Annotated in this window: 60 protein-coding genes (2 of these 60 cut by a window edge); 27 read left to right on the forward strand and 33 right to left on the reverse strand. The window is 72.1% G+C overall.

Features of this window, described 5'->3' with window-relative positions; genetic code table 11:
- The 4 genes in view from AC1DIW_RS20390 to AC1DIW_RS20405 are tightly spaced (at most 43 nt apart) and all read right to left on the reverse strand, a layout consistent with a single transcriptional unit that may run on beyond the window.
- Positions 1-446 carry the 5' end (the start) of an MATE family efflux transporter gene (locus tag AC1DIW_RS20390; RefSeq protein ID WP_478110508.1) on the reverse strand. The gene continues 895 nt to the left of window position 1, outside the view, so the window shows 446 of its 1,341 coding nt (coding positions 1-446); it begins with the start codon at positions 444-446; the stop codon falls past the left edge of the window.
- Positions 443-1,156: a DNA alkylation repair protein gene (locus AC1DIW_RS20395; RefSeq protein WP_478110510.1), complete on the reverse strand. Its 714-nt coding sequence runs from the start codon at positions 1,154-1,156 to the stop codon at positions 443-445. The genes AC1DIW_RS20390 and AC1DIW_RS20395 overlap by 4 nt, the downstream gene beginning before the upstream one ends.
- A 43-nt stretch (positions 1,157-1,199) precedes the next feature.
- The gene (locus AC1DIW_RS20400) at positions 1,200-1,823 is read right to left on the reverse strand and encodes a class I SAM-dependent methyltransferase (RefSeq protein ID WP_478110512.1); all 624 of its coding nucleotides are present in this window, start codon (positions 1,821-1,823) and stop codon (positions 1,200-1,202) included.
- Between the two features lie 17 nt (positions 1,824-1,840).
- A complete protein-coding gene (locus tag AC1DIW_RS20405) occupies positions 1,841-2,116 on the reverse strand; it encodes a DUF2277 domain-containing protein (RefSeq protein WP_442280705.1) in 276 nt (91 codons plus the stop codon).
- A 162-nt stretch (positions 2,117-2,278) separates the two neighbouring features.
- Here AC1DIW_RS20405 and AC1DIW_RS20410 point away from each other — a divergent pair, with 162 nt between their 5' ends.
- From AC1DIW_RS20410 to AC1DIW_RS20420, 3 genes are all read left to right on the forward strand, one after another.
- Positions 2,279-3,058, forward strand: coding sequence for a glucosamine-6-phosphate deaminase (locus AC1DIW_RS20410; RefSeq protein WP_478110514.1), 780 nt, complete (start codon positions 2,279-2,281; stop codon positions 3,056-3,058).
- Positions 3,059-3,432: 374 nt separating this feature from the next.
- The gene (gene dnaB, locus AC1DIW_RS20415) at positions 3,433-4,821 is read left to right on the forward strand and encodes a replicative DNA helicase (RefSeq protein ID WP_442280703.1); all 1,389 of its coding nucleotides are present in this window, start codon (positions 3,433-3,435) and stop codon (positions 4,819-4,821) included.
- Positions 4,822-4,855: 34 nt separating this feature from the next.
- Positions 4,856-5,371: a putative immunity protein gene (locus AC1DIW_RS20420; RefSeq protein ID WP_478110516.1), complete on the forward strand. Its 516-nt coding sequence runs from the start codon at positions 4,856-4,858 to the stop codon at positions 5,369-5,371.
- Between the two features lie 12 nt (positions 5,372-5,383).
- On the opposite strand, the gene AC1DIW_RS20425 is transcribed toward AC1DIW_RS20420, so the two are convergent.
- The 4 genes from AC1DIW_RS20425 to AC1DIW_RS20440 form a co-directional block, all read right to left on the reverse strand.
- Positions 5,384-6,157, reverse strand: coding sequence for a MerR family transcriptional regulator (locus AC1DIW_RS20425; protein WP_442280701.1), 774 nt, complete (start codon positions 6,155-6,157; stop codon positions 5,384-5,386).
- Positions 6,158-6,175: 18 nt separating this feature from the next.
- A complete protein-coding gene (locus tag AC1DIW_RS20430) occupies positions 6,176-6,937 on the reverse strand; it encodes an ABC transporter permease (protein WP_478110518.1) in 762 nt (253 codons plus the stop codon).
- A 9-nt stretch (positions 6,938-6,946) separates the two neighbouring features.
- Positions 6,947-7,723: an ABC transporter ATP-binding protein gene (locus AC1DIW_RS20435; protein ID WP_478110520.1), complete on the reverse strand. Its 777-nt coding sequence runs from the start codon at positions 7,721-7,723 to the stop codon at positions 6,947-6,949.
- 79 nt (positions 7,724-7,802) lie between these two features.
- Positions 7,803-8,699 carry a hypothetical protein gene (locus tag AC1DIW_RS20440; RefSeq protein ID WP_442280698.1) on the reverse strand — a complete coding sequence of 299 codons (897 nt, stop codon included), beginning with the start codon at positions 8,697-8,699 and terminating at the stop codon, positions 7,803-7,805.
- A 15-nt stretch (positions 8,700-8,714) separates the two neighbouring features.
- Here AC1DIW_RS20440 and AC1DIW_RS20445 point away from each other — a divergent pair, with 15 nt between their 5' ends.
- The 4 genes from AC1DIW_RS20445 (at position 8,715) to AC1DIW_RS20460 (ending at position 11,312) form a co-directional block, all read left to right on the forward strand.
- On the forward strand, positions 8,715-9,152 hold the full coding sequence (locus AC1DIW_RS20445; protein WP_442280697.1) for a DUF4396 domain-containing protein: 438 nt from the start codon (positions 8,715-8,717) through the stop codon (positions 9,150-9,152).
- Positions 9,153-9,201: 49 nt separating this feature from the next.
- Positions 9,202-9,870 carry a peptidoglycan DD-metalloendopeptidase family protein gene (locus tag AC1DIW_RS20450; protein ID WP_478110522.1) on the forward strand — a complete coding sequence of 223 codons (669 nt, stop codon included), beginning with the start codon at positions 9,202-9,204 and terminating at the stop codon, positions 9,868-9,870.
- A 125-nt stretch (positions 9,871-9,995) separates the two neighbouring features.
- Positions 9,996-10,823, forward strand: coding sequence for a DinB family protein (locus tag AC1DIW_RS20455; protein ID WP_478110524.1), 828 nt, complete (start codon positions 9,996-9,998; stop codon positions 10,821-10,823).
- 126 nt (positions 10,824-10,949) lie between these two features.
- Positions 10,950-11,312 (forward strand): Sec-independent protein translocase subunit TatA, encoded by a 363-nt coding sequence (locus AC1DIW_RS20460; RefSeq protein WP_478110526.1) that lies wholly within the window; start codon positions 10,950-10,952, stop codon positions 11,310-11,312.
- Positions 11,313-11,418: 106 nt separating this feature from the next.
- Here AC1DIW_RS20460 and AC1DIW_RS20465 read toward each other — a convergent pair whose 3' ends face one another.
- A complete protein-coding gene (locus AC1DIW_RS20465; RefSeq protein WP_478110528.1) occupies positions 11,419-12,612 on the reverse strand; it encodes a RimK family alpha-L-glutamate ligase in 1,194 nt (397 codons plus the stop codon).
- A 24-nt stretch (positions 12,613-12,636) separates the two neighbouring features.
- Between AC1DIW_RS20465 and AC1DIW_RS20470 the strand changes: the two genes are divergently transcribed.
- Positions 12,637-13,113 (forward strand): ATP-dependent zinc protease family protein, encoded by a 477-nt coding sequence (locus AC1DIW_RS20470; RefSeq protein ID WP_442280692.1) that lies wholly within the window; start codon positions 12,637-12,639, stop codon positions 13,111-13,113.
- A gap of 192 nt (positions 13,114-13,305) precedes the next feature.
- On the opposite strand, the gene AC1DIW_RS20475 is transcribed toward AC1DIW_RS20470, so the two are convergent.
- The gene (locus AC1DIW_RS20475; protein WP_478110530.1) at positions 13,306-14,301 is read right to left on the reverse strand and encodes an NAD-dependent epimerase/dehydratase family protein; all 996 of its coding nucleotides are present in this window, start codon (positions 14,299-14,301) and stop codon (positions 13,306-13,308) included.
- Between the two features lie 95 nt (positions 14,302-14,396).
- Between AC1DIW_RS20475 and AC1DIW_RS20480 the strand changes: the two genes are divergently transcribed.
- The 4 genes from AC1DIW_RS20480 to AC1DIW_RS20495 all read left to right on the forward strand — a co-directional run bounded on the left by AC1DIW_RS20480 (position 14,397) and on the right by AC1DIW_RS20495 (position 17,570).
- The gene (locus AC1DIW_RS20480; RefSeq protein ID WP_442280690.1) at positions 14,397-14,615 is read left to right on the forward strand and encodes a hypothetical protein; all 219 of its coding nucleotides are present in this window, start codon (positions 14,397-14,399) and stop codon (positions 14,613-14,615) included.
- A gap of 32 nt (positions 14,616-14,647) precedes the next feature.
- Entirely contained in the window at positions 14,648-15,247 is a 600-nt protein-coding gene (locus tag AC1DIW_RS20485) for an ATP-binding protein (RefSeq protein WP_478110531.1), read from the forward strand.
- Between the two features lie 67 nt (positions 15,248-15,314).
- Positions 15,315-16,649, forward strand: a complete 1,335-nt coding sequence (locus AC1DIW_RS20490) for a C1 family peptidase (RefSeq protein ID WP_478110533.1) — start codon at positions 15,315-15,317, stop codon at positions 16,647-16,649.
- A gap of 24 nt (positions 16,650-16,673) precedes the next feature.
- Complete coding sequence (locus AC1DIW_RS20495; protein WP_478110535.1) at positions 16,674-17,570, forward strand: amidohydrolase family protein; 897 nt, start codon at positions 16,674-16,676, stop codon at positions 17,568-17,570.
- On the opposite strand, the gene AC1DIW_RS20500 is transcribed toward AC1DIW_RS20495, so the two are convergent.
- Both AC1DIW_RS20500 and AC1DIW_RS20505 read right to left on the reverse strand, forming a co-directional pair.
- A complete protein-coding gene (locus AC1DIW_RS20500; RefSeq protein WP_478110536.1) occupies positions 17,563-18,651 on the reverse strand; it encodes an alpha/beta hydrolase family protein in 1,089 nt (362 codons plus the stop codon). The genes AC1DIW_RS20495 and AC1DIW_RS20500 overlap by 8 nt on opposite strands.
- 168 nt (positions 18,652-18,819) lie before the next feature.
- Positions 18,820-19,956 carry a glycoside hydrolase family 76 protein gene (locus tag AC1DIW_RS20505; RefSeq protein ID WP_478110538.1) on the reverse strand — a complete coding sequence of 379 codons (1,137 nt, stop codon included), beginning with the start codon at positions 19,954-19,956 and terminating at the stop codon, positions 18,820-18,822.
- A 151-nt stretch (positions 19,957-20,107) separates the two neighbouring features.
- On the opposite strand from AC1DIW_RS20505, the gene AC1DIW_RS20510 reads away from it, so the two are divergent.
- The 4 genes from AC1DIW_RS20510 to AC1DIW_RS20525 all read left to right on the forward strand — a co-directional run bounded on the left by AC1DIW_RS20510 (position 20,108) and on the right by AC1DIW_RS20525 (position 23,830).
- Complete coding sequence (locus AC1DIW_RS20510; RefSeq protein WP_442280684.1) at positions 20,108-20,503, forward strand: YciI family protein; 396 nt, start codon at positions 20,108-20,110, stop codon at positions 20,501-20,503.
- Between the two features lie 3 nt (positions 20,504-20,506).
- Entirely contained in the window at positions 20,507-21,745 is a 1,239-nt protein-coding gene (locus AC1DIW_RS20515) for an RNA polymerase sigma factor (RefSeq protein ID WP_442280683.1), read from the forward strand.
- Positions 21,742-22,650, forward strand: coding sequence for an alpha/beta fold hydrolase (locus AC1DIW_RS20520; protein WP_478110539.1), 909 nt, complete (start codon positions 21,742-21,744; stop codon positions 22,648-22,650). The genes AC1DIW_RS20515 and AC1DIW_RS20520 overlap by 4 nt, the downstream gene beginning before the upstream one ends.
- Before the next feature lie 73 nt (positions 22,651-22,723).
- Complete coding sequence (locus tag AC1DIW_RS20525; RefSeq protein WP_478110541.1) at positions 22,724-23,830, forward strand: SGNH/GDSL hydrolase family protein; 1,107 nt, start codon at positions 22,724-22,726, stop codon at positions 23,828-23,830.
- 38 nt (positions 23,831-23,868) lie between these two features.
- On the opposite strand, the gene AC1DIW_RS20530 is transcribed toward AC1DIW_RS20525, so the two are convergent.
- Positions 23,869-24,750, reverse strand: coding sequence for a DUF429 domain-containing protein (locus tag AC1DIW_RS20530; protein WP_478110542.1), 882 nt, complete (start codon positions 24,748-24,750; stop codon positions 23,869-23,871).
- Between the two features lie 268 nt (positions 24,751-25,018).
- Here AC1DIW_RS20530 and AC1DIW_RS20535 point away from each other — a divergent pair, with 268 nt between their 5' ends.
- The 3 genes from AC1DIW_RS20535 to AC1DIW_RS20545 are packed head-to-tail and all read left to right on the forward strand — an operon-like array spanning position 25,019 to position 29,242.
- Positions 25,019-26,413 carry a sigma 54-interacting transcriptional regulator gene (locus AC1DIW_RS20535; RefSeq protein WP_478110543.1) on the forward strand — a complete coding sequence of 465 codons (1,395 nt, stop codon included), beginning with the start codon at positions 25,019-25,021 and terminating at the stop codon, positions 26,411-26,413.
- Between the two features lie 9 nt (positions 26,414-26,422).
- Complete coding sequence (locus tag AC1DIW_RS20540) at positions 26,423-28,426, forward strand: VWA domain-containing protein (RefSeq protein ID WP_478110545.1); 2,004 nt, start codon at positions 26,423-26,425, stop codon at positions 28,424-28,426.
- Positions 28,427-28,477: 51 nt separating this feature from the next.
- On the forward strand, positions 28,478-29,242 hold the full coding sequence (locus AC1DIW_RS20545; protein WP_478110547.1) for a GNAT family N-acetyltransferase: 765 nt from the start codon (positions 28,478-28,480) through the stop codon (positions 29,240-29,242).
- Between the two features lie 100 nt (positions 29,243-29,342).
- Here the strand turns inward: AC1DIW_RS20545 and AC1DIW_RS20550 are convergent, their stop codons facing one another.
- From AC1DIW_RS20550 to AC1DIW_RS20570, 5 genes are all read right to left on the reverse strand, one after another.
- Positions 29,343-30,020, reverse strand: a complete 678-nt coding sequence (locus AC1DIW_RS20550) for a class I SAM-dependent DNA methyltransferase (RefSeq protein WP_478110549.1) — start codon at positions 30,018-30,020, stop codon at positions 29,343-29,345.
- A gap of 69 nt (positions 30,021-30,089) precedes the next feature.
- Entirely contained in the window at positions 30,090-30,692 is a 603-nt protein-coding gene (locus tag AC1DIW_RS20555) for a dihydrofolate reductase family protein (RefSeq protein ID WP_478110551.1), read from the reverse strand.
- A gap of 19 nt (positions 30,693-30,711) precedes the next feature.
- Positions 30,712-31,812, reverse strand: a complete 1,101-nt coding sequence (locus AC1DIW_RS20560) for a DNA glycosylase AlkZ-like family protein (protein ID WP_478110553.1) — start codon at positions 31,810-31,812, stop codon at positions 30,712-30,714.
- Between the two features lie 38 nt (positions 31,813-31,850).
- Positions 31,851-32,273 (reverse strand): PNPOx family protein, encoded by a 423-nt coding sequence (locus tag AC1DIW_RS20565; RefSeq protein WP_478110555.1) that lies wholly within the window; start codon positions 32,271-32,273, stop codon positions 31,851-31,853.
- Positions 32,270-32,758: a DUF4440 domain-containing protein gene (locus AC1DIW_RS20570; protein WP_478110557.1), complete on the reverse strand. Its 489-nt coding sequence runs from the start codon at positions 32,756-32,758 to the stop codon at positions 32,270-32,272. Before AC1DIW_RS20570 ends, AC1DIW_RS20565 begins: the two co-directional genes overlap by 4 nt.
- A 249-nt stretch (positions 32,759-33,007) precedes the next feature.
- Between AC1DIW_RS20570 and AC1DIW_RS20575 the strand changes: the two genes are divergently transcribed.
- Entirely contained in the window at positions 33,008-33,466 is a 459-nt protein-coding gene (locus tag AC1DIW_RS20575; protein WP_442280667.1) for an SRPBCC family protein, read from the forward strand.
- A gap of 9 nt (positions 33,467-33,475) precedes the next feature.
- Positions 33,476-33,829, forward strand: coding sequence for a cupin domain-containing protein (locus AC1DIW_RS20580; RefSeq protein ID WP_478110558.1), 354 nt, complete (start codon positions 33,476-33,478; stop codon positions 33,827-33,829).
- An 82-nt stretch (positions 33,830-33,911) separates the two neighbouring features.
- Here AC1DIW_RS20580 and AC1DIW_RS20585 read toward each other — a convergent pair whose 3' ends face one another.
- From AC1DIW_RS20585 to AC1DIW_RS20605, 5 genes are all read right to left on the reverse strand, one after another.
- The gene (locus AC1DIW_RS20585) at positions 33,912-34,550 is read right to left on the reverse strand and encodes a methyltransferase family protein (RefSeq protein ID WP_478110560.1); all 639 of its coding nucleotides are present in this window, start codon (positions 34,548-34,550) and stop codon (positions 33,912-33,914) included.
- Positions 34,550-35,566 carry an alpha/beta fold hydrolase gene (locus AC1DIW_RS20590; RefSeq protein WP_478110561.1) on the reverse strand — a complete coding sequence of 339 codons (1,017 nt, stop codon included), beginning with the start codon at positions 35,564-35,566 and terminating at the stop codon, positions 34,550-34,552. Before AC1DIW_RS20590 ends, AC1DIW_RS20585 begins: the two co-directional genes overlap by 1 nt.
- Before the next feature lie 64 nt (positions 35,567-35,630).
- Positions 35,631-36,515, reverse strand: coding sequence for an ABC transporter permease (locus AC1DIW_RS20595; protein WP_478110563.1), 885 nt, complete (start codon positions 36,513-36,515; stop codon positions 35,631-35,633).
- Positions 36,502-37,482: an ABC transporter ATP-binding protein gene (locus AC1DIW_RS20600; protein WP_478110564.1), complete on the reverse strand. Its 981-nt coding sequence runs from the start codon at positions 37,480-37,482 to the stop codon at positions 36,502-36,504. Before AC1DIW_RS20600 ends, AC1DIW_RS20595 begins: the two co-directional genes overlap by 14 nt.
- Entirely contained in the window at positions 37,479-38,699 is a 1,221-nt protein-coding gene (locus AC1DIW_RS20605; RefSeq protein WP_478110565.1) for a hypothetical protein, read from the reverse strand. The genes AC1DIW_RS20600 and AC1DIW_RS20605 overlap by 4 nt, the downstream gene beginning before the upstream one ends.
- A 94-nt stretch (positions 38,700-38,793) precedes the next feature.
- Here AC1DIW_RS20605 and AC1DIW_RS20610 point away from each other — a divergent pair, with 94 nt between their 5' ends.
- Genes AC1DIW_RS20610 through AC1DIW_RS20620 form a run of 3 tightly spaced genes read left to right on the forward strand, consistent with a single transcriptional unit; the run spans position 38,794 to position 41,333 of the window.
- Positions 38,794-39,444 (forward strand): response regulator transcription factor, encoded by a 651-nt coding sequence (locus AC1DIW_RS20610; RefSeq protein ID WP_478110567.1) that lies wholly within the window; start codon positions 38,794-38,796, stop codon positions 39,442-39,444.
- The gene (locus tag AC1DIW_RS20615) at positions 39,441-40,874 is read left to right on the forward strand and encodes a sensor histidine kinase (RefSeq protein WP_478110568.1); all 1,434 of its coding nucleotides are present in this window, start codon (positions 39,441-39,443) and stop codon (positions 40,872-40,874) included. Before AC1DIW_RS20610 ends, AC1DIW_RS20615 begins: the two co-directional genes overlap by 4 nt.
- A gap of 24 nt (positions 40,875-40,898) precedes the next feature.
- Positions 40,899-41,333, forward strand: coding sequence for a VOC family protein (locus tag AC1DIW_RS20620; RefSeq protein ID WP_478110570.1), 435 nt, complete (start codon positions 40,899-40,901; stop codon positions 41,331-41,333).
- Between the two features lie 67 nt (positions 41,334-41,400).
- On the opposite strand, the gene AC1DIW_RS20625 is transcribed toward AC1DIW_RS20620, so the two are convergent.
- From AC1DIW_RS20625 to AC1DIW_RS20645, 5 genes are all read right to left on the reverse strand, one after another.
- Positions 41,401-42,516 carry a VWA domain-containing protein gene (locus AC1DIW_RS20625; protein ID WP_478110572.1) on the reverse strand — a complete coding sequence of 372 codons (1,116 nt, stop codon included), beginning with the start codon at positions 42,514-42,516 and terminating at the stop codon, positions 41,401-41,403.
- A 1-nt stretch (position 42,517) separates the two neighbouring features.
- Complete coding sequence (locus tag AC1DIW_RS20630; RefSeq protein ID WP_478110574.1) at positions 42,518-43,507, reverse strand: VWA domain-containing protein; 990 nt, start codon at positions 43,505-43,507, stop codon at positions 42,518-42,520.
- Positions 43,508-43,531: 24 nt separating this feature from the next.
- Positions 43,532-44,557, reverse strand: a complete 1,026-nt coding sequence (locus tag AC1DIW_RS20635) for a DUF58 domain-containing protein (protein WP_478110576.1) — start codon at positions 44,555-44,557, stop codon at positions 43,532-43,534.
- Positions 44,536-45,591 (reverse strand): AAA family ATPase, encoded by a 1,056-nt coding sequence (locus tag AC1DIW_RS20640; RefSeq protein WP_478110578.1) that lies wholly within the window; start codon positions 45,589-45,591, stop codon positions 44,536-44,538. Before AC1DIW_RS20640 ends, AC1DIW_RS20635 begins: the two co-directional genes overlap by 22 nt.
- A 93-nt stretch (positions 45,592-45,684) precedes the next feature.
- Entirely contained in the window at positions 45,685-46,659 is a 975-nt protein-coding gene (locus AC1DIW_RS20645; protein ID WP_478110580.1) for a S1C family serine protease, read from the reverse strand.
- 85 nt (positions 46,660-46,744) lie between these two features.
- Between AC1DIW_RS20645 and AC1DIW_RS20650 the strand changes: the two genes are divergently transcribed.
- Positions 46,745-47,674 carry a CHAD domain-containing protein gene (locus tag AC1DIW_RS20650; RefSeq protein ID WP_478110582.1) on the forward strand — a complete coding sequence of 310 codons (930 nt, stop codon included), beginning with the start codon at positions 46,745-46,747 and terminating at the stop codon, positions 47,672-47,674.
- 51 nt (positions 47,675-47,725) lie between these two features.
- Here AC1DIW_RS20650 and AC1DIW_RS20655 read toward each other — a convergent pair whose 3' ends face one another.
- The 4 genes from AC1DIW_RS20655 to AC1DIW_RS20670 all read right to left on the reverse strand — a co-directional run bounded on the left by AC1DIW_RS20655 (position 47,726) and on the right by AC1DIW_RS20670 (position 51,225).
- Positions 47,726-49,243, reverse strand: coding sequence for a sulfatase family protein (locus AC1DIW_RS20655; protein WP_478110584.1), 1,518 nt, complete (start codon positions 49,241-49,243; stop codon positions 47,726-47,728).
- Positions 49,240-49,866 (reverse strand): DinB family protein, encoded by a 627-nt coding sequence (locus tag AC1DIW_RS20660; RefSeq protein WP_478110586.1) that lies wholly within the window; start codon positions 49,864-49,866, stop codon positions 49,240-49,242. The genes AC1DIW_RS20655 and AC1DIW_RS20660 overlap by 4 nt, the downstream gene beginning before the upstream one ends.
- A 64-nt stretch (positions 49,867-49,930) precedes the next feature.
- Positions 49,931-50,770, reverse strand: coding sequence for a membrane protein insertase YidC (yidC, locus tag AC1DIW_RS20665; protein WP_478110587.1), 840 nt, complete (start codon positions 50,768-50,770; stop codon positions 49,931-49,933).
- A 98-nt stretch (positions 50,771-50,868) separates the two neighbouring features.
- Positions 50,869-51,225: a hypothetical protein gene (locus AC1DIW_RS20670; protein ID WP_478110589.1), complete on the reverse strand. Its 357-nt coding sequence runs from the start codon at positions 51,223-51,225 to the stop codon at positions 50,869-50,871.
- Between the two features lie 164 nt (positions 51,226-51,389).
- Here AC1DIW_RS20670 and AC1DIW_RS20675 point away from each other — a divergent pair, with 164 nt between their 5' ends.
- Entirely contained in the window at positions 51,390-52,823 is a 1,434-nt protein-coding gene (locus tag AC1DIW_RS20675) for an alpha/beta hydrolase-fold protein (RefSeq protein ID WP_478110591.1), read from the forward strand.
- Between the two features lie 189 nt (positions 52,824-53,012).
- Positions 53,013-53,729, forward strand: coding sequence for a potassium channel family protein (locus tag AC1DIW_RS20680; protein WP_478110592.1), 717 nt, complete (start codon positions 53,013-53,015; stop codon positions 53,727-53,729).
- Between the two features lie 6 nt (positions 53,730-53,735).
- Here AC1DIW_RS20680 and AC1DIW_RS20685 read toward each other — a convergent pair whose 3' ends face one another.
- Positions 53,736-54,302 carry the 3' portion of a TIGR00341 family protein gene (locus AC1DIW_RS20685; RefSeq protein WP_478110594.1) on the reverse strand. 432 nt of this gene lie beyond the right edge of the window, so the window shows 567 of its 999 coding nt (coding positions 433-999); its start codon lies beyond the right edge, outside the window; its stop codon occupies positions 53,736-53,738.

The following is a 54,302-nucleotide window of genomic DNA, read 5'->3' on the forward strand; positions in this document are numbered from 1 at the left end:
AGGATGGCGAGCATGGCCGGGATGCCCAGCGCGGAGATGCGCAGGTAGGTCGTCGCCTGCTCGAGCACGGCTGGGGAGGCGCCGAAGATCGCACTGATCGGGCCGGCCCAGACGGCGACGACGGCGGCCGTGCCGGCGCCGAGCCCGAGCGCGAGCCACAGCCCGTCGATGCCGGCGCTCACCGCGGAGCGCTCGTCACCGGCGCCGAGGTGGCGGGCGACCACGCTCGTCGTGCCGTAGGCGAGGAAGACGAAGACCCCGGCGGCCGTGACTAGCGCGGCGCTCGCGACCCCGAGGCCGGCGAGCTCGGCCGTCCCGAGATGGCCGATGATCGCGGAGTCGGCGAGCAGGAAGAGCGGCTCGGCGATGAGTGCCAGGAAGGCCGGGACGGCGAGACGGACGATCTCGCGGCGATGGCTCCCAGCGGCCGGGGCGACGCGGCTCACGACGGCTGACCGAGGTGCTTGAGCGCCTCACGCCGCGAGAGCCCCGACAGGGCGGGGTGCCCGTTGACGAAGGCCCGCACCCAGTCGGGGTCGGTGCGCGCATGGTCGCGCAGCGCCCAGCCGATCGCCTTGCGGCTGAAGAAGTCCGGGTCGTCGATGTTCGGCTCGATGACGTCGGTCAGGAGCGACTGGTCGAGGCGATCGCGCGCGCCGACCTGGCAGATGATCGCGGCCCGGCGCACCCAGAGCGAGTCCGAGCCGGCCCAGTCCCGCAGGCGCAGCCCCTCGACCGTCGGGTGGGTGAGCACCGTGTCGCGCACCAGGTGCGTCGCGATGTCGTCCACGACGTCCCACCAGGCGCCGGCCCGGATCAGGCTCTCCCACAACGGCATCGCGTCGCTGTCGACCCACCTGCGATAGGGACGGTGACGCGCGAGGGCGATGGCGGCATACCAGTGCTCCCGGTGGGTGGCCCCGTCCCAGAGGGCGCGGATCGTCGCCTCCCACTGCGCTCGCGACTCCATGGCGAGACCGGGGTCCCGCAGCAGGGGGCCGAGGAGCGCCTTGAGCTGCGGTGAGGTCAGTCCCAGGAAGGGCATGGCCGACTTCATGTAGCGCTGCTGCCCGGCCGCGCGCTCGGCGTCGGCGTGCTCCGCGAGCGTGGCGGTCACGGCGGCGACGAGGTCGCTGTGCACCCCCGGCTCGGACATGGGTGCCAAGGTAGCGCCGTGCCGGGGCAGGCGCGGACGCGGCTCACCCCTTGCGGGCTCGGCCGAGGTAGCCGAAGACCCACGGCCGCATGACCTTGGGCGACGGCGCGTAGGCACACTCGATCGTCTCGATGACGAGGCCGGACTCCTCGATGAGCCGGTCGATCGGCCGCGTCAGGTGGCAGCCGTCGAAGGCCTTCTTCTGGACGGGCTCGAGGAGGCGCTGCCAGCGCTGCACGTGCGGCTCGGGGGCGAGGCCGTGCTCGAGGAAGTGCAGGGCGCCGCCGGGACGCAGCACGCGCCGGACCTCGGCGAGTGCCCGGTGGACGTCGGGGATCGTGCACAGGGTGAACGTCGCGAGGACGGCGTCGGCGCTCTCGTCCGCCAGGCTGAGCCACTGGCCGTCGAGGTCGCCGCGAACGATGGGGACGGGGCTGAGTGCGCGGCGGTCGGCGCCGAGCTGCCAGGCGACGTCGGAGGGCTCGACCGCGATGACGCGGGTGACCTCCGGCGGGTAGAGGCCGATGTTGTGCCCGCTGCCGAAGCCGAGCTCGACGACCTCGCCGCGCAGGCCCTCGCAGGCGCGAGCGCGGAGGTCACGGAGCTTCTCGTCCTGGCAGCCGAACGCGACGAGCCGCGGCGTGACCTCGGTGGTCCAGATGCCCATCGCTCAGCCGGCGCGGTTCACGCCGGGGTGCCGAAACGCACGGCGTTGCGCTCGCGAGCCCGCTGGCGCTCGACCTCGCGGTCCTTGGGCGGGGCCGTGGTCGTCAGGTGGTCGAGCAGGTGCTGCGTCGCGTGCGCGACCGCCTCGACGGCCTCGTCGAACGCGGCCTGGTTGGCCTGGCTGGGCTTGGTGCTGCCGCTGACCTTGCGGACGTACTGCAGCGCGGCGGCACGCACCTCGTCCGAGGTGGCAGCAGGCTCGAAGTTGTGGAGCTGTCGGATGTTGCGGCACATGTCTCGACTGTATGTCGCCACCTCGACGGGCGGCGCGTATGCGGACGGTCGCCGTGCCGCGGTCGGGCGCGGTGACGTCGCACCTGGTGGTGGCGGGCGTGGTGGTGGCGGGCGTGGTGATGGCGGGCGTGGTGACGTCGGGCGCGGTGAGAGGGTGGGCCGATGGAGGTCCTCGTCCTGCCCACTGCCGCCGATGTCGCCCGTCGGGCGGCCGGCATCGTCATCGCCGGCCTCGGCGCCGCCCGTCGTGCCGAGCCCGTGATCGGGCTCGCGACCGGGTCGTCACCGCTGGGGCTCTACGCCGAGCTCGCCGCGGCGGTGCGGGCCGGGAGTCTCGACCTCGATCGCGCCCGCGGCTTCGCGCTCGACGAGTACGTCGGGCTGCCGGTGGGTCACCCGCAGGCCTACCGCGAGGTGCTGCTGCGCGAGGTCTGCGCACCTCTGGGCCTCCCGCCCGACCGTCTGCGGGTGCCGGACGGCTCCGGCCGGGACGAGGAGGCGCTCGTCGCCGGTGCAACCGAGTACGAGCGACTGCTCGCCGCGGCGGGTGGTGTCGACGTGCAGATCCTCGGCATCGGGGCCAACGGCCACCTCGGCTTCAACGAGCCGGGGTCGGCGCTGTCGTCGAGAACCCGGGTCAAGCGGCTGTCGGACCGCACCCGGCACGACAACGCCCGTTTCTTCGACGGGATCGAGGACGTGCCGACCCATTGCGTCACGCAGGGGCTCGGCACCGTGCTCGACGCGCGCCGACTCGTCCTCGTGGCGTCCGGCCCGGGCAAGGCGTCGGCCGTCGCGGCTGCGCTCGAGGGTCCGCTGTCGGCCTCGTGCCCGGCATCGGTGCTCCAGTGGCACGCCGATGCGACCGTCGTGCTCGACGAGGCAGCAGCCTCGGGCCTGCGCAACCGGGACTACTACGACGCATCGGCGGCGGGCCTGTAGGACCCGGCCACACGGCATACGTCGTCCACCGGCGTGTCGCACGGGGTTGTGGACGACGCACAGGGGTCGGGAACTTTTTCTCCACAGCCCGTGGACAGGCATTTGCGCAGGTCACTGAGCACGGCGAGGCGCTGTCGGCGGCGCGCACCCACACCTGTCCACACACCTTGTCCACAGCTGTTGACGGCGTGTCGAGCACGCTGTCCACCGGTTGTCCACAGGAGACGGCATTCGCGGGCCTCCCGGATTGGTGCCCGCTCGATGGCGCGCCTACGGTGGGGCGGGTGCTCCCAGAAGCACTGTCAGAACCGCGTTGTTCACTGGGTGAACCAGGTTGCACCCATGTCATTCATCACTCAGGGGAAGGGGAGCCCGTGTCGCTCGCCGAGTTGAGCACGAGCGCCTTCGCGTCGTCGTCGGCCCGTGACGGTGGACCTCCGGACGACCGGCTCCCGCCGCAGGACGTCGGCGCGGAGCAGTCCGTGCTCGGCGGCATGCTCCTGTCGAAGGACGCGATCGCCGACTGCGTCGAGCAGCTCAAGGGCACCGACTTCTACCGTCCCGCGCACGAGCTGATCTACGACGCGATCCTCGACCTCTACGGCCGCGGCGAGCCCGCCGACGCCATCACCGTCAGCGACGAGCTGACCAAACGCGGCGACCTCGGCCGCGTCGGCGGCCAGGCCTACCTCCACCAGCTCATCGCCTCGGTGCCCACCGCGGCCAACGCCGGCTACTACGCGCAGATCGTCGGCGAGCGCGCCGTGCTGCGCCGCCTCGTCGAGGCCGGCACCCGCATCGTCCAGCTCGGCTACGCCCAGGGCGGCGGCGACGTCGAGGACATCGTCAACGCCGCACAGGCCGAGGTCTACGCCGTCGCCGACAAGCGCGGCGGCGAGGACTACCACGCCATCGGCGACGTCATCGAGGCCACGGTCGACGAGATCGAGGTCGCCTCGGGCCGGTCCGGTGAGATGACCGGTGTGCCGACCGGGTTCACCGACTTCGACGCCCTGACCAACGGCCTGCACCCCGGCCAGATGATCGTCATCGCCGCCAGGCCGGCAATGGGAAAATCGACCATAGGCCTAGATATAGTGCGTTCGGCCGCGATCAAGCACAAGATGGCGGCCGTCGTCTTCTCGCTCGAGATGAGCCGCACCGAGATCACGATGCGTCTGCTGTCGGCCGAGGCCGGCATCCAGCTGCAGCACATGCGCAAGGGCACGATGCGCGAGGAGGACTGGACCCGCCTCGCCTCCACGATGGGTCGGGTCTCCGACGCCCCCCTCTTCATCGACGACTCGCCCAACATGTCGCTCATGGAGATCCGGGCCAAGTGCCGCCGGCTCAAGCAGCGCGAGAACCTCAAGCTCGTCGTCATCGACTACCTCCAGCTCATGAGCTCGGGAAAGCGCGTCGAGTCGCGCCAGCAGGAGGTCTCGGAGTTCTCGCGTGCGCTCAAGCTGCTGGCGAAGGAGCTCGAGGTCCCGGTCATCGCGATCTCACAGCTGAACCGTGGCCCGGAGCAGCGCACCGACAAGAAGCCCGCCATGAGCGACCTGAGAGAATCGGGATCAATCGAGCAGGATGCCGACATGGTGATCCTGCTCCACCGCGAGGCGGCCTACGAGAAGGACTCCCCCCGAGAGGGCGAGGCCGACCTCATCGTGGCCAAGCACCGAAACGGTCCCACCGACACGATCGTCGTCGCCTTCCAGGGCCACTTCAGCCGCTTCACGAACATGGCCAACAACTTCTGACGTCCGCACCGACCGTCGAGGAGGAGATCGAGGCGTGATCCTTCCGGAGGTCCGCGATCCCCGCTTCGTCACGATCCGGCGGGGCGGGGTCCTCACGGACGCCGACCACCACCTCCTCGCGCTCTGGGCGGCGTCGTGCGCGGAACACGTGCTCCACCTCTTCGAGTCGGCGCGTCCGGACGACCCCCGCCCCCGCCACGCCATCGAGCACGCCCGGGCCTGGGTGCGCGGCGACGTCCCGATGATGACCTCGCGCGCCGCCGGCGGCCACGCCATGGGAGCGGCCCGCGACCTGCGTGGTGCTCCGAGGTTCGCGGCATACGCTGCCGGTCAGGCCGCGTGCGTCGCCCACGTCGCCGCGCACGAGCTGGGAGCGGCCGCCTACGCCATCAAGGCTGCTCGAGCTGCCGCGGCGGTCGACGAGAGTGGTTCCGCCGGCCGAGCCGAGTGCGCGTGGCAGCACGAGCAGCTCCCGCCGGCCATCCGCGAGCTCGTCCTCGAGGACGAGCGGCTGCGCAACGACATCTGCTGGTCGGTGTTCGTCACCTGACCGGCCGCCGGCTCAGCCGGCCGCAGTGGTGCGCCGGATGTCGGTCCAGCCCGTCCATCCGCGTTCCTCGAGCAGCTCGAGCAGGCGTGCCGCGCACGCGAAAGACTGGAGGAACGTCGCATCGAGCAGCTCGACGAGCTCGGCGCTGACGGGGTGCTCGTCTTCCATCCCCTCGCCCTCCGCGGCCGCCGCCTCGATGAAGGCGGCCACCCGGTCGGCCAGCTCGGGCAGGCGCGGGTCGTCCGGACCGCAGTCGACGAGGTCGCCGATGTCGAGGTAGAGCCGGCGCAGCGGCTCGTGCTCGATCTGCATCTGCTTGATCTCCATCAACGCAGCGACGGCATCGGGCATCTGCGCGCTGATGAGGATCCAGCTGTCGCGCTCGACCTCGATGAGCCGCTCCGGGAAGCCGAGCTCCCGCATCCGCTCGACGTAGGCGACCGCCTCGGGAGGCAGCGCCAGGCTGTCGCCGGCCGCGAGCTTGGCGATCCGCTCCCGGTGTCGTTGGCGCTCCCGGATCTCGGCGCGCAGGCGGCGGTCGATGTCCTCGACCGCCGCCGCGAACTCCTCGTCGCCCGCCGCGAGCAGCTCACTGACCCGTGACAGCGGTACGCCGGCGTCGGCGAGGATCCGGATCCGGACGAGCTGGACGACGGCGGCCGCGTCGTAGCGCCGGTAGCCGGAGCGGTCGCGCTCGGGCTCGGGCAGCAACCCCTTGGCGTGGTAGTGCCGTACCGCGCGCACGGTCACCCCGGCGTATGCCGCGAGCTGGCTGATCGTGAGCATGCCGGCATTCTCCCGTGGTCACACGAACGTGCGGTGGTAGGTGCGCATGGCGAGGGCATACGCGACCAGCAGCAGCCCGACGCACCAGCCGAGGGCGACCCACCCGTCCGTGCCGACGGGCTGCCCGGCGAACAGGGCGCGGATGGTGTTGACGATCGAGGTCACCGGCTGGTGCTCGGCGAACCACCGCACCGGTCCCGGCATGCCGGAGGTGGGCACGAACGCGGAGCTGAGGAAGGGCAGGAAGATCAGCGGGTAGGAGAACCCGCTCACCCCGTCGACCGTCTTGGCCGTCAGGCCGGGGATCACGGCCAGCCAGGTCATCCCGAGGGTGAAGAGCACCATGATCCCGAGGACCGTGAGCCAGGCGAGCACACCGGCGCCCGTGCGGAAGCCCATCGCCAGGGCGACGAGCACGACGAGCAGCAGGGAGATGACGTTGGCAACGAGCGAGGTCAGGACGTGGCTCCACAGCAACGAGGAGCGGGCGATCGGCATCGACTGGAACCGCTCGAAGATCCCACCCGAGACGTCGGTGAAGAGCCGGAAGGCGGTGTAGGCGACCCCCGAGGCGACGGTGATGAGCAGGATGCCGGGCAGCAGGTAGTCGACGTAGGACGCGCCACCGACGTCGATCGCGCCGCCGAAGACGTAGACGAAGAGCAGCAGCATGGCGATCGGCGTGACGGCGGTGGTGATGATCGTGTCGGGGCTGCGCAGGATGTGGCGCAGCGAGCGCTTGGTCAGGGTGGTGGTGTCGTTGAAGGCGTAGGCGGTCATGTCCGGTCCTCAGTGGTGGGTGTCAGAGTGGGTGTCGTGGCCGACGATGGCGAGGAAGATCTCCTCGAGGGTCGGCTGCTTCTCGACGTACTCGATCTCCGTGGGCGGGAGCAGGGCCTTGAGCTCGGCGAGCGTGCCGTCGGCGATGATCCGGCCCTCGTGGAGGATCGCGATCCGGTCGGCGAGGTGCTCGGCCTCGTCGAGGTACTGCGTCGTGAGCAGCACCGTCGTGCCCTGTCCCGCGAGCGCCTGCACGGTCCTCCACACCTCGAGCCGAGACTGGGGGTCGAGCCCCGTCGTCGGTTCGTCGAGGAACAGCACCGGAGGGTCGCCGATGAGGCTCATCGCGATGTCGAGGCGGCGGCGCATGCCCCCGGAGTAGGTCCCCGCACGTTGCCCGCCCGCGTCGGCCAGTGCGAATCGCGCGAGCAGCTCGTCGGCGATCCGACCGGGGCCCGGGAGACGTCGCAGCTGGGCGACGAGCACGAGGTTCTCCCGCCCGGTGAGGATCTCGTCGACGGCGGCGAACTGCCCGGTCAGGCTGATGGACCGGCGGACCCGCGCCGGCGCGGTGCCGACGTCGTGGCCGTTGACCGAGGCCGTTCCGCCGTCGGCCCGCAGCAGTGTGGACAGGATCCGCACCACCGTCGTCTTGCCGGCGCCGTTGGAGCCGAGCAGGGCGTAGATGGTGCCGGACGGGACCCTCAGGTCGACGCCCGTGAGCACCGCGTGGTCGCCGTAGGACTTGGTGAGTCCGCTGATCTCGATGGCGTGTTCAGTGGTCATGCCCCAAGGCTGCAACCCTGACCTTGCGTCAAGGTCAAGCCCCGATCGCCGAGGGCTTCACGACGGTGCAGCGGGTCGCTCAGTTCGCCTCGTCGAGGATGCGCTGGCGCACCGCACGCAGCGCGGTGGCGACGGCCACCGGCACGCGCTCCGGGGCGGTGAGCCAGTCCACGACCGCGCTGTCGTCACGCGTCACCCCGACCCGCTCGTCGGCGATCGCCGCGGCCAGGAGCGCTCCGGTGCGGGGTACCGGGAGGGTGTCGCCGAGCGCCTCGTCCGCCCAGACGTCAGCCGACCGCAGCAGGTCGTCGTCGACGTGACGGCGGCGCGTCCCCGCCAGGGCGAGCGCGGCCGCCGGGAGGGAGCCCGCGGACTCCTCGCCCGCCACGGACCTCACCTCCGCCACGAGGGCGTCGAGGTGGATCTCGAGCAGCCAGGACGGCATGCCGCGCGCCGCGAGGACGCGGGCGAGCCACTCGACCTGGTGGACGGCCCGGTCCTCGGTGAGGGCGGCGAGGGAGATGAGCCACGCCGAGTCCGTCGTCGCGAACCGTGAGCCGCGCGCGCCGTAGCGGGCGCCGTAGTACGGCATCGCGTTGATCGACCCCTGCGCGGCCCGGACCGCGGCGCGCAGCAGGGTGGCGTCGGTCGTGATCTCGTAGCCGCCCGAGGCCGGGTTGACGACCCCGGCATCCACCGCCTGGCCGGAGTCGCGCCGGATGAGGCCGGCGGCAACGTGACTGCGTGCCTCCGCGACGAGGTCGGCGATCTGGCCGGCGTCGGAGCCCGGCACCACCTGACCCGTGACGGCGGCGCGCAGGGTCCGCGTGTCGGTCGACCCGGTGGCGACGACGAGCCGCTCGATCCCCACGACTGCAGCCACGACGGCCGGGTCCTCGAGGGGGCCTGTCACGGCCCGGTCCGCATGGGTGAGGAGGAGCTCGTGCACGACGTCGGCACCGGGTGGCGTGGTCATGGCGTGCATTCTCGCGTGGGTCAGGACGTCTGCTCCCCGCTGTCCGTCGTGCTGGCCTTCCTCTTCGGCCACACGCTCTCGAGCCGTCCCCTGCTGCGCAGCGGTCTGGCCCTCGGTGCGGCGCTGCGGCTCGTCCCCGGCGCCATGAACGCCGGTCTGGTCAATGCGGTGTTCTGGGTCGGCATGTCGATCTCGCTCGTCGCGGCCTTCTTTGCGGCCTATCCGGTGAATCGCTACCTACTGGCCCGCGGCAGAGGGCACGCCCTGAGGCACGAGCAACACGGCGGGAGCGGACCGGTCATCGGCGCACGGCGGTTCATCCCGGTGCTGCCGACGTCGGCGCTCGCGGCTGCCATCGCCGCCTTCGTGGTCGGCGGCTTCGTCGTGGCGGTGGCGGACGGCCTCGCGTCCCCCATGGCGCCGCCGGCGCACACCACCACGAGCACCCGCTGACTGGTTGCTCGGACCACTGCCCGCGGCTTCGCGCGGGCACAGTGGGGTCATGAGGACCCGCGACGACGTCAGCCACGGCGCTGCGCCGGTGGTGCTCGACCTGCCCTTCCGTGGGAGCTGGCTGGCACGCAACAGCCCGGCGAGGCGTGTCCCCAGCCATGGGACCCACCTCTTCGGCACGACGTACGCCATCGACTTCGTCGCCGTCGACGAGCGCGGGCTGCCGGCACCGCGGACGTGGCGCACCGCGTTGTCGGTGGAGGCGCTGGCGCTCTTCCGTGGCTTCGGCCAGCCGGTGCTCGCGCCAGTGCCCGGACGGGTGGTCATCGCTCACGACGGCGAGGTCGACCATGTCGCGCGGCGCTCGCAGCTCACCCTCGTGGCGTATGCCGTGGGTCAGCGCGGGCGCGTCCGGGGCGGTCCGGGCGCGATCGCCGGCAACCATGTCGTGGTCGCCCTCGGGCCGGCCGGACCGTTCGTCCTCGTTGCGCACCTGCGGCAGGGCTCGGTGCGGGTCGTCGCCGGCGGAGCGGTGGCTGCGGGGGACGTGCTGGGCGCGTGCGGCAACTCCGGCAACAGCACCCAGCCGCACATCCACGTCCAGGTGACGGACTCGGTGGACTGGCCGTCGGCGCGAGGCCTCCCGATGCTCTTCCGTCGCGAGTCGGGCGGCGAGGCCTGGATGCCCCGTGAGTCCGAGATCGTCGTCGTGCCCTGAGGCGAACCGCCAGACTCCTGCGCGCCAAGGACGCCGAACGTCCGGGATCGGCCCTACGCTGCCGATGCCGGCGACGACAGCGGCGAGGGCCGGGGGCGATCCGCCTCCGAGGGAAGGGGACCGTGATGTGCGACGCGAGCCACGACGACCGGACGGGCGTCCGCTTCGAGCGGGTCCGGATGACGGGGGCGATCTTCGATGACGTCCACCTCGACGGGGCCAGGCTCCACGACGTCGACCTCCGCGGTGCCTCGCTGCGCATGGTCGACCTCCGCGGCCTGCGGGCCCGGGACGTCTGGCTCGAGGACGTCGACATCACCGGCGACGTCGAGAACGTCCGCATCAACGGCGTCGACATCGCCCCGCTCATCGAGGCCGAGCTCGACCGGCGCGACCCCGACCGCCCGAAGATGCGACCGAGCGACGCCGCCGGCTACCGCGAGGCATGGGACGTCCTCGAGCGGCGCTGGGCCGGGACCGTCGAGCGTGCCCGCACGCTTCCGCCCGACCGGCTGCACGAGCGGGTCGACGGGGAGTGGTCGTTCATCGAGACGCTGCGCCACCTCGTCTTCGCCACCGACGCCTGGGTGTGCCGGGCGCTCCTCGGTGACCCCGAGCCGTGGGACGCGCTCGACCTGCCTCACGACGACATGCCCGACAGCCCGCCGGTGCCTCGTGACCGCGACGCCCGCCCGTCGCTCGACGAGGTGCTCGCGCTGCGCGCCGACCGGATGGCCACCGTGCGCCGCGTCGTCGACGGTCTCACCGACGAGCGCCTCGCCGAGGAGACCACGCCCGTCCTCGAGCCGGGCTACCCCGAGCCCGAGTCGTATGCCGTGAGCCGGGTCCTGCGCACCGTCCTCAGCGAGGAGTGGCACCACCGGCTGTATGCCGAGCGCGACCTCGACGCCCTCGCGGCCGGGCACGGCGAATGGGTCGTTCCGTCGTCCTGACCGCCACGCCGGGGGAGGTCACAGCAGGCTCCCGGCTGGTTCCCATCCGAGGTTCCTACGCTGTCCCATCACATGCGCGTGCAGGTGCCGGCAGCGGTCGGTCCCGCCGATCGTCAGGAGGTTCCCGTGGCTGATCTCGGATGGCCGGAGCTCGCCATCATCGCGCTCGCCGTCGTGCTCCTCTTCGGCTGGAAGCGCATGCCCGACATGGCGCGCAGCCTCGGGCGCTCAGCCCGCATCTTCAAGTCCGAGATGGACCAGATGCGCACCACGCCCGACGCCGGTGCGGACAGCAGCCACACCCCCGGTGCCGACACCGAGCGGGACGCCGGTCACGACGCCCGGAGCGACATCGGGCACGACACCGGCTACATCACCGTCCACGACGCCGTGCACCAGGCCGACGCCCGGGTGGCTGCCGCTGACGCCGAGGTCGCCCGGCTGCGCGCCGAGCTCCTGCGACGCAAGCACGCGAACGGCTCGCACTAGCTGGCGGCTCCCGCTCGCTCGCGACCTCGCTCGCGACGGGACGTCGCCGAGACGCCCGGCACCGCTCACGTGACCGCTGCGCCGGACGGCATACGCGACCTCGCCGTCAGGCGACGGTGTGGATCGGGTCGGTGGGCAGCTTGCGCACCTTGGCGCGCCGACGACGGCGCTCGGGGATCATCGAGCGCATCTCCTCCAGGCGGCCGAAGCACAGCAGGCGGTCCTCGGCCTCGAGCACGACGCGGCGGCGCGGGTTCGGGATGACGCTGGCGCCGCGGTGCAGGGTCAGCACCTGCAGGTCGCGCTCCTCGAGACCGGAGTCGCCGATCGTCTTGCCGATGATGTCAGCGCCGGCGTGGACGACGAGCTCGGCGACCCCGTATCCCGTTGACACCGTGAGGCGCTGGCGCACGTCGATCTCGGGGAAGGCGACCTGGCCGGCGATGTGGTCGATGATCGCGCCGGCCACGTCGAGCTTCGTCGCGGTCTCGATGCCCTCGAGCCCGGGGGAGGAGTTGACCTCCATGACGAGCGGGCCGTCGTTGCCCTCGAGCATGTCGACGCCGGCGACCCGCAGGCCCATGATCTGCGCCGAGCGGACCGCGGCCTGCTCGTACTCCGGAGTCAGCTCGACCGGCTCGACAGTGCCGCCGCGGTGCACGTTGGAGCGGAACTCCTCGCCCTTGGCGCGGCGGCGCATCGCGGCGACGACCCGGTCGCCGACGACGAGGGCGCGGATGTCGCGACCCCGGCTCTCGCTGATGAAGCTCTGGATGAGGACGTTCTGGTTCGTGCTGTGCAGCGTCTCGATGATCGCCTCGGCGATCTTGATGTCGGGCGCGAGGATGACGCCGATGCCCTGCGTGCCCTCGAGCAGCTTGATGACGACGGGCGCGCCGCCGACGCGCTCGATGGCCGGCATGACGTCGGCGCGGTTGCGCACGAACGTCGTTGCCGGCATGCCGATCTGGTGGCGGGAGAGGATCTGCGCGGCCCGGAGCTTGTCGCGGGCGTTGGCGATGCCGTTCGCGGTGTTCGGCGTGTAGACGTCCATCTGCTCGAACTGCCGCACGACGGCCGTGCCGAAGTAGGTGATCGAGCTGCCGATGCGCGGCAGGATCGCGTCGTAGTCGGACAGCGGACGGCCGCGGAACTGCAGGTCCGGCTCCGGCCCCGAGAGGTCGATGGCAAAGCGGAGCGTGTTGAGCACCCGCACCTGGTGTCCGCGGTCGAGCGCTGCGGTGCGCAGGCGCTGCGTCGAGTAGGCACGCGGCGCGCGGGAGAGGATCGCGAGTTTCATGCAGGGTCCTGCCAAGATGGGCGGGTGTCTGGGCCGGCCTATTCAAGCACTCCCGTCGGGTGGAGGGAGTGGGTCTCCCTGCCCGGCGTCGGCCTGCCGTGGCTCAAGGCCAAGATCGACACGGGCGCGCGCACGTCGTCGCTGCACGCCGAGGACGTCGAGGAGTTCGACCGCGACGGCGAGCCGTGGGTCCGCTTTACCGTGCACCCGTGGCAGGACTCCACCGACGACGCGCAGACCGTCGAGTGCCCGGTCCACGACCGCCGCAGCGTGCGCAGCTCGTCCGGCCACGTGACCAGGCGTCTCGTCGTGCTCCTCGACCTGTCGCTCGCGGGTCGCGCGGTCCCGGCGGAGGTGACCCTGAGCAAGCGCCACCGGATGGGCTTCCGGATGCTCGTCGGCCGCGAGGCGCTGCGCCAGGGTTACGTCGTGGACCCGTCCCGGTCGTATGCCGGTGGCCGGCCGCCCAAGGACGTCCGCCGCCGCAACCGCGCCCACTGACTCCCGCCTGACTCCCGCGGACGAGAGCCGACCCGAGCAGGGCCAGCGCCGCCGTGCCGAACGGCGCTCCGGGTGCGGTGCCAGAGCCGCGTCAAGGCCGCCGCCCACCGCGCCCGCTGAGCCGGACGGATCGCTCTCTCGATCAGCGTGATCGAGAGAGCGATCCTCGTCGAGAGAGCGATCCGTCCGGTGTCAGGGCGTCGCGTCGTGGAGGGCGAGGAGGCGGGCCTCGGCGGCGGCGTCCATCGGACCTCCACCGCGGTTGGTGGGTCGCTCGGGCAGGCCTTCACGCTGGAGCCAGGCCCACGTGTCGGCGACCGTCTCGGGCATCGGCCGGCTGCGCAGCCCGGCCGTCGCCGCGGCGGTGGTGTCGAGCGAGTGCAGGCCGACGAGCTCGCCGGTCGGGGGCACCCAGATCGGCAGCTCCGTCCACGGCTCGACGCCGGCCGACTCGACGGTCGAGGGGTCGAGCCAGACGAGGTCCGCGTCACTTCGCGTGACGGTGCGAACCTCGTCGAGCAGGGCACCGATCGTCGTGTGGCCGGGCTCGCTCACCGTGTTGAAGGTGCCGACCGGCCGCGAGCCGAGTGCCCAGTCGGCGATGTCGCGGCCGTCGACGTACTGCAGCGGCCGGTCGTACGGCCCCGGCGCCGGCACGCGGCCACCCCGGGCGATCCGGCCCAGCCAGAACGGCAGCCGGCCGACCATCTCGTACGGGCCGAGGATGAGCCCGGCCCTGGCGATCGCGACGTCGCCGTCGAACTCCGCCAGGACGGCGAGCTCACCGCCCCGCTTGGCTGCGGCGTAGTCGGTGGCGTCGGTGGAGGAGGCGTCGCCGTCGACGACCGGTGCGCTCTCGTCGGACCCGGGCTCTATCGGCCACGTGTAGACGGAGCACGACGAGATGTAGGTGTAGTGGCGTGCGCGCCCCCTGAGCAGGCGCGCGGACGTCTGCACCGCGACCGGCGCGGCCGACCACGTGTCGACGACGGCATCCCACTCGTCGTCGCCCAGCACCGCGCTCATCGCGCCTGGATCGAGCCGGTCAGCGTGCCTGGCCTCGGCGCCGTCGACCGGGGTGCCGCTGACGCCACGTGTCACGGTCGTGACCTCGTCGCCGCGGGCCAGGGCGGCCTCGACGAACGCGCGGCCGACGTGGTGGGTGCCTCCGAGGACGAGCAGTCTCATGGGCCTGATCCTCGCCGGGAACGTGTCCCCGCGCCAACGTCCCTTCGCTGTCGACGTAACCCGGTGCCGGCCGGGGGGCGCCATAAACTCAGGGGGTGACGGAATGGCCGGTCGCGCTGGTGCCGCTCGTGGTCGTGGGATCGTCGGCCCTGTGGGTCTACGCCGACGCGCAGCGCCTGTCTGCCGCGGGCTCACCGGTCTTCGCGAGGATCGGCAACCTCACGGTCGACCAACCGCGTCAGTGGTTTGCCGGCTGCCTGCTGCTGTGGGCTGTGTTCGTCCCCATGTACCTCGTCAGCCGTGCAAGTCACTGAGGCAGGAAGCCGGTGTCTGGCAGGGTGGAGGGATGGGTGCCACACACGACTGGAGCGAACCGCTCGACCTCGACCACCTCGGCGAGATCCGTCGTGATGCAGGGACGCTCGCGCCCGGAGGCCCGCTGCACCTCGTCCTCGAGGTGCTTGCCTATCCGGTCGACGAAGCCCTCGCGGGGACGACGACCCGCGTCCGCGTCGTGCTGCACGCCGACGGGTCCGTCTCCGTGGCCGACGACGGTCGCGGCACCGAGACGCGCACCGGCGACGACGGGGTCGCGCAGGTCAAGCCGGTCATGGCGACGAGGGACCTGCGCTTCTATGGTCGCGACGACGCGCCGCTGCTCCCGGACGGGCACCGCCGCTCGGGCATCTCGGTCGTCGCCGCCCTGAGCCACTGGGTCGTGCACACGAACCGTCGGGCCGAGGGTGGTTGGCAGCAGCGCTTCGAGCACGGCGTGCCGCGAGGCCCGCTCGAGAGCCTCTCGGGACTGCAGAGGCCGGGGACGGTCGTGCACTTCCGACCCGACTCGTCGCTCGTGCCGGGTGCCCTGGCCGCCGACGAGATCCGCAAGGCAACGACGGCGTATGCCGCTGTCGTCCCTGTCGAGGTCGTCGCCGAGAGCGTGTGACGGGCCCTCGGCCGACTGCCTTGGCGGCATACGATGCGAAGACCCCCAGCCCACGAAGGAGTGGCCCATGCCCCGCGACCTCGCCCCCGACCTCGTCGAGCGCCTCACCAAGGCGTTCGAGGCCGACCCCACCGCACGGATGCTGCAGAACGCCGTGACGACGACCTCGGTCGACGACATCGCGCTCGACCGCAGGGTCGTCACGAGCATCGACCACTCGGTCTCGCACCTGCTCGACGACTGGGCGGTGACGTCGCAGGAGAAGAGTGGTCGCTGTTGGCTCTTCGCCGGGACCAACCTGCTGCGGGCGGGGGCCCGGGAGAAGCTGGCGGTCAAGGACTTCGAGTTCTCGCAGAACCACCTGCTCTTCTGGGACAAGTTCGAGAAAGCGAACCACTGGCTCGAGTCGATCATCGCGACGGCCGACCGGGACGTCGACGACCGCACCGTCGCGCACCTGCTCGCCACCCCGGCTGAGGACGGCGGGCAGTGGAACATGTTCGTCGCCCTCGTCGTCAAGCACGGTCTCGTGCCGAAGGTCGCGATGCCGGAGACGAAGAGCTCGAGCAACACGCGCCTGATGAACCGCGATCTCAGCACGATCCTGCGCCAGGCGGCGCGTGACCTGCGGGCACAGGCGGCGGACAGCGCCTCCGAGGAGGACCTGCGTGAGACCAAGGAGCAGGTCCTCGCGTCGATCCACCGTCTCCTCTGCATCCACCTCGGCACGCCGCCGGAGTCGTTCGTCTGGCAGTGGAAGGACACCGACGGCGGCTTCCACCGCGACGGCGCGATGACGCCGCTCGAGTTCGCGGAGCGCTACGTCACCGTGCCGCTCGAGGACTACGTCTGCCTCGTCAACGACCCCCGCGCGACGAGCCCGTACGGCCACACCTTCACCGTCGAGCACCTCGGCAACGTCGTCGGCGCGCCCCCCGTCACCTACCTCAACGTCGAGTCGGACCTCATGAAGTCGCTTGCGGCGCAGGCGATCGCCGGCGGTGAGCCGGTGTGGTTCGGGTGCGACACCGGCCAGATGTCCCACGCCGACCTCGGCCTCTGGGACGCCGCGCTCTACGACCATGCCTCGATCTACGGCACCGAGCCGAGCCTCGGCAAGGCGGACCGGCTGCTGCACCACGAGTCGCTCATGACGCACGCGATGCTCTTCACCGGAGTCGACCTGCACGACGACGTGCCGCGGCGCTGGCGCGTCGAGAACAGCTGGGGCACCGAGAAGGGCGACAAGGGCTTCATGACGATGAACGACTCGTGGTTCGCCGAGTTCGTCTTCGAGGTCGCCGTGCGCCGCGACGCCCTGCCGGCCGAGCTGCAGGAGGCGCTGCTCCAGGACCCGATCGTGCTCCCGGCCTGGGACCCGATGGGCGCGCTCGCCGACTGACCTACGTCACCTACGCTGCAAGGCGTGACGACGACGACGCCCGGGCCGGCGACGGATGCCGACGTGCCGGCATACGTCGCCTCGCTCGGACTCCCCGGGCTGGCCGACGTGCACGTCCACTTCTTGCCCGATGCCATGCAGCGCAAGGTGTGGGCCTACTTCGACGAGGCGGAGACGCACTACGGCGCGCCGTGGCCGATCACCTACCGCCTGAACGAGGAGCGTCGGCTCGAGACCCTGCGCACGCTCGGGCTGCGGGCGGTCCCGGCCCTCGTCTACCCCCACAAACCGGGCATGGCGACCTGGCTCAACGCGTGGTGTGCGGACTTCGCCCGGCGCGTGCCCGACGCCGTGCACTGCGCGACCTTCTATCCCGAGCCCGGCGTCGGAGACTACGTGGGCGCGGCGCTCGACGACGGTGCCCGCCTGTTCAAGATGCACGTCCAGGTCGGTGACTTCACCCCGGACGACGAACGCCTCGAGCCGGCATGGGCCCGGCTGGGGGCGGCACAGGTGCCTGTCGTCCTACACGCCGGATCGGCACCCATCCGCGGCACCCACACGGGGCCCGCGGCCGTGCGGGAGGTGCTGCGTCGCCACCCGGACCTGGTCCTGGTCATCGCCCACCTCGGGATGCCGGAGTATCACGAGTTCGCCGACCTCGCAGACGAGTTCACCGGCGTCCACCTCGACACGACGATGAACGGCACGGACTTCACCAACCGGTTCGCGCCCTTCCCGGACGGCTACGTCGACCGCCTCGCCGGCTTGCGCGACCGGGTCGTGCTGGGCTCGGACTTCCCGAGCATCCCCTATGCCTACGCCCACCAGGTCGACGCGCTGGCGCGCCTGGGTCTCGGTGACGACTGGATGCGAGCCGTGCTGTGGGACAACGGTGCCCGGCTGCTCGGTCTCACTTGAGGTGGCGGGCCAGGAACGCCTCGGTGCGCTCGATCGAGGTGTCCCACTGAGGTGACGTCAGCGTGTGGCGGCCGCCGGGATAGATCTCCAGATCGACCGACTTGCCGTCGGCCCGGAGGGCTGCCACCGACTCCTGCGACCAGGCCAGTGGGCAGTCCTCGTCGGCCGTCCCGTGGTGGATGAGGAGGGGTTCGGTGATGCGGCCGAAGTAGGTTCGGGGGCTCGTCGCCGCCCATCCGGTCGGGTTGGCCTCCGGGGTGCCGAGTCGCGCGATGACGACGCGCGCCGCGCTCGAGCGAGACGCGTCGTGGCGGACCCACTTGTCGAAGTTGTCGATGCTGTCGGAGCTCACCGGCGCATAGGCCACGGCCGCGCGGAAGAGCCCCGGGCGTACGACCAGGGCGGTGTAGACGACACCGCCGCCCATCGAGCGACCGATGAGGGCAAGGCGGTTGGGGTCGACGAACCTGGCCTGCTTGAGCGCGAGTCCCGCGTTGATGGCATCGACGGTGTAGCCCGCGCGGAGGTTCGCGTCGTTGTTCGGGTCCTTGTCGGACTGCGCGTGGTTGCGATAGTCGATGTGCAGCGTCACGTAGCCATGGCGCGCGAGGTGGTCGCGCTCGCGAAGCATGGTCTCGCCGTTCGTGTAGACCGCCGGGTCGACGTAGCCGTGCGCCAGGACGACGGCAGGGAAGGGGCCCGCGCCGCGCGGGATGTTGATGCGGCCCGAGATCTTCAGGCCGTTGCTCTCGTACGTCACGAAGTACTGCCGGTACGCGTCCGTGCTGCCGCTCTCGCGCCCCAGCGTGAGGTTGCCGCCCTCGTGACGGGTCGCGATGAGCGCCTCGATCGACGCCGGGTCGGGTGCCGGCTTCCGAGCACTCGACGAGGGAGTGGGGGTGGGGGTGGAGCTCGGCGGCACGCTCGTGACGGGCGGTGTGGTCGTGCTGCTGCCGGCGTATGCCGTGGGGCCGGGGCCCGTGGTCCCGGCACCCCGGTCGTCGGTGGGCCCCACGGCCGTGCAGGCGCCGAGCAGGGCGCCCGCAGTCAGGCCGGCGGCGAGGGCTCGGGCGGTGTGCACCACTCGAGTCTCACCCGGGACCGCCGAGATTCCCAGCCCGCTCCCAGCCTCGTGGCCGATCCGAGATGTGCACGTGCCGACCGACGACCGTTGGTGGACGCAACCCACTGACACGCCGGCGACACGCCGGGAACGGGCGGAACGGCATACCAACGGTCGTCGGTCGGCTCAGGCGAGCGTGGCGGCGGCCTCGAGGACGGTCCAGGCCTGCAGCTGCGGCGACAGCTCGATCGGCGGCTGCGGGGCGGTCCCGGCGGGCTCGAGCGGGAAGACCGAGGGGTCCCTCCGCCCCGCGACGGTCAGGCTCCCGCGTCCGCGCCACAGCGACTCCGCCGTGTTCAGGACGAGCCGTCGCGCGGTGGCCCGCGTCTGATCGGCGAGACCTGAGCCCGAGGTGGCTGCGAGAGCGAGGTGACGCACGAGGATGCCGGTGAAGAGCCCGCCGTCGCCGCCACCGTGCGTCCGCAGCACCTGCGCGCCGCCGACCTCGACGGTCAGCCGGGCGTCGACCGCGGCGACGAGCGCGGCCGCGCGGGCGAGGCTCACGCGGTCACCGAGCGTCACGAGGGCGGCAAGCACCGTGCCCTGGTTGTAGGACCACACGTCCGGCACGAGGACCTCCTCGCCGCCGCGCAGCCGTATGCCGTCCAGCACGAGTCCGCTCTCGGGCGACCAGAGCCGTGCATAGAGCCAGTCGACGAGCCGGCGTGCCTCGTCGGTCTCCCCGAGTCGGGCCAGGTGCAGGGCGGCCGGCCCCGTGGCGGGACTGTTCTTGAAGTCGCGGTCGCGGCTCCAGAAGAGGCCACCGCCGAGGTCGTCCGTATGGGCCGAGCGGAGCTGCGCCGTGAGGTGGCGGCCCGCCGAGCGGAGGCGTCGGCGCCGGGCCGTGCGCCCGAGCTGGCCGTGCAGGTCCTCGAGTCGACCCGAGGCGAGCGCGAGCCAGGCCATGTCGTCGTAGAAGTCGTTGACCCAACGGACCCGGTTGCGTAGCCGGATCGTCTGGAGCAGCCGGTCCCCCTGCGCGGCATGCCGATCGGCGCCTCTGCGGTCACCCGTCCGGAGCGCGCGGAGGCCTGCGTCGACGACGGCGTCGAGGTAGTGCGCCTGCCACCAGTAGTGCCAGGTCCCGAGCAGACCTCCGAGCGTCCGTGACGCGGCGGGCGCGGGGTGCACGATGCGTGCGAGGTGCGTTCGCGGCATACCGCCGAGGGAGCCGGCGAAGAGCGCCGTCACGGACCGCTCGGCCTCAGCGGCGCGCTCGTCGAGGGCGGTCGGGAGGTGGGAGGGGACGTCGCCGGCGGACACGCAGCGACGCTACCGCGAGCCGATCCGCACGCCGGTGTGGAAGGGTCGGCAACGGTGTCGAGATCGTGCCGGCCGCTCCGACGTCCCGGACGTCCCGGAAGTCAGGACGATGCCGAGGCCGTGCGGCGAACGGCGTGACGAAGGAGTCGAGATGAAGTACCTGCTCATGATCTGGAGCAACCCGCAGACGTGGGGGCACCCGATCTTCCTGCGCACGCCCGAGGCCGCCGCCATGTCCGAGGACGCCCGCGCAGGGATGCTGCGCGACTTCGAGGAGCTCATGACCGAGATCAGCGAGTCGGGCGAGCTCGTGACCGCCCAGGCGCTCGCGGACCCGCTGACCGCGCGGAGCGTCCGGGTGCGCGAGGGCGAGAGCCTCGTCACCGACGGGCCGTTCATCGAGTCGAAGGAGCAGATGGCCGGCTACTTCGTCGTCGACTGCGCGACCCCGGAGCGCGCCGAGGAGATCGCCGGGCGCTTCCCCGACGCCCGGTTCGCCGCCGTCGAGGTGCGGCCGCTCATGGGCGGCTCGACCGAGGACCTCTGAGCCGTGGGCGGATCCGTCGTCACTGATGACCTGTGGCGGAGCGTGACGCCGCAGGTCATCGGTGCGCTCGTGCGCCGCTACCGCGACTTCGACCGCGCCGAGGAGGCCGCACAGGAGGCCCTGTTCGCGGCGGCCGCCCAGTGGCCCGAGGAGGGTGTGCCCGACGATCCCAAGGCGTGGCTCATCCGCGTCGGATCACGGCGCCTCATCGACGGGCTGCGCAGTGACGAAGCACGGGCGCGCCGTGAGCTCGCCGACGTGACGCGGGCGCCCGCGGACACCCTCGTCGCCCCGCCGCCGTATGCCGCGGGCTCGGCCGACCGCGACGACACCCTGACGCTCCTCCTCCTCTGCTGCCATCCTGCGCTCACCCCGCCAGCGCGGATCGCCCTGACCCTCCGGGCGGTCGGCGGCCTGACGACCGCGCAGATCGCGCACGCCTTTCTCGTGCCGGAAGCGACGATGGCCCAGCGGATCAGCCGTGCCAAGCAGCGGATCCGTGAGTCCGGTGCCGAGTTCCGGATGCCGCCGCACGACGACGTGCCGGACCGGCTGCGCGAGGTCCTGCACGTCCTCTACCTCGTCTTCACCGAGGGTCACACCGCCAGCAGCGGACGCGAGCTGCACCGGATCGACCTGACCGCAGAGGCGATCCGGCTCGCGCGTCAGATGCACGCGCTGCTGCCCGACGACGGTGAGGTGACCGGCCTGCTCGCGCTCATGCTGCTGACGGAGGCGCGACGGCCGGCCCGCACGAACGCCGCCGGTGAGCTCGTCCCGCTCGCCGAGCAGGACCGATCCCGGTGGGACACGGCATACGTGAGCGAAGGGGTCGCTCTGGTCAGCGACGCACTGACGCGCACACGGCTCGGGCCCTACCAGGTGCAGGCGGCGATCGCGGCCGTGCACGACGAGGCGCCCTCGGCGGCGGAGACCGACTGGGAGCAGGTGCTCGCGCTCTACGGGCTGCTCGAGCAGCTCTCGCCGGGGCCCGTCGTGACGCTCAACCGTGCGGTCGCACTCGCCATGGTCGAGGGGCCGGCCGCCGGGCTCACGGTCCTGGACGACCTCGCTCAGGACAAGCGCCTCGCCCGGCACCACCGTCTGCACGCCGTGCGCGCCCACCTGCTCGAGATGGCAGGCGAGACCGAGCAGGCCCGTGACAGCTACCTGCTCGCGTCGCGCCTGACGACGAGCATCCCCGAGCAGGACCACCTCCGACGAAAGGCCGAAGCCCTGTGAGCGACACCCCGACTCCTCCTGTCACCGTCACCGAGTCCGACGTCGATCTCGGCGACGGGCACGTGCTGCACGCCTACGACACGGGCGACCCCGGCACCCCGGACGTCGAACCGCTCGTCGTCATCTGGCACCACGGGACGCCCAACCTCGGCGCGCCTCCCCGACCGCTCTTCACCGCCGCAGCTCGGCTCGGCGTCCGGTGGGTGTCCTACGACCGGCCTGGCTACGGCGGCTCCACCGCCCGACCGGCGCGCGATGTCGCTTCCGCCGCGCGTGACGTGGCGGCGGTCGCCGACTCTCTCGACGTGGGTTCCTTTGCGGTCATGGGTCACTCGGGCGGGGGCACGCATGCGCTCGCGCCCGCCGCGTTGCTCGGTGACCGGGTGCGCGGGGTCGTCAGCATCTCCCCGGTGGCTCCGTTCGGCGCGTCGGGCCTCGACTGGTTCGCCGGCATGGCACCGGGCGGTGAGGCGTCGCTGCGTGCTGCTGTTGCCGGGCGTGCGGTCAAGGAGGCGCACGAGGCCGCCGCGGGCCAAGCGGCGGAGGGCGAGATCGACTTCGGGTTCGTGCCGGCCGACGAGGCAGCCTTCTCCGGGCCGTGGGGCTGGCTCGGCTCCGTCGTCGGTCCGGCCATGGCAGCCGGCCCGGCCGCCCTCATCGACGACGATCTCGCCTACGTCTCCGACTGGGGCTTCGAGCCCGGCGACGTGGCGGCACCGACCCTCGTCGTGCACGGCGGCGCCGACCGCATGGTGCCGCCCTCGCACGGTGAGTGGCTCGCCGGGGCGATCGCCGGCGCGCAGCTGTGGCTGCAGCCCGACGACGGCCACATCTCGGTGCTGCGTACGGCCGAGGAGGCCCTCACCTGGCTCGCGGGAGCCGCGCGTGCGTCTGGTTCGAGGTGATCGCGGGAGCGTGACCTCATCGGCGGCGGCCTCGTTGTCCTTCGAGACCGACACCGGACGAAGGAGTCCCACCGTGCCCCGTTCACCCCGAACACCACGCACCACCCGTCTCGCCCGCGCTGCCCTGGCCTTCGTCGCCGCACTCTCTGCCACCGCGACCGTCGCGTCGGTCGCACCCAGCGCATCCGCGACGCCCGCCCCGCATGTGGTCCAGCTCGGTGACTCCTACTCGGCCGGCAACGGCACGGGCACCTACGAGGAGCGCAGCTGCTACCGCTCGCCCGACAACTACGGCTCGCAGGTCGCGGCCTCGATCGGCGGCACCTACACCGACGCGGCGTGCAGCGGTGGCGTCGTCGCCGACATCCTCCATCCCCGTGATCTGGGCAGCGCGTTCACCAAGACGGCGACCTACTCGATCGACCCGGCCCGCTACCCCGACCAGAAGAGCGAGTGGCTGCGACGCGCTCAGACCGAGCGACTGTGCGGCGTGCCGGCGCAGCCCGACTTCTCCTACACCTACACGTTCGTCGCGGGGGCGGGCGTCAACGACGCTTACACCGGCACCGTCTCGTGCCAGCTGAGGACCCGTCCGCAGATCGACTCGGTCACGCCGGACACGGACTACGTCTTCGTCACCATCGGCGGCAACGACATCGGCTTCTCGACCATCGTCGTGGACTGCCTGACCCTGCGGGACCCGTCGAGCTGCAAGCAGGCGCTGGACGCGGCCACGGCCAAGGCGCCCCTGATGGTCGAGAGCACCAAGGACGCCCTTCGTGCTGTCGAAGCCCGCTCGGGCGGACATGCGCAGGTCTACCTGCTCAGCTACCCGTTCCTCATCAACACCGAGAGCTACGGCATCCCCGAGGCGGCACCTGTCTATGACGCGGGCACCGCTCTCAACAACCTCCAGCGGCTCGGCGACGACCTGCAGGCACGCGGCATCGCCGAGCTCAATGCTGAGCCGGGCGCCGACAACTACCACTTCGTCGACACCGTCAAGGCGGCCTGGGGCGGACGCGTCCACGGCCTCGACCCGCACGTCGTCGCCGACAACTCCAAGGCCTGGCTCGTGCCGGTCGGCACGCCCGGCCGGGACACCGCCGAGTTCGTCCACCCGACCCAGCCCGGGTGGAACGCCACCGCCGGAGCCCTACGCAGCGCCGTCACCGGCTGACCTTCGGAGCCCGCACGGTTGTTGCCGACGCGGGTGGTTCAGGCCCAGATGGCGGCGGGGATGCCGTCGGAGAAGACCTCCGGCGGATCGGGGATAGGCCTCGCCAGACCGGCTGCGTGCCGGGCGGCCGACCATGCGACCGCACAGGCGTCGAGGACGTCGTCGGCGGCATACCCCTGGCCCTGGAGGACCGACGGCCGGGCGATGCCCGCGGCAGCGAGGGCGTCGAGGCGCCGGTCGCGGCCGTCGTCGGTCCTCTTGCTCGCGAGGATCGGAGCACCCGTCATGGCCGCGAAGGATACCTCGGGGTGTATCTCGAGGACGGTCACCGTCGGTCGGGTGCGCAGCCAGGCGTCGACCTCGACGATCTTGTCGCGCAGCGCGAAGGCCTGCGCGCCGACGCCCTGACCGACGAGGTCGCGGTTGACGCTGTCGGCCTCGAGACGCGTGGCCGCGGCATACGCGGAGCGGGTCAGCGTCGAGAAGACCGACGACGCCTTGCCGGGGAGTGCCCGGCGAGCGAGGACGTCGGCCTGGCGGATCGTGTTGTCGGGCAGACCGATCGGGATGTCGATGCCGACGACACGGATGCCGGTGGACTCGCGCACCATGGCCACGAGGTCGGTGATCGTCGGTGCCACGACGATGCGCGGCCGGGGTGCACCGGGCTCGAGCAGCGCCCCGACCCAGCCGGCGGCGCAGCCGTCGACGCCGAGCACCGGCGCGACGAGCTCGACCGGAGCGGGCCTGTCGGCCATCGCGCCGGCGTCGGGCGCTCGATCGAGGAGGTCCGCGAGGCGGCGCAGAGCCGCGACGCTCACGGCCACCGCGGTCCTCACCTCGTCATCGGCGGCGCTCGAGAGCCCCGCGGACAGCTCCTCGGCCAGCTCGCGGATCCGTCGCTGCGCGTCCTGGTCCATGACCCCAGCCAACCCCATCCGAGAAGACAGGTCTCCGCCGGTGGCTGGGCGGCGGCTCACTGTCACCGCGCCGAGTCGTCGATTTGCCCCGAATCGACCATTTCGATCTGAAGGCGCCAAACGCCCAGTGTCAGCCAACGATCCCTACGTCAGTGCTCCGCTGGGCGCAGCAGTGTCCTAGCGGTCCGGGACGGCACCGCGGCGCGGACCGACGCACGCGGCATACGCACCCTTCGACAGTGTCGGGAGTCGGACGTAGCGTGAAGCAATGACCCACCCCGACACCGGTGCCACCACCCTCGGCGAGCTGCGTGCCTCCGGCCACGTCCACCGCAGCGTCAAGAGCGAGATCCGCGAGAACCTGCTGGCCCGGCTGCGGGCCGGCGAGGTCGCGTTCCCCGGGATGGTCGGTTTCGAGGAGACGGTGCTGCCGGAGCTCGAGACGGCGCTGCTCGCAGGGCACGACCTCGTGCTCCTCGGCGAGCGTGGCCAGGGCAAGACCCGCCTCATGCGGACGCTCGCAGGTTTGCTCGACGAGTGGAGCCCGGTCGTCGAGGGCTGCGAGATCGGTGACGACCCGCACCAGCCCTCGTGCGTGCGTTGCCGGCGGATGACCGCCGAGCTCGGCGAGGACCTGCCCGTCGCGTGGCGCCACCGCAGCGAGCGCTACACCGAGAAGCTCGCGACGCCTGACACGAGCGTCGGTGACCTCGTCGGCGACGTCGACCCGGTCAAGGTGGCGCAGGGCCGCACGCTCGGCGACCCCGAGACGGTGCACTACGGCCTCGTGCCGCGCAGCAACCGCGGCATCTTCGGGCTCAACGAGCTGCCCGACCTCGCGGAGCGCATCCAGGTCGCCCTCTTCAACGTGCTCGAGGAGCGCGACATCCAGATCCGCGGCTACTCGCTGCGCCTGCCTCTCGACCTCCTTCTCGTGGCCACGGCCAACCCCGAGGACTACACCAACCGCGGCCGCATCATCACCCCGCTCAAGGACCGTTTCGGCGCCGAGATCCGCACCCACTACCCGACCGAGGTGAGCGACGAGGTCGCCCTCATCGCCCAGGAGTCCGCGCTCGTCGCCGACGTGCCCGAGCACCTCCTCGAGGTCATCGCGCGGTTCACCCGTGGGCTGCGGGAGTCCTCCGCGGTCGACCAGCGGTCCGGCGTCTCTGCGCGGTTCGCCATCGCCGGGGCCGAGGGCGTAGCCGGCTCCGCGCTGCGTCGCGCCGCCCGCTCCGGGGAGGCGTATGCCGTCGCCCGCGTCTGCGACGTCCCCACCGTCGTGCCCACCCTCCTCGGCAAGGTCGAGTTCGAGATGGGCGAGGAGGGGCGTGAGCGCGACGTGCTGGCGCACCTGCTGCGCCTCGCCGTCGCCGAGACCTACCGGTCGCGGCTGTCCGGCCTCGACCTCACCGGCTTCACCAACCTCTTCGCCCAGGGCGCCGTCGTCGAGACGGGTGAGCTCGTGCCGGGCGCCGACCTCCTGGCCCAGGTGGGTCCGGTCTCGGGGCTGTCGAAGGTGCTCGACCGGCTCGGCCACGGCGACGACGCGACCCCGGGTCAGGTCGCGGCCGCCATCGAGTTCGTCCTCGAGGGGCTGCACCTGACGCGCCGCATCGACAAGGACTCCGTCGCCGGCCGCACCGTCTACGGGGCTTAGGTCGTGCCGATGACGCCGCGGGGCCCGGGCGAGGGCGGGGACGTGCACGGGCGCTTCCGCTACACGCCCTGGCACGGCGGACCCGATCCGCTCGCGCCGCCGTTCGACGTGCGGTCCGCGCTCGACGAGGTCGGGCAGGACGTCCTGGCCGGTGGCACGCTGCGCGAGGCGCTGCGCGAGCTCATGCGCCGCGGGATGGACGGGCGGCGCGGGCTCGACGACCTCGCCGACCGCGTACGCCGTCTGCGGGAGGCCGCCCGTCGGCGGGGTGACCTGGGCGGCACCCTCGACCAGGTGCGGGCGATGCTCGACCAGGCGCTGGCCGAGGAGCGCGACACGCTCGCGGGTGAGTCCGGCGACGACGCCCGACTGGCGGAGATGGACCTCGCGACGATCCCCGACGACGTCGCCGGGGCCGTGCGGGCGCTCGGGGACTACGCGTGGCACTCGCCCGAGGCGCGCGCCACGTACGAGCAGATCCAGCAGCTGCTCCAGCGTGAGGTCGTCGGGGCGCAGTTCGAGGGGCTCAAGCAGGCCCTGTCGGGCAACGACCCTCAGGCGATGCAGGCGGTCAAGGACATGCTCGCCGACCTCAACCGGCTCCTCGCCGCGCACGCCCGCGGCGAGGACACCGAGGACCAGTTCCGCGACTTCATGGACAAGCACGGTGACCTCTTCCCCGAGCAGCCTGAGAACGTCGACGAGCTCATCGACGCACTGGCCCGCCGACAGGCGGCGGCCGAGCGGCTCATGGCGTCGCTGACCCCCGAGCAGCGTGAGCAGCTCGGCCAGCTCATGTCCGACGCCCTCGGCGACCCCGACCTCGCCTCGCAGATGGCGCAGCTCGCCGACAACCTCCGTGCGTTGCGGCCCGGGCTCGACCGTCGCAGTCCCGTGCAGCAGGGTCAGGGCGGCGAGCCGATGGGCTACGGCGACGCCGTCGGCGCGGTGGCGGAGCTGGCCGATCTCGAGCAGCTGGGAGAGCAGCTCGGACAAAGCTACTTCGGCGCGACCCTCGACGACGTCGACGTCGAGCGGCTCGAGCAGTACCTCGGCGCTGACGCTGCTCGGGACATGGAGGCTCTGCGCCAGCTCGAGCGTGAGCTCGAACGCCAGGGCTACGTCTCGCGTGGTGACGACGGCCTGCGACTCACTCCTCGGGCCGTGCGACGGCTCGGGGAGACGGCGCTCAAGCGGGTCTTCGAGAGGGTCGAGGCCGCCGGCCGCGGCGACCACGACGACCGCGCCGCAGGTCAGGCCGACGAGCTGACCGGGCTGAGTCGGCAGTGGGAGTTCGGCGACGAGCTGCCCATCGACACGGTGCGCACCGTCTCGAACGCCCTCCAGCGAAATGCCCGAGGGGGCGGACGGATGCACTCCACGGGTGGGGTGGAGCTGCTCGTCGAGGACTTCGAGGTGGCCGAGACCGAGCGACGTTCGGTGGCGGCGGTCGCGCTGTGCGTCGACATGTCGTTCTCGATGCTCCACGAGGGGCGGTGGGGGCCGATGAAGCAGACGGCGCTCGCGCTCTCGCACCTCGTACAGACCCGGTTCCGACACGACGCCCTGCAGATCATCGGTTTCAACCTCGCAGCCCGGAGGCTCACCCCGACCGAGCTCACCGAGGCCGAGCCGGAGTGGGTGCAGGGCACGAACCTCCAGCACGCGTTGATGCTCGCGTCGCGGCACCTGCGGCGCCACCCCGAGGCCGAGCCGGTCGTGCTCGTCGTGACCGACGGCGAGCCGACGGCCCACCTCGAGGTCGACGGACGGCCGACGTTCCACTGGCCGGCGACCCAGGAGACCGTGCGGGCGACGGTCGCGCAGGTCGACGAGCTGCGGCGCTCCGGTGCCCAGCTCAACATCTTCATGCTCGGCGACGACCCGGGGCTCGCACGGTTCGTCGACGCAGTCGCGCGACGGGCCGGCGGTCGCGTCTTCACGCCCGACATCTCGCGGCTCGGCGAGTACGTCGTCGCCGACTATCTCCGAACCCGCCGCGGACGGCGCTGAGCCTGCAGAAATCGGTCGCTGGCGGTGGCCGCCGACTGCCATGGTGGCGCGATGGGGCGAACTCCTGACGCGCGGCTGGACCGCATCGAGGCCTACTACGACTGCGTCCCGCGCGCCGTCGCCACGGTCGAGCACGTCGGCCCCTTCACGCTGTTCGTCGCCGACGAGGGCACGGGGTGGCAGTTCTACGCGCGGCCGCGGCTGGGCGGCCATGGCGTCTTCACCGCTGAGGACGTATGCCGTGTGCTCGAGCGCCAGCAGGCCCTCGGGGTGCCGCGGGCCATCGAGTGGGTCGACGCGGTGACACCGTCGTTGCTGCCGGCCGTACGTGCGGCGGGTCATGAGCCGCACCTCTACCCGTTGCTCGTCATGCCCGGCAACGTCCCGGTTGCCGCTGACCCACGGGCTCGGGAGCTGCATCCCGCCGAGCCACACCTGTCGCTCGCTCTCGGGTCGGTGTCGGCGGGATTCGCCGGCCACGACGAGGTGCAGCCCAAGGACCCGGGCCGGCAGCCCGAGCTGATGGAGCGCGGCGACCTCGTCGTCGTGGCGTCGTTCGACGGCAACCGCCTCTGCGGCGCCGGGTCGGCGGCACCCCGGGGCGACGTCGCCGAGCTCATGGGCATCGCCGTGCCGCCCGGTCACCGCGGCCGCGGGCACGGCACCGCGATCACGAGCACCCTCGTCGCCGCCTGCCGGGAACGGGGCGTCGAGACCGTGTTCCTGTCGGCGGGGTCGGACGCCGCGGCAGAGATCTACCGACGCGTGGGCTTCGTGGACGTCGGCACCGCGTGCATCCTCGAGCTCGACGACTGACCTGCCCGACTCAGTGACTCGGCTCCGGCGACGGCCCTACGTCAGTGCTGCGTGGGGCGCAGCACTGACGTACGCCGTGGCCATGGCGTGATCGACTCCGCTACGGCAGTCGCACCCGTCGGGCGAGGAGGAAGGCCTGCGGCGTCTTCTCGTAGTCCTGCGCGGCGCGCTCGGTGTGGACGGTGACCCGGAAGCCGGCATCCGCGAGCTGGCCGGTCACCCGGTCGGGGTCGTGCCGGTGCGCCTCGAAGGTCACCGCGTGCCCATAGGCCTGCTCGTGTCGCACGGAGAAGCCGCCGGCCTGGAAGGCCAGCAGCAGCAACCCGTTCGGCCGGATGACGCGGTGCAGCTCGGAGAAGACCTCCGGGAGCAACGCGTGCGGGGTGTGGATGACGGAGTACCACGCGACGATCCCAGTCACTGAGTCGTCGGCGAGGTCCAGCGCGGCCAAACTGCCGGTGCGGAACGCGATCTGCGGGTGACGACGCTGCGCCTCGGCGACCATCCCCGGCGAGAGGTCGACGCCGCTGACGTCGAGGCCGAGGGTCTTCAGGTGCCCGGTGATCCGGCCGGGGCCGCAGCCGACGTCGACAACCGTGCCTCCGCCCTCGAGGTCGACGAGCTCGGCGAAGTGCCCGAGGAGGGCCCGGTCCAGCGGGCTGCGTGCGAGCTCGTCCTCGAGCAACCGCGCGTAGTCGACGGCCACCGTGTCGTATGCCGTCCGCGTCTCCGTGACGTGCAGCGGCTCACTCGTGCCGTCGGTGGGCGGCATGCTCATGACCTCCTGGGGTGGTCGAGGTTGGGCTCGTCGTGGGCTCGTCGTGGGCTCGGCTTCAACGGCTACGCGTCAACGGGACGCTGGGGCGGCGTCACTGGGGCGGTAGACGAGCCAGAGTGCGCCGGTCGGTGTCGGCGTCGCGCTGACCAGCGTCAGTCGATGCAGGTCCGTGGCGCGCTCGAAGAGCCGACGGCCCTCGGGGTCGACCACGGGCGCCACGGCGAGGTGCAGCTCGTCGACGAGGCCTTCAGCGATCAGGGACTGGGCGAGCTCGATGCTGCCGTGGACGCCGATGTCGTTGCCGGGCAGCGCTTTGAGCTCGCGGACGATGTCGGCGAGCGAGCCCTGGACGGCCTCGGCGTCGCCCCACCCTTTGATGGACGACGTGGGGAGCGGGGTGGAGGTGACGACGTACTTCTTGACGCCGTTGATGAAGTCGGAGAAGGGCTGGACGTCGGAGGTCGGCCAGTAGTGCGACCACGCGTCGTACATGTGGCGGCCGAGGAGCACGGCGTCCTGCTGAGCGATGAGCGCGTTCTCGCGCTCGATGAGCTCGTCGTCGAAGGTGGGCGGTTGTGGCTGGTCGGGGTCGACGTCGGCTGGGAAGAGCCGGTTCGGGTCGTCGACCGACCCGTCGAGCGAGGTGATGACGTAGACGACGATCTTGCGCATGTGTCTCCTAGGGGGTCGGTCAGGGGGCGGCGGGGCCGCTGAGGGTGAGGCCGAGCCACGCTGCGAGCTCGGTGATCTCGCGGTGGACGGCGGTCGTGGTCGCCTTGGTGAAGCGGACGTCCTCGTGGATGGCGTTGACGACGAGCGTGCCGGCCTTGCGGTCGGCCTGGGCGTCGAGCTTCCCGACGAGCCGGTCGTGGTGCAGGATCGGCAGCGCGAAGTAGCCCCAGCGGCGCTGGTGCTTGGGCTTGTACATCTCGAGGATGTACTCGAAGCCCCAGAGCTGCTCGGCGCGGACGCGGTCGTGGATGAGGCGGTCGAACGGGCTGAGCAGTGCCGTGCGCCCCTCGAAGTCGCCCGCGACGTCTAGGTATGCCGGGTGGACGCGCCACGTGCCGGGCACCCCTTCGACCTCGGCGGGCTCGCCGGCGTCGCCGGCGAAGGGACCCTCGCCTGGCATCACCGTGCCGGTGGGGCGGGCGATGCCGAGGGCGGCGAGGCGCCGCTCGTTGCGGTGCGCGATGGCCTCGTCGAGGGTGAGCGTCGGCAGGTCGGGCGGGTAGACGCGCTCGGGCAGGTCGAAGTAACGCTGGCGACCACTGCGCCCGGCGATGGCGACCTCGCCGCGCAGGGCCAGGGCCTCGAGCATCTTGGTGATGTTGCGGTTGTTGGTCCAGCCGGTCGAGGGCCACGGGACGACGCTCGTGTCGGCGATGTCGCGCGAGAGCAGTGGCCCGTCGGCCTCGAGTCTGGCGAGGATGTCGCGGCGGAAGGAGTCGTTGGCCTCGAGCCAGTCGGCCATGAACGGGTAGGGCTCGGCCTCGCGGACCTCTGCGAGGACGGCCGGGACGTCCTTGGGGCTGCGCACGTAGGCGACGGTCTCGACGAGGGTGCGGTCGTGCTCGATGGCCGTGGTCAGGTGAGCGGGGTCGTAGGTGCGGCCGAGCCGGCTCCACAGCACGAGGTCGGCGCTGGGCGCGACGGCCGCCGTCGGGTCGATCTGCAGGATGGTCAGCCGCTCGACCGTCGCGACGAGGTCGGTCGGACGCGGTTGGTCGAGCAGCTGCGCGTGCACAGCGATGCGCCGTGCGTGCTCGACTGTGAGCTGGTGGACCACCATGTCGCCGACCCTAGCCACCACCGCCGACACGTGGCGGCCTAGCGCGCCGCCCAGCCCGTCACGTCGATGATCCGCAGTACGTGGACGCGGTCGAAGGGCCGGTCCCGGTACTGGGGATAGCGGGCGGCCAGCAGTGCGGCCAGGCCGTCCTCGCGCTGCGGCCACGGGTCGGGCTCACGTTCCATCGAGGCGCGCACCCACCAGAGCCGCGACCAGTCGTCTGGGTCCCAATGCTCGACGAGCAGCGTTGCGCGCGGATCGGACTCGAGGTTGCGCTCGCGCTGGAGTCGGGTCGACGACTTCGGCTTGACGCGGTCGACGGGCACCCCGACGAAGCCGTCGGCATCGACGGCGAAGACGCACGGCACCGCGTCGACCCCGCGCGTGGCGTGGACGGTGCAGAGGATGCCGTGATCGTGGGCGACGAGCCGCGCCAGCGCCTCGCCGGGGCCGAGCTTCATCGCCGGACGGAGGCCGCGGGCAGCGTCAGGCCGTCGCGTTCGTCGTCCCAGGCGGCGGCGCTGATGCGCCAACCCTCGGCGGTACGGATGAGCTGGATCGACTTCATGCCGCGCCCGGTGAACGGCACACCGTCCTGCAGGCCCGCCTTGGCGTAGCTGCCGAACCAGTGCGCGATGTCGCCGAACACCTCGGTGCGGCCCGCGACGAGCCACTCGCGGAAGTCCGTCAGCGCGCCACCCGTCAACAACGCCTCGCGCGGCGCGATGAACTCCTCGACGGTCATGACGGAGGGTTCCAGGCCACAGGTCCGCACGACGACGGCCCGCGGGACGAAGAGCTCGCGCAGCTCGGTCATCCGCGCAGCGCAGCCGGGGCCGGAGACGAAGGCCCCGAAGAACGCGTCGACCACCGACCGGATCATCGCTTCGTCGTCGGTGTCGGTGTCCCTCTCGGCGTCGGCTCGTCCAGGCTGCTCGGTCGTCACGGCACCACCGTAGCGATGGCACGGGCGCGTCCGGCCGAACCGACGACGGTGAGAGCGGCGGCTCGCGGCAGGGGTTGGGCCTGGTACTTCGACAGGACCCAGGCGGTGGGCACCCGGGCCGGAGGGCACCCAGCAGCAGCACGGTCACGAGCACCCACAGCAGCCCGGCCAGCCCGGTGAGCAGCCACGCCACGGCTCCGAGCACCCAAGGGGTTGAGGTTGCCGGTGTGGCGGCTCATGCTGAGGACCATGGGAGTCGTCGACTTCGAGCTCGAGCGCAGGATCCAGGCGCCACCCGGCGACGTCTTCGCCCGGCTCGCCGGGATCGAGGCGTACGACGAGTGGATGCCCGCGAAGGGCAGTATCAGGCGGCATACGCGGCAGACGTCGCCGGGAGAGCCGGCGCTGGGAACGACGTACGTCGACGAGACGCGCTTCGGCCCGACCCCCGGCGAGATCGTGGAGTTCGATGCGCCGCACACGTTGACGTATCACTGGTGGAGCGGTTCGAGGTCCGGCAAGCTCAAGACGGAGGGGTGGCCCGGCTACTCGTTGGAGGCCGCGGACGACGGCACGACGCTGGTGCGCCACCACGCGAAGCTGCACACCTACGGCTGGTACCGGCTCGCCACGCCGGCACTGGGATGGATGGCCCGACGCGAACGCACCGCCACCGTCGATGCGCTCCGGGCCTCGTTCGAAGGATGAGAGGAACCCATGTCCGCCAAGCAGAGCATCGACGCCCCCCACGAGCAGCGGCCCTTCAAGGCCCACGGCCACATGGACGTGGTCACGCTCGGCGACTTCACCCTCGGCCGGGGCGTGTTCGAGCCGGGCTGGCGCTGGTCCGACGACGTCAAGCCCATCGCCGGCACCGACTCCTGTCAGACCCACCACACCGGCATCTGCCTGTCGGGCAGGATGACCGTCCGCTTCGACGACGGCACCGAGATCGCCATTGGGCCCGGCGACGTCATGGACCTCGCCCCCGGACACGACGCGTGGACCGAGGGCGACGAGCCGTGCCTGCTGCTCGACACCGGCATCAAGGCGTATGCCAAGCCCGAGTGAGGATCTCGCGGGTCGAGAGCGGTTCGGTATTGGAACCAGCGCTGCGCGTTGGGTCACCCAGCGTCTGGTGGGGTGTCGGCGGCTACGTCAGTGCTCCGGTGGGTGGAGCAGTGACGTAGCGCGCCCTCGACGACAGTGGGACTCGCGGCGCCTCGCCTCCGGCGGAGTCCGGGCACAAGCGCGGGACGAGCGCGGGGACGAGCGCGGGGACGAGCGCGGGGACGCGGGAGGCGTACTCGTCGTACGACGCCCCGAACGTCCGGCGGAGGTCGCGCTCCTCGAACACGATCCCGACGCCGATGTAGGCAGTGGCGGCAACGGCGAACAGCAGGTGGGGTGCGCTCATACGAGGGGTGGCCCAGAAGGCGAGCACGAGCCCCGTCATCAACGGGTGCCGCACGAAGGCGTAGAGCCCGTCGACCTGCAGGTCGGAGGACGGCCCCGTGTCACGGGTGCTCGCCCAGCCGGCCTGGCGGAGCCCGACGAGCTCGAGGTGGTCGACGCCGAAGGTCGACGCGATCGCGAGGACCCAGCCGGCCGCGCAGAGCGCCCAGAGGACGGCTGCGGCCGAGCCGTCGACGCGCCAGATCTGCTCGTCCCACGGTTGCCAGAGCGCCAGCAGCAGCGCGAGACAGAGATTCGTGGCGAGGACGTAGGTGGTGCGCTCCAGCTCGACCGGGACGAGTCGACGGAGTCGGGCCTTCACCACGCGACGTGCCATCACCGAGTGCTGGACGGCGAAGAGCAGCAGGAGTGACAGGTCGATGGTGACCGCCCAGAAGGTCGTCGTGCGCGGTGCGACTCGGCCGACCGCTCGGAGATGCCCAGCCGCTCTGCGAGCTGACGGTTCGTGAGGCCCTCGGCTACGAGTGCCGCGACCTCCGTCTGCCGCGCGGTGAGCCCGGTCGACACGGCTCGACGCAGCGGCATCAGACCGAGGAACCGTCGCACGTGGTAGACCACGGACTGCGCGTCGCCGCTCGCGGGAAGGTGCGAGCGGCCCTCGAGCTCGACGAGCTCCGCCCCGAGGATCGCCCGCGCGAGCATCCGGCCTCCACCCGGCGGGGCGGCCCGGTCTCCGCGCCGGTGCAGCACGAGCGTCGGCGCCTGGACCCGCCCGAGGCTCGGCGACACGTCCAGCTCGTAGGCGAGCCGCAGCAGCGCGACCGCGGTGTCGGCCGACGAGGCAGCGCGTTGGTAGCGCGCAACGATCCGACGGGTCTCGGCGTCGGCCTCCGGGGCGAAGAGCTCGGTGAGCACGTCCGAGCCCAGGCCCCAGTGGGTCGCCAGCAGGCCGAGCAGGTGACGCCTGCTGTCCTCGTCACCGAGCGAGCCCCCGGTGACCCAGCCGCCGTAGAGCACGAGCCGCGAGACCGTCTCCGGTCGCTCGGCCGCCCACTGTGCCGCCACCGGGGCACCCAGTGACCAGCCGAGGACGTCGAAGCGCGAGGCGCCCACCGCGTCGGTGACGGCGGCGATCGTCTCGAGCTCGAGCGACATCGTGCGGGGACCCTCGTAGGCGTCGGACAGGCCGCACCCGGGACGGTCGTAGCGCACGAGGGTGCGCCCCGACGACAGCGCCTCGTGGAACGTCCGCTCGGCGGGAATCGCCCACCCCATCTCGAGGTGACTGAGCCAGCCCGGCACGACCAGAAGGTACGGGCCGCTGCCCGTCAGGGCGTATGCCACGCGCGCGCCACTCGCGAGCGGCGCCCTTCCGAGGTGCTGCACTGCCACACCACCAGTGAACAGCCGGACGGGGTCAGCTGGTGATGTGAGCTGGTGATGTCAGCTGGTGATGTCAGCTGGTGATGTCCTTGCCCGCGAACCGGGCCCAGGCGAGCGACCCGAAGACGACGGCATACGCCAGGTCGACCCACAGGCCCTGGCTGACGTTGTCCCAGAAGGGCGGGTCGCGGAGCAGGTCGCCGAACGCCATCCACTGGTCCACGAGGAGCCACGGGTGCAGCCAGGCGATCTGGGGGACCGAGTCGGCGATCCACGACAGGATGGTGAAGATCATGAGCGCGACCGTGGCGGCCAGCGGCTGCTCGGTCAGCGTCGAGATGAAGAGGCCCACGGCGCCGAGGGCCGCCAGTCCTGCCGCGATGTAGAGGCTGACGAACACGACCCGCCAGACGGCCGAGCCGAACGGGATCTCGGTGCCGGACAGGGTCAGCATCGGTCCGGTGCCGAAGAGGGCGATGCCGGCGACCGTCCCGGCGAGGACCACGACGGCGACTCCCCACAGCGCGCCGATCATGAGCGAGACGTACTTCGTGACGAGCAGCCGGGTCCGGCCCACCGGCACGGTCAGCAGGTAGCGGAGGGTCCCGAGGTTCGCCTCGCCGGCCACCGAGTCCCCCGCGAGCATCGCGATGGCGAGGGGGAGGAAGAGCCCCAGCTCGACACTGAGGGCAGCGAGCGGCACGAACAGTCCGTTCGAGGTGATGGAGGACAGGAAGTCCGGCCCCCGCCCTTCGCGTGGCGACGAGATCCGCACCGCGACCGCGATGAGGACGGGCACCGCGGCCAGGACGAGCAGTCCCATCTGGTTGCGCCGGCGGCCGGCGATGAGGCGCAGCTCGGACCGCAGGAGCCGCGTGGACAGCCGCCGCCTCGGTGGCGCGCCGGCCGGGCGGGTCGTGGCAGGGGCGTCGGTGAGGACCGGCTCAGTCGCTGACATCGAAGCCCTCCCCGGTGAGGGACAGGAAGAGGTCCTCGAGACTGGGGCTGGTCACGGTGAACTCCTTGACGCCGACGCCGCCCTCGACGAGCGAAGCGACGATCTTCTCCGGTGCGATGCCGTCCGGTGCCCCGCGGACCCCGCCGGGCACCGCCTCGACGCCGCTGAGGCCGAGCTGCGACATGATCTCCGCCGCGACGGTGGGCTGTTCCGTGAGGACCCGCGCCGTCGGGGCCGCCCCGCCGCGCACCTCGGAGGCGGAGCCCTGGGCGACGAGCCGACCGTCTCGCATGACGCCGAGATGGGTGCACATCTGCTCCACCTCGGACAGCAGGTGGCTCGAGACGAAGACCGTCGTGCCGTCCGACGCCAACGACGCGACAAGGTGGCGCACCTCGCGAGTTCCTTGTGGGTCAAGGCCGTTCGTCGGCTCGTCGAGCACGAGCAGCTCCCTGGGCCGGAGCAGGGCGGCGGCGATGGCCAGCCGCTGGCGCATGCCCAGGGAGTAGGCGCGGTAGCGCTTGCCCGCGGCTGCCAGCAGCCCCACCCGATCGAGTGCGGCGTCGATGCGCTGCCTGGCGGTTCGTGGGTCCGCAGTGAGGTCCGCCGCATCGAGCCGTTGCAGGTTGGCCCGGCCGGACAGGTAGGGGTGGAAGGCAGGACCCTCGACGAGGGATCCGACGCGGGGCAGCACGATTTGGCCACCCTGCGGGATCCGTTCGCCCAGAAGGCTGCTCGTGCCGGCGGACGGTCGCACGAGACCGAGCAGCATCCGGATCGTCGTCGTCTTGCCCGAGCCGTTCGGCCCGAGGAAGCCGTACACCGAGCCCCGTGGCACGACGAGGTCGACGGCGTCCACGGCGGCCTTGCCGCCGAAACACTTGGTCAGCCCCCGGGACGCGATCGCGAGATCGGGCCGGTTGGTCCCGGGGGCAGACGTCCGCACCGCCTCGAGTGGTCGGGTCACTTCGCCGCCAGGGCCCGGTACAGCTGGTCCGGAGCGACGGCTCCGACGGCGACCCGGCCGTCGTCCGTCAGGACGAGCGTGAACAGGGTGCCCTCGAGCACGTGCCCGCGGCCCCAGGTGCCAGACGTGGTGGGAAGGGCCTTGAGTATGCCGTTCAGCTGCGCCGCGCTGTCAGCCGCGGAACCGCCGGCGCCCTTCTGCGAGGTCGACGGCGAGCTCGACGTCGAGGTCGGGAGGGCGAACGGGACCACGACGACCGTGCTCCACCCGGAGCCGACGATCCGCGGGGACCCCGGCGCCTTGGCCACGGCGCCGGACGAGGGCGCGGTCGGCTTGGTGCCGCCGCCGTCGCGCCGGGGGGGCGCGGCGTCGGACTGGGTGACCGTCGTGCCGGCCGGCGGCGTGAACGCGAACTGGCGAGCGTCCGGCTTGGCGAAGTCGACGGCCGTGAAGCCGACCTCGAACGCCGGGTTCGTCCGCTTCGTCGAGTAGACCTGGACGCGCAGCGGGACGTGCTCCTGGCTGTCGATGGCGATCCGCACGGATCCGACGAGGGTGGTCCTGTCCTTCGGGGTGAGGACCAGCTCGTACGCGGAGCGGCCCGCGACCGACGACGTGCCCGACGTCGTCACCGCCGTGTCCTTGCCCATCACGGCGAGGGCCGCGGCGGCCGCCTCGTCGGGCGTGCGGGGAACGCCGGACGGCAGCGGACCCGGGACTCCGGCCGAGGGGGCGTTCTCCGGGTGCTTGCCGGTCGCGCCGGCGCGCGCCTGGTCGGCATCCAGCGTGTGGTGCACCGCAGACTTGTCCGCGCTGGACCACAGCCAGACGTCCGCGCCGTTGTGGATGACGTCGGACTCGCCGTTGCCGCCGATGAGGGCGAGCCGCTGGCGAGTGGGGCCGTCGAGCCAGATCCGCCAGGTGTGCGTGCCGGAGACGAGCGAGGTCATCGAACTGCTCGCCGAGCCCGGCCGCCCCGAGCCGGCCAGGCCCGGGATCTCGGGCAGACCGAGATCCGAGCTCTGCACGACGGTGCCGGAGAGGCTCGAGACGTTCGCCGTGCGGACGTCCGCGAGCAGCTGGGCAGCGGTGCGGGACGGCAGTCCGCTGTCGGCGTTGGCCGTCTGGTTGACGGTCAGGGCCACGGCGCCGATGACACCCACCGCTGCGACGGGCAGCGCCCAACGGGTCCGGGGGTGGTCGAGGAAGATGCTCATGGGTCCATCGTGCGTGCCGGCTGCTGAGAGCCCCCTGAGACCGCGCATCCGCGACGAGCCGCACGTCGTCTCGCCCCCGTGGCATCGTGGCAGTGTGCGGGTGCTGCTGGTGGAGGACGAGGCCCGGATGGCCGCCGCCGTCGTGCGCGGCCTGACGGCCGAGGGGTTCGTCGTCGACCACGTCGCGGACGGGCAGGCGGGCCTCGAGGCAGCGCGTTTCGGCACCTACGACGCCGTCGTCCTCGACATCATGCTGCCGCGGATGTCCGGCTACACGGTCGTCAAGACGCTTCGGGCCGAGCAGAACTGGGTGCCGGTGCTGCTCCTCACCGCGAAGGACGGGGAGTACGACGAGGCCGACGGACTCGACTACGGCGCGGACGACTACCTGACCAAGCCGTTCTCCTTCGTCGTCCTCGTGGCCCGGCTCCGGGCCCTCGTCCGCCGTGACCCCACGCCTCGTCCGGCGGTGATCGAGGCCGCCGGCGTGACCCTCGATCCGGCGGCCCACCGGGTCGAGGTCGACGGCGCGGAGGTCTCGCTGGCTCCCCGGGAGTTCCTCCTCCTCGAGCACCTCCTGCGTGCGCATCCCGCCGTCGTCCCCAAGGAGGACCTCCTCCTGAAGGTCTGGGGGGACCTCGATGACGCCAACGTCGTCGAGGTCTATATCGGCTACCTGCGCCGCAAGCTCGGCAGGACGCGGATCGAGACGGTGCGCGGCGTCGGCTACCGGATGGCGACGTGACCGGCGAGCCCGGCGAGCCCGGCGAGCCCGGCGAGCCCGGTGACTCGCCCCGCAGGTCGGTGCGGCACCGGTTCGCCAGGCTGAGCATCCGGGCCCGGCTGCTGCTCGTCGGGATCGCAGGCCTCGCCGCCGCGCTCCTCATCGGTGGCCTCGTGCTCTACGCGGTCCTCACCGCCTCGCTCGGTCGCTCCATCGAGGGTTCGGCCCGGGCCAGCGCCCAACAGGTGGCCCTGCTCGTCGATGCGGGGCGCATGCCCGACCCGGTGCCGGTCTCCGGGTCCCAGGTCGTCCAGGTCCTCGATGCCCAGTCACGCGTCGTGTCCGGGTCGGTGACGGCGGACCGGTTGACCCCGCTCGTCACGCCCGACGAGCTGCGGCGCGCCCTCGCCGGCGAGCAGGTGATCGTGCCGGGCAGCCGCTCCGGCCTCTCCGGCCGTCTGCAGCTCGCGGCGGTTCCGGCCGGAGCGGCCGTGGCGACGGGCCGTGAGTACGCCGTCGTCGCGGCGGCGCCCACCGGGGACATCGAGCAGAGCGCCAGGACGCTTCGCACCCTGCTGCTGTGGATCTTCCCCCTGCTCCTCGCAGTCCTGGCCGTCATCGCCTGGCGCGTCATCGGAGCTGCCCTCGCGCCGGTCGAGGCGCTCCGACGCGGCGCCGAACGGATCGACGAGTCGTCCTCGGAGAGCGAGCGGCTGCCGGTGCCACCGACGCGGGACGAGGTCAGCGCCCTGGCGGCGACGCTCAACGCGATGCTCGACCGGATCACGGTCGCCCGGCGGAAGCAGCGCTCCTTCATCGCCGACGCCGCCCACGAGCTGCGCAGCCCGCTCGCCAGCATGCGCACCCAGCTCGAGGTGGCTCATCGGCTCGGTGAGGGTGGCGACCTGCCGGTGGGGCTGCTGGCCGAGGTGGACCGCCTGACGGTGCTCGCGGACGACCTGCTCCTGCTGGCGCGGGCGGAGGACGCCGCGACGCCTCGCCCGTCCGCCGGCGTCGACGTCACCGCGCTCCTCTCGGACGTCGCCGACCGCTATGCCGGCGCTCGTGTCCCGGTGCGCACATCGCCCGGGCTGGCTGGTCGCCGGCTGCGGACCCTCGCGCCCGCCGTCGACGTGACCCGAGCCCTGACGAATCTCGTCGACAACGCGGTCCGGCACGCGCGCAGCCTGGTCGTCCTCGACGCCACGGCCGTGGGACACCAGGTCGAGGTGACCGTCACCGACGACGGGCACGGCATCCCGATCGAGGACCGCGACCGGGTCTTCGACCGGTTCCTGCGGCTCGACGAGGCTCGCGACCGGGACAGCGGAGGCAGCGGACTGGGCCTGCCGATCACGCGGGCGCTGCTGCGGCGCAGCGGTGGCGACGTGCGCCTCGAGGACGCCGGACCGGGTCTGCGGGCCGTGGTCTGCCTTCCGCCCGACCGCTGACCCGATCACCCCTAGGGTGGAGCGATGGCGACGGTCAGGCAGGTCCAGGTCACCTTCGACTGCGCAGCACCGGAGCGAGTCGCTCGCTTCTGGTGCGAGGTGCTGGGCTACGTCGTGCCTCCCCCGCCAGAGGGGTACGCCTCGTGGGAGGAGCTCGACCGGGAGCTGCCGGCGGAGCGCCAGGGCTCGGCCTTCGCCTGCATCGACCCCACCGGGGCGGGCCCGCGCCTCTTCTTCCAGCGCGTCCCCGAGGGCAAGGTCGTCAAGAACCGGGTGCATCTCGACGTCCGGGTGGGCACCGGCCTCGTGGGCGAGGAGCGTCTGGCCGCGCTGGAGGCCGAGTGTGCACGACTCGTCGCGCTCGGTGCGGTGCGCGAGCGACTGATGCGCGCCGATGGCTTCAACGAGTCGTGCATCGTCATGCAGGACATCGAGGGCAACGAGTTCTGCCTCGACTGAACCACCGTCGCGGAAGAGGACCGACGTCCTGTGCCGCCCCGCGTGTTTCTGCGCGGCGCAAAGGTGCTCAGAGGGGGCGGTGGCGACCGATCGAGAGCGCGAGGCCCGTCAGCAGGACGAGGGCGGCCAGCAGGCCGAAGGCGGCGCTGAGGTCGATGTCCTGCTCGCTCACCGTGACGTGCTTGGGGAGGTCGGCCAGCACCTTCGTCAGGCCGTCGGCGTCGGTGGCGGCGAAGTACGTGCCACCCGTCTTGTTGGCGACGTTCCTCAGGGCGGCCTCGTCGACGACGAGGAAGCTGCGGCCGCCCAGCGCCCCGGCACCGGCACCGGTGAGGTCGCGGTTGCTCGGGACGGAGAAGCTGCCGTACTGGTCGCGTGTGCAGGCCATCTGGGTCGGGTTCGTCGTGCCGAAGCCGATCGGGTAGACCCGCACCCCGCGCGCCGCGGCCTGCTCGGCCGCCTGGGACGGCGTCACGCCACGGGTGTTGGCCCCGTCCGTGAGCAGCACGATGATCTCCGGCGCCACGTCCACCGCTCCACCAGCGGGCCCACCGGCCGTCGGCCTCGGTGTGGGCGTCGGGCCACCGATGCCGGGCCCGTCCGTCGTCGGCTCGTCGACGGGATCCGACGGCGCCACGTTCGGGTCCAGCTCGGCGATCGCGTCGATCGACCGCAGGATCGCCGATCCGATCGTCGTCCCGCGGCCCGTCGTCACGGCGTCCAGGGCCGCCAGGAGCTCGTCCCGGTGGGTCGTCGGCGCCACCGCCAGCTGGGCGAACCCGGAGAACACGACGAGGCCGATCTTCGTCTCCCCGTCCTGCCCCTGCACGAACGACCGCACGGCCGCCTGCGCGGCGCTCAACCGGTTCGGCAGGACGTCCGTCGCGCACATCGACCCCGACACGTCCAGGGCGAGGATGACCGTCGAGCTCGACGCCGGCACCTCGGCCCGCACGGTCGGCCGGGCGCTCGCCGCCCCCAGCAGTCCCAGGGCACCCAGCACCAGGACGACCGGCACGTGCCGCCGCCATGACCGGGCCCCGACACCCGCAGTCCTCAGCAGGGCGACGTTCGAGAAACGGACCGCCTGCCGACGTCGACGCCGCAGCTGCCACACGTAGACGCCGAGCAGCACCGGCACGAACCCGAGCACCAGCAGCATCCACGGCAGCCCGAACGTCACGTCAGATCACCCGCCCCTGTCGCAGGACCGACACCGTGGCCCCGCCGAGCAGCAGGGCGGCACCGAGCGCCGCCAGCCACGAGGTCACCTCGTGCGGGACCGTCCGCGCCGTCCACGTCAGCTCGATCGCGTCATAGACCGCCGCCAGGGACGCCGCGTCCGACGCTCGCCGGTACGTCCCGCCGGTGGTGGCCGCGATGGCCTGCAGGGACGACTCGTCGAGGGCCGTCGCGATGCTGAAGCCGTCCACCTCGATCGTCGTCCCGTTCGGCGTCCCGAGCCCGATCGGTTCGATCCGGACTCCCGCCGCCGACGCGAGATCGGCCGCGCCGGAGGGCCCGGTGTCCGACGTGTCCTCGCCGTCGGTGAGCAGCACGATCGCGGTCCCGCCGTGGTAGCCGATCGGCGTCTCCCCGTCCGTCCCCTTCTCCGCGTCGCCGGGCGGCTTGACCGGCCGGCCGACGATCGCACCGAGCCCGCTGAGGATGCCCTGACTGAGCGACGTGTCCCCCGAGGGCTTCAGCCGCGCCACGGCGGCCAGCACCGCGGCCCGGTCCTCGGTCGGCCGTTGCGTCACGAGCGCCGACCCGCCGAACGCCACCACAGCGATGCGCACCGATGACGGCTGCTTCGCGACGAACGACCGCGCCGCAGCCTTCGCCGCCTCCAGCCGTGACGGCAGCACGTCCGTCGCGGCCATGCTGTTCGAGACGTCGAAGGCGAGCACGACCGTGCCCTCGCGGTGCGGCTCCGCGATCGAGGCCACCGGCCGCGTCAGCGACAGCACCATGACGGCCAGGGCCGCGAGGAGCAGCGCGGGTCCCACGTGCCGCCACCGTCCGCGAGGCGGCGGCAGCACGAGACCCTGTGCCGCCAGCTCCTGCCGTCGCGCCTCCGCGGTCCGCAGGGCCCGCCGGTAGGCGACGACGAGCAGCGGCACGACGAGCAGCCCCGCGAGCGCCCAGGGCCACGTCAGCGACACCCCGCTCATCGCCGCCACCTCATCGCCGCCGCCTCATCGCCGTCTCCGGCGCCGCAGCTCCGAGATCCGCATGAGTGACCGCACGAGGTCGTCGTCAGTCCGCAGCGGGCACAGGTCGACACCGACCTTGCGCGCCCGGGCCTCGAGGTCCGCCTGCCGCGCCTCCGCCGCCGCGGCCAGCCGGGCCCGGAAACCGACGTCGCTCGTGTCGACAAAGATCTGCTCGCCCGTCTCCGCGTCCTCGACGTAGACCCCGCCCGCGTCGGGCAGCTCGCTCTCGCGCGGGTCGATGACCTGGATCGCCACGACCTCGTGCCGGCGCGCCAGTCGCGACAGCGGGGCCTCCCACCCGTCCGCCGTGATGAAGTCCGACACGACGAGCACGAGCGACCGCCTGCGCGCGATGCCGTATGCCGTCGCGAGCAGCGCCCCGAGGTCCGTGACGGCCCCCGAGGGGGCTGGGCTTCGGACGCGTCCTCGACGACCCGGCACACGGCGCACGCCCGGAGGGTTGGGCCCGGCGGTCTCCCCCCGGCGTGGGCCCCGTCGACGCTGGGGGGCCGCCGGCTCGAGAGCAGCGGCCCGGGCCTCGCGCCGGTCGAGCAGGGTCTTCGCGATCCGCAGCACCTGGTTGCGGCCCGACGCCGGCGGGATCACCGCGTCGACGCCGGTGTCCATGATGATCGCGCCGACCCGGCTCCCGCCGCGGGTCAGCACGTGTGCCAGCGTCGTCGCCACCTCGGCGAGCACGAGGTCCTTCTGCCGGTCCACCGGTCCGAAGCCCATCGACGCCGAGTGGTCGAGCAGCAGCCACGCCGTCAGCTCGCGGTCCTCGACGAACTGCCGCACGTAGGGCTCGTCGAGCCGCGCCGTGACGTTCCACTCGATGTGGCGCAGGTCGTCGCCCGGCACGTACTCGCGCAGGTCGGTGAAGTCGAGCCCCGACCCGCGGAAGAGGGTGCGGTAGTCGCCCTGGAGTCGCCCGTCGAGTCGCCGCACGACCCTCCACTCGAGGCGTCGCAGCAGGCGCTCGGCGCTCAGCGGGGCGGTCGCGCCCATGTCGAGTCCCCAGCAGCACCAGGCAGGCCAGCCCCGTCGAAGCCGCTCGTCCGCTCTCCCAGCGGCGCGGTCGGCACGGGCACGGCCTCGAGGAGCGGCGCCAGCAGGTCGTCGGACGACAGGTCCTCGGCCAGCGCCTCGTAGGACAGCACGATCCGGTGCCGCAGCACGTCTCGAGCGAGGTCGCGCACGTCGCCGGGCAGGGCGTAGTCCCGTCCTTGCAGGAACGCCAGCGCCCGAGCGGCGAGGACGAGGTTGATCGACGCCCGCGGGCTCGCGCCGTAGGTCAGCAGCCGGGCCAGGTCGGGCCGGCCGGCGCCCGCAGGATCGCGGGTCGCGGTGGCCAGCCGGACGGCATACTCGATCACCGCGGGGTCGACGTAGACGGCGTCCGCCTCGCGCTGGAAACCGCGCAGCATCTCCGGGTCGAGCACCTTGACCGTCGCGACGGCGGCGGCGATCTGCCGCTCGACGACGACGAACTCCTCAGCGGCAGAGGGATATCCGATGAGCACCTTGAGCATGAAGCGGTCGACCTGAGCCTCGGGCAGCGCATACGTCCCCTCAGACTCGATGGGATTCTGGGTCGCCATGACGAGGAACGGGTCCGGCGCCGGGAAGGTCTCGCGCCCGATCGTCACCTGCCGCTCCTGCATGACCTCGAGCAGCGCGCTCTGCACCTTCGCCGGCGCGCGGTTGATCTCGTCGGCGAGCACGAGGTTGGCGAAGACCGGCCCGAGAGAGACCTGGAACTCGCCCTCCTTCTGGTTGTAGATCCGCGTCCCGACGAGGTCGGCCGGCACGAGGTCGGGGGTGAACTGGATCCGCTGGAAGTCGCCGCCGATGGCCTGCGCGAGCGTCTTGACCGCCATCGTCTTCGCCAGCCCCGGCACGCCCTCGACGAGCAGGTGCCCCCGCGCGAGCAGTGCCACGAGCATCCGCTCGACGAGCACGTCCTGCCCGACGATCGTCCGCTTCACCTCGTAGAGCGCCTGCTCGAGCGCGTGCCGACCAGTAGGTGCGTCGCCGTCCATGCCGTCCTCCTGGTCGTTGCCGAGTGTGGTTCGCGTATGCCGTGTGGTTGTCCGTGTCGTTGTCCGTGTCGTCGCCCGGCCGGTTGGGTCGCCTCAGCGGGGCGGGCTGCCCGCCGCCCCAGCCGCGGTCGCGATCGGGACCGCGAAGCCGATGCCGACGAAGAGGCTCTGGTCGGTGGGGTTGGCCAGCCCCGTGACGATGCCGACGACCTGGCCGGCCTTGTTGAGCAACGGGCCGCCGGAGTTGCCGGGGTTGACCGCTGCGTCGATCTGGATGAGGTGCTCGAGCTTGCGGTTGCCGGTGACGCTCACCGTCCGGTCGAGCGCCGAGACGACCCCGGCCGAGAGCGAGTCGACGAGCCCGAGCGGGTGGCCCACGGCGAAGACCGGCGCCCCGACCGCCACCCCCGCGCCGAGCACCGCCGGCACGACCGTCTCCGGCAGGGTGGCGGGGGTCAGCGTCGCGATGTCGCTGTCCGGTCTGCGGCTCGCGATCGTCGCCGGGGAGGTCGTGCCGTCGGCGAACGTGACGGTGATCGCGCTCGCCCCGTCGACGACGTGCAGCGCCGTGAGCACGGTGCCGTCGGCGTTGACGACCACACCGGCGCCCGTGCCCTCCGCAGGGCGGCTGTCGACGGTCTCCCGGGTCTGGATGAGCACGAGCGAGGGCGCGATCGCCGCGTGCGCGACGGACGCGTCGGCCGGGGCGGCCGCGTCCGCCTCGGCCTGCTTCGCGATGCCGCGCTGGACACTCGTGTCGACGTCGCGCTGGGTGAGGACGGGCGGTCCCGGAGGTCGCGTGACGGCATACGTCGTCACCAACGCGACGACGACAACGAGCGCGACGAGACCCCACCAGGCCCTGCGTGGCACCCGGGCCAGCCGGGCGCGGGCGCGGTCCCACCGGCGGGGCGGCGGAGGTTCGTCCGGCTGCGGGGTGGGAGCGAGCAGGGGAAGCCGGGCACCGGCGGCGGCAGTGTTGGCGGCGGTTTCGACGGCAGTGTCGACGGCAGTGTCGCGTGCGGAGGGAGCGGTGACCCGTGCCACCTTCTCGACGATACGTTTCATCGACCGGGGCGGAAGGGGCTTGTCGAGACTTCACAGGATCACGCGAAGCAAGGACGCCGGCCCCGGCACACGGTAGATAAGGGGTATGTCGTCCGTCGGGACCCTCGTGCGTCAGCGCCTTGCCGACCAGTGGGATGCCCTGCGGCTGGCCGAGACGGCTGCTCGCGGGGGTGGTTCGTCGGGTGTGCACGACCTCCGGGTGGCGATGCGGCGCATCCGGTCGGTGCTGGCGACCTTCCGGCCGGTGTTCGACGCGTCCGTCACCGAGCCGCTCCGCGCCGAGCTCAAGGCCGCGTCCGTGCAACTCGGGCAGTCCCGGGATGCGGAGGTCGCGGCCGAGATCACCGACCACCTGCTCGACGACCTCGCGCTCGCGGGGCGGGACGAGGATGCCGCCGTGGCCGGTCTGCGCGCCCGGCTGCGCCTCGACGCGACCGCCGCCGGCGACGTCGTCGACGAGACGCTCGACTCCACCGCGTATGCCGCCCTGATCATCCTGCTCGACGAGGTCGTCACGCACCCGCCCCTCACGGACGTGGCGCTGCGCGACGCCCGCCCGGTGGCCCGCAAGCGGGTGCGCCACGAGGCCCGCCGCTTCGCCCGGCTCGCGGGCGCAGCCCGGGACGGCTCAGACGGCGACGTCCGGGGAGCGACGGGGGAGCACGGGTCGTCGCCGCACGACGACGCCGACCGTGCCGCCCGGCTCCACGAGGTGCGCAAGGCGGCCAAGCGGCTGCGCTACGCGGCCGAGACCGCGCGCCCCGTCGGGGGCAAGCGGATGGGGCGGATCACCGACCTGTCCAAGGCGGTGCAGATGGCCCTCGGCGAGCACCACGACGCCGTCATGACCCGTGCGACCCTGCGCCACCTCGCCCTCGACGAGGCGTTCGGGGAGGCAGCTGCCTTCCTCCTCGGCCATCTCGACGCTGACGAGCAGCGCGCGATGGCGACCCTCGAGAAGCACGCCTGGCACTCGATCGACGACCTCCTGGACGAGATCGACGTCACCGCCTGACCGTTCTCCACCGCCTCGTCCGCGAGCCGGCACGAGTGGCTGGGAGCTGGCTCAGGGGTGTTTGCGGTTTCCAGCTGAGACGAGGCGCGGGACGGGCTGGTCCGGATGGGGGTCGTCGCCGACCTCCTTCTGGGCCAGCCACATCCGTGCCTCGAGCTCGTCGCGCACCTGCGCGTAGGCCGGGTCGTCGGCGACGTTGAGCAGCTCCTCCGGGTCGGCCTCGAGGTCGTAGAGCTCCCACTCCTGGGCGAAGCGGCGGTCGGAGCAGCCGGGCAGCCCGAGCCCGTCGTTGTAGAAGAAGATCAGCGTGTAGCGGTGCGTGCGATAGCCGTAGTGCGCCCCGACCTGGTGGCTGCGGTCGTCGTGCATCCAGTAGCGGTAGTAGAAGCCCTCGGTGTCCCGGTCCCGACCGCTTTCCCGATCGGCCTGCCCCTCAGCCACGGCCGTGAGGTCGCGCCAGAACGACCGCCCCTGCATGCGCGGCGGCACCTCGACCCCGGCCGCCTCGAGCAGGGTCGGCGCGATGTCGACGTTGGTGACGATCCGGTCGAGCGACTGCCCCGACCCGACGGCTCGCGGGTAGGAGAGCACGAACGGCATCCGGATGGACTCCTCGTACATGAACCGCTTGTCGAACCAGCCGTGGTCGCCGAGGAAGAAGCCCTGGTCGGAGGAGTAGATGACGATCGTGTCGTCGAGGTCGCCGCGCTCCCGCAGCCAGTCCGTGATGCGGCCGACGTTGTCGTCGACGGAGGCGACGCACGCGAGGTAGTCCTCCATGTAGCGCTGGTACTTCCACAGCGCTTCCTCGTCGTGGGTCAGCCCCTCGGGCACGGGCTGCTTGAGGTCCTCGGCCGTCAGGTGGTCGGCGACGCGCATCGCCGCCCGCCGTGCCGTGTCGGAGCGGCCGGCGAGGTCGTCGGTGAACGTTGCAGGCACCGGGATCGGCGCGCCCCCGAGGGGCCCGCCCTCGGCATACAACCCCTCGTGGGCGGCGTCCGGTTCCCACGGGCGGTGCGGCGCCTTGTGCCAGACGAGCACGCACCACGGGTCCTCGCCCGAGCTCTCGCCTTCCAGCGACTCGACCCAGTCGATCGCGAGGTCGGTGATGAGCTCGGTCGCGTAGCCGCGCTCGACCCGCAGCCCGTCGGGGGAGAGGAAGCGCGGGTCGTGGTACTCACCCTGGTCGATGAGCGCGTCCCACCGGTCGAAGCCCTGCGGGTCGTGGTCGACCCCGTCGGTGCTGCCCTGGCCCATGTGCCACTTGCCGACGAAAGCCGTGCGGTAGCCCGCCTCGCGCAGCGCCGTGACGAAGGTCGGCTGGGACGCGTCGATGAAGGTGTCGAGCGTCGTGACGCCGTTGACGTGGCTGTAGGTGCCGGTGAGGATCGAGGCACGGCTCGGCGCGCACAGCGAGTTGGTGGCGAAGAGGTTGTCGAGGCGCACACCGGCGCTCGCGACCGCGTCGATGTGCGGCGTGCGGTTGACGACCGAGCCGTAGGTGCCGATCGCGTGCGCGGCGTGGTCGTCGCTGAGCAGGAAGACGATGTTGGGCCGGCGCGTGCTCATGAGCCGTCTTCCGTCGCAACGCTGCTCGTCCGGTAGGCGTCCGCGGCGGCCTGGATGCGCGCCACATACGCGGTCCACCACGCGTCGTCGCCCATCTCGTCGTGGTCCCGGCCGCCGCGTCCGTCGATCGACTCGCGCAGGACGTCGGCGTGCCCGGCGTGCTGCGACACCTCCGCGACGCACCGCACGAGCAGTGAGCCCAGCGTCGTGTGCCGACGCTCCTCGGGCCACCACGCCACGCTCGCCGGGGCGTCGAGCGGCAGCTCGCGCACGACGGCGTCGCAGTGCGCCCACACCCGGCGGTAGAGCGCGACGAGGTCCTCACGCGACTCCTCGGCGGTCGCCCACATGTCGGCGGAATCCCAGATCGAGCCGTCCTCGACCCACGGCAGCCGCTCGCCCGAGGGTCGGCCTAGGGAGTCGCCGAGATAGGCGAGCTCCACCCCGGCCACGTGCTTGACGAGGCCGAGCAGGTTGGTGCCGCTCGGCGTCAGCGGGCGGCGCACCTCGTAGTCGCCCAGCCCGTCGAGCGACCGCAGCAGGGCGTCGCGGCCCTGCTGGAGGTAGCGCAGGAGCTCATCGGTCATCCCCGCATCGGCGGGTGCGTTCGTCGTCGCGCTCACCCCGCCCACGCTAGACGCCGCCGCCGACGACGCGAAGAGCCTGCGTATGCCGGGTGGCTGCCACTCAGGACGTCGCGCCTTCCAGCGCCCTGCCCTCGCGACGCGCCGCTGCCGGCGAGCCGGGGGTCGGCGCGAACCGCCAGATCAGGCCCTGCTGCATGAAGGTCCACGCGTTGTTGAAGAGCCAGTAGACGACGAGCCCCGCCGGCACGAAGGATGCCGCCGCGAGCACGCCCACGGCGCCGAGCCACGGCATGAGCCGCTGGACCGTCGCCATCCCCTCGGGCAGGTCGGCGACATCGGTCATCGGCAGCACGAACCAGCGCTGCGCGAGCAGGCTGAGCAGTGCCGCGCCGCCGGCCAGCGCCACCATGACGAGTCCCGCGGGAAGGCTGGCCGAGAGCGTCGAGCCGAGGTGGCTCGTCAGGTGCAGACCGGCGATCGAGGCCGTGGCCGCCGAGGCGACGAGCCCGGCGTCGAGCGCCCCGACCGCGTGGCCGGCGGTGAGGTCGGAGACGACCCGGTATAGCGCATAGATGAGCGGCAGCTGGAGCATCGCCGGCGCTAGGCTCCACCCCGAGACGCCGTGCTCGGCGTGGATCGCCTTCTGCTCGGCCCGCATCGCGGTGAGCTGCTCGAGGTCGCGGCTGCCGGCATACCTCTGGCGCAGCTCGCGCAACTGGGGCGCTGCATGGGCGCGGGCGTGCGACGACCGGACCCCGTGGATCGTGACGGGCAGCAGGATCGTCCGGACGGCGACGACGAGCAGCAGGACGGCGAGCAGCCAGGCGCCCGCGGAGCCGGGGCTCAGACCGATCGCGGTTGCGACGTCGTGAGTGACCGCGAGGACCGCGGCGACGGCGTCGGTGACGGGGGACAACAGGGCAGGCAGGAAGTCAGGCATGGGTGAAGCTCCTCGGCTCGGCCCGCCCGTGACGGTGCGGGCCAGTTCTCGAACTGGGTCAGGGCAGTGCCCCGGACGCCGCGGGTGCGGCGGACGGGTCAGTGCCGACCCGGCGCTCGAGGACGCTGGGGACAGCTCGGTGCGTCGAGGGCGCACCAGTACGCCGTCGACGCGGGCACCGCGCCCGCCACTCCCGAGGGGTGGGTGCGCACCGGCAGGGGCTGCACGACGTGCTGACCGGTCGTGGCGAGCACCGCGGTGAGCACGCCGATCGCGGCTGCGGTGAGGAGCACCTGGCCGGCGCTCGCGTCGGTGACCGAGCTGGTCAGTGACCCGAGGAAGACGACGACGGTCGCGGCGAAGCTCGCCACGAGGGCGGGCAGTGACGAGACGAGAGGTGATGCGGTGACAGATGGTGCGGTGAGGGACGACGCGCGGTCACGCAGGACGCTCATGCGTCGCCTCCCTCCTCACCGGGGGCGGGCCCCGGAGTCACCACGAGCGTACGTCACCCCGCCTCCTCGACCACGACACTCGGCATACGAACGGATCCGGGTGCCCCGGGTGGCCCGGGTTATCCGGTTGCCCGCGTTGCGACGGGGTCCGTACGGTGCCGCGCATGGCTACCTGTGTGCCGTACCGACCGCTGCCGATCGACCAGACGGATGTCGTCTACGACCACGGACCCGACTCGGTCCGGCGCGAGGGCGTGCCGGCGGGGGAGACCGTGGAGCTGCGGATCGACGACAGCGCCGTCTACCCCGGGACGTCGCGGACGGTCTGGGTCCACGTGCCGGCCGCCTGTGACCCGGCTGAGCCCGCCTCGCTCATGGTCTTCAACGACGGCTGGTGGTACCTCGACCCGGAGGGTGAGGTCCGCGGCGGGATCGTCCTCGACAACCTCGTGCACGCCGGCGAGATCCCGGTGATGATCGGGGTGTTCGTCGATCCGGGCGTCTTCGAGGACCGCGAGAATCCCGACGAGCGGAAGAACCGCAACGAGGAGTACGACGCCTTCGACGACCGCTACGTCACGTTCCTGCTCGACGAGGTGCTCCCGCTCGTGACGGCGCGCTGGGCCGTGAGCGAGGACCCCGACCGCTGGGGCATCTGCGGCGGGAGCAGCGCCGGCAACGGCGCCTTCACCGCGGCCTGGCTGCGGCCCGACCGCTTCCGCAAGGTGGTCGCCTACCTCTCGAGCTTCGCGCAGATGCCCGACGGCAACCCGTATCCCGCGCTCCTGCCGACCGTCCCACGCAAGCCGCTGCGGGTCCTCCTCCAGGCCGGCCACCGCGATCTGAACTGGGACCAGCCCGAGTGGAACTGGCTCGCGGAGAACCTTCGCACCGCAGCGGCGCTCGCCGAGGCGGGCTATGACTTCCGGCTCGTCCTCGGCGACGGCGGCCACAGCCGCCAACCACGGCGGCGTCCTGCTGCCCGACGCGCTGCGGTGGGTCTGGCGTGCGGAGGGTGCGGACGGCGCCGCATGACCGCCCTCGACCGGGGCGCCGCTTGCCTGCTCGTGACGGGTGCACCCGGGGCCGGGAAGTCGACCGTGACCCGCCTCGTCGCGTCGACCCTCAGGCGCTCGGCCCTGCTCAACGGGGACGCCGTGCACGGCCTCGTCGTCGGCGGCCGCGTCTGGCCGCTCGGTGAGCCCGCCGACGAGGCCGCTCGGCAGGTGCGCCTCGGCAACGCGAACCTCTGCGCGCTCGCTGCCAACCTCGCTGACGCCGGCTTCACGCCCGTCATCGACTGGATCGTGCCCGACCGCGCGCAGCTCGACGGCTTCCTCACGGCGCTCGCCCCGCGCCGCGTCGTCCTCGTCGTGCTGGACCCGGGCGCCGAGGCCTGCCGGCAGCGCGACGCCGCGCGTCATCCCGACGAGCAGTTCGCCTTCGACGGCCACGAAGCGCTCACTGCGACGATGCGCGATGGCTACGGCGGGCTCGGCTGGTGGATCGACACGTCCGCGCTGACGCCCGAGGAGACCGCCGAGCGGGTGGTCGTCCACGCATACGCCCTCGGTGGTGTCCCGGCCAGCGGGCGCTGACGAGCTCTGGGCTCTGGCAACGTCCGGACGCGGCCGGTCCCACCGTCCTATCCTCGGGACAGGGCGCATGTCCCGCGACCCTCGAGGAGGGCAGCCATGGCGGAGTCCGGCACCGAGCCCGGCCCGAGGCCCCGGCGCTCCCGGCCCACCCGGGCGGACCGTGGTGCGCAGCCCCCCCGAACGCCCCTGATGTTCGACCGCTTCGAGCTCGTCCTCCTCTTCGTGATCATCACCATCGCCGTCCAGGGGCTCGTCGACGTGAGCGGTTCGGCGCTCGCCCGGACGTTCGCGCACGCGATCACGGGACTGTCGCTCCTCGCTGCAGTCCGCGCCACCGGTGCACGCCGGCAGTGGCGCCGCGCCGTGGACGTCCTCGTGGTCCTCGTCCTCGCCGTCAGCGCTGCTTCCGTCGCGGTCCGCTGGGGCAGCAACGAGTCGGCCGTGCCACCCGAGACGTCGTGGCTGATCGCCGCCGCGCTGACTCCGGTCCTCGTGGCCCGCCGCCTGCTCCAGCACGAGGTGGTCACGCTCCAGACGATCATGGGAGCCGTCGCGGCCTACCTGCAGATCGCCGTCGCGTACGCCTTCCTCTTCCAGACCATCGACGCCTACAGCGCGACGGACTTCTTCGGCCAGAGCACCTCGACGACGACCTACATGTACTTCAGCCTCGTCACGATCTCGACGGTCGGCTACGGCGACTTCGTCGCGGTGACCAACCTCGGCAGGTTGGCCTCGGCGAGCGAGGCGGTGCTGGGGCAGGTCTTCCTCGTCACCTTCGTGGCGCTCATCGTGTCGCGCTTCGGGGTGCACCTGCCGCTGGGTCGGCACGCGGACGACCCTCTCGGGCCCGTCGGCGAAGCAGCCGACGAGCAGTCCGACGCAGACGCTGACGGCGGGACGTGAGCAGGCTCAGGTGGTGGTGCCGAGGTCGATGCTCTCCCCGACCGACCGCTCCAGCACGACGGGTATGCCGGCCGGCAGCCTGCCGCTGAGGTCGCTCATGAGCGTCGTGGTCGGGGGCAGGTCGAGGGGGGCCCTGACCTGGATGACGAGGCTGAAGCCGTGGTTCGTGACGTCGACGATCTCGGCGCCGCGCGTCGAGGCCAGCCAGGTGCGGGTGCTCTCCGTGCCGATCGCGGTCAGCTTGTCGACGGCGAGCGCGATGACCGTGTTGAGCAGGACCGGCACGAGGACGAGCACGACGAGGATCGCGAACGTCACGCGCACCTTCCGTCGCGGCGGCCCGCCCTGCTGCTGGATCGACCTCGTGTAGCCCAGGGTGGTGAAGACGAGGCTCCCGGCGAAGACGAGCGCCAGGAAGTTGGAGAGGAAGAGGACGAGCGCGCCGAAGGCCAGGCTCAGGCTGCCCTCCGCGAGGCAGATGCCGACGACGCACAGCGGGGGGACGAGCGAGATCGAGATCGCGACTCCCGGCAGGATGGCGGCCACGTCGCGGCGCGCCAGCGCGATCGCGCC

This window comes from Terrabacter sp. 01T434, from assembly GCF_056398545.1.

What these genes read in the sequence shown, in the direction of transcription:
- AC1DIW_RS20530 (WP_478110542.1), bottom strand. Translation starts at nt 24,750, where the DNA reads ATGGACCAGGACGCGCAGCGACGGATCCGCGAGCTGGCCGAGGAGCTG.
- AC1DIW_RS20565 (WP_478110555.1), bottom strand. Translation starts at nt 32,273, where the DNA reads ATGAAGCTCGGCCCCGGCGAGGCGCTGGCGCGGCTCGTCGCCCACGAT.
- AC1DIW_RS20430 (WP_478110518.1), bottom strand. Translation starts at nt 6,937, where the DNA reads ATGACCGCCTACGCCTTCAACGACACCACCACCCTGACCAAGCGCTCG.
- AC1DIW_RS20475 (WP_478110530.1), bottom strand. Translation starts at nt 14,301, where the DNA reads ATGAGACTGCTCGTCCTCGGAGGCACCCACCACGTCGGCCGCGCGTTC.
- AC1DIW_RS20645 (WP_478110580.1), bottom strand. Translation starts at nt 46,659, where the DNA reads ATGAAACGTATCGTCGAGAAGGTGGCACGGGTCACCGCTCCCTCCGCA.
- AC1DIW_RS20405 (WP_442280705.1), bottom strand. Translation starts at nt 2,116, where the DNA reads ATGTGCCGCAACATCCGACAGCTCCACAACTTCGAGCCTGCTGCCACC.
- AC1DIW_RS20545 (WP_478110547.1), top strand. Translation starts at nt 28,478, where the DNA reads ATGGGGCGAACTCCTGACGCGCGGCTGGACCGCATCGAGGCCTACTAC.
- AC1DIW_RS20540 (WP_478110545.1), top strand. Translation starts at nt 26,423, where the DNA reads ATGACGCCGCGGGGCCCGGGCGAGGGCGGGGACGTGCACGGGCGCTTC.
- AC1DIW_RS20490 (WP_478110533.1), top strand. Translation starts at nt 15,315, where the DNA reads ATGCCCCGCGACCTCGCCCCCGACCTCGTCGAGCGCCTCACCAAGGCG.
- AC1DIW_RS20465 (WP_478110528.1), bottom strand. Translation starts at nt 12,612, where the DNA reads ATGAAACTCGCGATCCTCTCCCGCGCGCCGCGTGCCTACTCGACGCAG.
- AC1DIW_RS20575 (WP_442280667.1), top strand. Translation starts at nt 33,008, where the DNA reads ATGGGAGTCGTCGACTTCGAGCTCGAGCGCAGGATCCAGGCGCCACCC.
- AC1DIW_RS20450 (WP_478110522.1), top strand. Translation starts at nt 9,202, where the DNA reads ATGAGGACCCGCGACGACGTCAGCCACGGCGCTGCGCCGGTGGTGCTC.
- AC1DIW_RS20510 (WP_442280684.1), top strand. Translation starts at nt 20,108, where the DNA reads ATGAAGTACCTGCTCATGATCTGGAGCAACCCGCAGACGTGGGGGCAC.
- AC1DIW_RS20400 (WP_478110512.1), bottom strand. Translation starts at nt 1,823, where the DNA reads ATGGGCATCTGGACCACCGAGGTCACGCCGCGGCTCGTCGCGTTCGGC.
- AC1DIW_RS20410 (WP_478110514.1), top strand. Translation starts at nt 2,279, where the DNA reads ATGGAGGTCCTCGTCCTGCCCACTGCCGCCGATGTCGCCCGTCGGGCG.
- AC1DIW_RS20425 (WP_442280701.1), bottom strand. Translation starts at nt 6,157, where the DNA reads ATGCTCACGATCAGCCAGCTCGCGGCATACGCCGGGGTGACCGTGCGC.
- AC1DIW_RS20680 (WP_478110592.1), top strand. Translation starts at nt 53,013, where the DNA reads ATGTTCGACCGCTTCGAGCTCGTCCTCCTCTTCGTGATCATCACCATC.
- AC1DIW_RS20630 (WP_478110574.1), bottom strand. Translation starts at nt 43,507, where the DNA reads ATGAGCGGGGTGTCGCTGACGTGGCCCTGGGCGCTCGCGGGGCTGCTC.
- AC1DIW_RS20620 (WP_478110570.1), top strand. Translation starts at nt 40,899, where the DNA reads ATGGCGACGGTCAGGCAGGTCCAGGTCACCTTCGACTGCGCAGCACCG.
- AC1DIW_RS20560 (WP_478110553.1), bottom strand. Translation starts at nt 31,812, where the DNA reads ATGGTGGTCCACCAGCTCACAGTCGAGCACGCACGGCGCATCGCTGTG.
- AC1DIW_RS20440 (WP_442280698.1), bottom strand. Translation starts at nt 8,699, where the DNA reads ATGACCACGCCACCCGGTGCCGACGTCGTGCACGAGCTCCTCCTCACC.
- AC1DIW_RS20435 (WP_478110520.1), bottom strand. Translation starts at nt 7,723, where the DNA reads ATGACCACTGAACACGCCATCGAGATCAGCGGACTCACCAAGTCCTAC.
- AC1DIW_RS20675 (WP_478110591.1), top strand. Translation starts at nt 51,390, where the DNA reads ATGGCTACCTGTGTGCCGTACCGACCGCTGCCGATCGACCAGACGGAT.
- AC1DIW_RS20640 (WP_478110578.1), bottom strand. Translation starts at nt 45,591, where the DNA reads ATGGACGGCGACGCACCTACTGGTCGGCACGCGCTCGAGCAGGCGCTC.
- AC1DIW_RS20585 (WP_478110560.1), bottom strand. Translation starts at nt 34,550, where the DNA reads ATGGCACGTCGCGTGGTGAAGGCCCGACTCCGTCGACTCGTCCCGGTC.
- AC1DIW_RS20635 (WP_478110576.1), bottom strand. Translation starts at nt 44,557, where the DNA reads ATGGGCGCGACCGCCCCGCTGAGCGCCGAGCGCCTGCTGCGACGCCTC.
- AC1DIW_RS20595 (WP_478110563.1), bottom strand. Translation starts at nt 36,515, where the DNA reads ATGTCAGCGACTGAGCCGGTCCTCACCGACGCCCCTGCCACGACCCGC.
- AC1DIW_RS20670 (WP_478110589.1), bottom strand. Translation starts at nt 51,225, where the DNA reads ATGAGCGTCCTGCGTGACCGCGCGTCGTCCCTCACCGCACCATCTGTC.
- yidC (WP_478110587.1), bottom strand. Translation starts at nt 50,770, where the DNA reads ATGCCTGACTTCCTGCCTGCCCTGTTGTCCCCCGTCACCGACGCCGTC.
- AC1DIW_RS20550 (WP_478110549.1), bottom strand. Translation starts at nt 30,020, where the DNA reads ATGAGCATGCCGCCCACCGACGGCACGAGTGAGCCGCTGCACGTCACG.
- AC1DIW_RS20605 (WP_478110565.1), bottom strand. Translation starts at nt 38,699, where the DNA reads ATGAGCATCTTCCTCGACCACCCCCGGACCCGTTGGGCGCTGCCCGTC.
- AC1DIW_RS20535 (WP_478110543.1), top strand. Translation starts at nt 25,019, where the DNA reads ATGACCCACCCCGACACCGGTGCCACCACCCTCGGCGAGCTGCGTGCC.
- AC1DIW_RS20555 (WP_478110551.1), bottom strand. Translation starts at nt 30,692, where the DNA reads ATGCGCAAGATCGTCGTCTACGTCATCACCTCGCTCGACGGGTCGGTC.
- AC1DIW_RS20485 (WP_478110531.1), top strand. Translation starts at nt 14,648, where the DNA reads ATGGGTGCCACACACGACTGGAGCGAACCGCTCGACCTCGACCACCTC.
- AC1DIW_RS20455 (WP_478110524.1), top strand. Translation starts at nt 9,996, where the DNA reads ATGTGCGACGCGAGCCACGACGACCGGACGGGCGTCCGCTTCGAGCGG.
- AC1DIW_RS20655 (WP_478110584.1), bottom strand. Translation starts at nt 49,243, where the DNA reads ATGAGCACGCGCCGGCCCAACATCGTCTTCCTGCTCAGCGACGACCAC.
- AC1DIW_RS20395 (WP_478110510.1), bottom strand. Translation starts at nt 1,156, where the DNA reads ATGTCCGAGCCGGGGGTGCACAGCGACCTCGTCGCCGCCGTGACCGCC.
- AC1DIW_RS20580 (WP_478110558.1), top strand. Translation starts at nt 33,476, where the DNA reads ATGTCCGCCAAGCAGAGCATCGACGCCCCCCACGAGCAGCGGCCCTTC.
- AC1DIW_RS20650 (WP_478110582.1), top strand. Translation starts at nt 46,745, where the DNA reads ATGTCGTCCGTCGGGACCCTCGTGCGTCAGCGCCTTGCCGACCAGTGG.